The sequence below is a fragment of the Bacillus sp. DC4300-2b2 genome (assembly GCF_049895685.1).
GTDB classification, from domain to species: Bacteria; Bacillota; Bacilli; order Bacillales; family Bacillaceae; genus Bacillus; species Bacillus safensis.
The window spans coordinates 460,165-517,835 of record NZ_JAFCSW010000001.1 but is presented as its reverse complement, the minus strand read 5'-3'; the positions used below and the strand labels follow the sequence as shown (position 1 = coordinate 517,835).

The following is a 57,671-nucleotide window of genomic DNA, read 5'->3' as shown; positions in this document are numbered from 1 at the left end:
GGAGATAATTTGTTCTCAGTCGACGGAACCTATCAAGGCGCACTAACAGCACTAAATGGAGCAAACCGCCAAGCGATTCAGCTTCAGCAAGGTGCACTGGAAACGTCAAATGTGGACATGTCGAAAGAATTAACAGACCTCATGACCACACAGCGATCCTATCAGATGAATTCAAGAACAATCACGATGGGTGATCAAATGCTGGGATTAATTAATACAATTCGATAATCAACAGGCTGGTATCAGCCTCTCATGATAAAAAAGGCGGCTCGCTCAAAGTCGCCCTTTTTTTTATAAAAATCTGAGACATCAGCAAGCAGGTCCTCAAGATCAATCCAGGCTTCTTTTCGTTCAAGACATGTGACGAGCGTGGCGATCTGCTCATCTGCCTTTGGCGTTTGGCTGTAGAGAAGAGATAAAATTTGAAACTTCATTCTTAAAATATCAAACTGGGAAGCAACGGCTTCTTTCAGCCCTTTTTGAATATACTTCATCCCTTCATCGGTTAAATTTTCTTTAAAGCAGGAACGCACAGTTTCGTATAGGCACGATACATAGGAATGTGCTGACTTTCGGTATGCTGGAAGACGAAGCGCTTTTTTGAAGTATTCTAGCGCTTCCTTGTGACGGTTTTGTCTCGACTGAATAAAGCCAGCGTCATAATAAACGATACCGAGCAGCTCTTGATCATCAATCTTTTTCACGTAATCAATAATCTCAATGAAAATAGCTTCTGCTTCCTCATATTTTTTTTGGTCGCTATAGTTAAGAGCGAGTACAATTTTACACCGATAGATGCTGTGGATGTCTTCGTGCTTTGCAAAAATATCCATGGCTTTTTGAACATGACGAATCGATAACAACGAGTAACGGTTGTTATAATAAACACCGCTTGTACGGAAATGGAACTCTGCTTCCTCCAGCTCATCGTTAAGCAATGGCAGTCGTTCCTCTGCCTTTTCGAGATAATGAATCGCATCATTTTGATCACTTTTTAAAGATTCATATAATCCGAGAAAAAAGTAAAAATAATATTGCAGCTCTTCGTTCATTTCATCTTTGTGTGGCAGCAGTTCGTGTTTGAGTTTTTCTAAGTCCTCTGTTTGATTCATCCAGAGCTGATGACGAAAAAGCATCAGCTGATAATGGAAATAGAGCTCCTGTTTTTTTGATAATTTACGTTTATATTTTAGTAGTGTTTTTTTGATTTCTTCAGCCTTCGAAAAATGTCGATGCTTCAGCATTGTATACCAGGAATGGAGAAGTTTTTTTATGGATTTATCGCTCATAAAATTCATTTTTACCCTCTTATTCAATCAATGATGTAATATATATTACCATATTTGTGAAAAAACAATGAGTGTAGTGTGGATTATATTTGATGACAATTGGTAATAGTAGATTCCATTTTTTACTATATACGTAAGGTGAATATTGAAAAATGCCAGCATTCATAATATACTTCTATAGGAATCAAATGAAGATCAGCGATATAGAAAAGAAGGAGAGATCAAGATATGCTTGATGCTCAGCAAATTCAAGACATTATCCCACACCGTTATCCATTCTTATTGGTTGACCGTATTTTAGAGGTTGAGGGAGAAAAAAGAGCGGTTGGGATTAAAAATGTCACAGTAAATGAAGAATTTTTTAATGGCCATTTCCCAGGATACCCAGTCATGCCGGGGGTGCTTATTGTAGAAGCACTCGCACAGGTTTTTGGTGTGATTATGTTAGGCAAGGAAGAAAACAAAGGGAAAATCGGTTTGTTTGCAGGGATTGACGGCTGCCGCTTCAAAAGACAGGTCAAGCCTGGTGACCAGCTTCGTTTAGAGGTTGAAGTGACGCGCCTCCGCGGGCCGGTGGCAAAAGGAAAAGCAGTAGCGACAGTAGATGGCGAAGTTGCATGTGAAGCAGACTTGACATTTTCTATCGGTCCTAAAGTATCATGATTTTCCTGGCGGTTCATCAAGCATGAATCGCTTTTTTATTTAGCAACGTTCAGTTAGAACGGATAAGGACTTGCAATTTTGACAAAAAAACGTCATATTAGACAAAAAAAGATGAAGGTGATAAAGGATGCTGAAAGAATTTAGAGAGTTTGCCGTCAAGGGCAATGTCATTGACTTGGCTGTAGGTGTCATCATTGGGGGAGCATTTGGCAAAATTGTCACTTCTCTTGTGAATGATTTAATCATGCCGCTTGTCGGTATTATTATTGGAGGGCATGATTTTAGCGGTTTATCCATTAAAATCGGAGCTGCTCAAATTTTATATGGAAATTTTATTCAAACAGTGGTTGATTTCTTAATTATCTCGTTTTCCATTTTTATCTTTATTCGTTATTTGAATAAGTTAAAACGGAAAAAGGTCGAGGAAGAAGAGGTTGTGGAAACGCCGGATCAAACGGAAGTTCTGCTAACTGAAATTAGAGATCTATTGAAAAATCAAAGCCAGTCTAAAGATGTGCAATAGAAAAAGAGCGGCTGATCCCGCTCTCAGCGTGTAGACAAACCCTTGCATTCGGTGTCAGGTCTGCGCTCCGGTACTCACGAATGTTAAATTCGCTCCGTTCCAGTGCTCGCCCTTCCTAGACTTCAAAGGTTTTCAAACACGCTGAAAAGAAGACAAAGGGCTAAAATCAAGTTCATTTTAGCCCTTTGTCAACAATCTAAGAGCGGCTGATCCCGCTCTTTTTTATGTGTTTTGTTTAAAAGCATCCAGTAGTTTTTCTCCTGAAAGTCCCTCTTTGACGAGGTCTTTTAATACTTCTTCAGTTTCTGTTCTGTAACGATTTGTAATCATTTTACCATCGAGTAATACAGAAATGTTTTCTTCTAAGGCAACGATGTTTTTGACTTGGACAGATAGATGAACAGGGCGGTTGTTTTCTTTAGTGATCGTTACAAGAATCTTCACTTCTGTGTGCTGCTGAAAGAGTACCTCAAACACCTGTCTATGTTTCTTTGGAATGAGTGCCTCGATCATCCAGTGATTTTCACCGTCTTCTTTATTAATGATTAAACCGTCACGAAGGGGAATGCTGGACATTTTATCTTGCTGTGGATCAAGTTCAATTTTTAAATCAATCAGCCTAAAGGTTTTCATATTTATCACCTCACAAGCGTTCATTATTCGTAAGTATTATTATAGCATACAACATCTGTATAAATGAAACCGCTGCCTGCTTAGAACTAGCTGCACATGAGTGAAAGGAGATGTTTTATGGAGTCCTATCAATTGAGAAATATTCATATTGGCGAGGAGAAGGCAAAGAGTGATATACGTGTTTATTCGTGGGGAGACATTCTTTCATTTTGTGATGTCTATATGGAAGAAGGAGAGTCACTCACGTTTCAATATGTCACTGAGGATCAAATGGACTGCTTTGAGTTTCAGCTGTCGGTTCATGATGGACGGCTTTGTTTTTATTGGTTTGCGTGGGACGGATCTGATTATATTCACATGCCTTCTAGTAATTGGATTCATTCAGATATTTTTTATCAATTTATGAAAAATAAGTATTTCATCAAACAAAACAAGATGATGTTTTATACGCAAGCGGTAAAAAACAGAAATTAATGAGGATATAAAGAATTTGAAGGCCTATTTTGCTATTTTCATGTTTTGTCACATCATGCCTTTCTCCGTAGACTAGGGGTAGCTGAAAGGAAAGGAGGCAAGTCCCGAAATCAAAGGGTAACGTCTATCATCTGACAGCCCCCTCTAGCTAAAGCTGATAGATGCTGCCTTGTGCATATGAACACTGCGTAATAGAACCAATGCTTCTTTGTATAGGTCATGTGTCCCCTTGTGAATCCCCTTTGTGTGTATCCGGCCATATTGCGTGGCCGGATACCCTTTTATTCACTGTTTAACCGATCAGCTCTTGCAAATAGTGGATACTCATTACATAATGATGATGGATTTTGTTAACGGTATATCGGTTGAAAATAAAGACAAAAAGGAGAGAATGATGACAAACATTCAATTAATCGCAACGGATTTAGATGGCACTTTATTGAACAGTGAACACAAAGTGAGTCAGGAAAACGAGCAGGCATTAAAGGAAGCAGCTGCGAATGGAATTGAGGTTGTCGTTTCAACAGGAAGAGCGTATTTTGATGTGAGGTCTATTTTTGACCAGCTTGGTATGAATACATGGGTGATTAGTGCCAATGGAGCTGTGATTCATGATCCAACTGGACAAGTGTACCATTCAGCTGCTTTACAAGAAGAAAAGGCTAAACACATATTGTCATGGCTTGAAGAACGTGATTATTATTATGAAGTCTTTACAAACGAAGCCATTTTCACACCGAATCGCGGCAGAGAGCTTCTTGCGATTGAAATGGACCGTTTAAAAAGTGCAAATCCAGAAACGGATCAAAATGTCTTAAAGCAAGCGGCAGAAGTTCAATATAGCCAGTCTGGTTTTTCTTATATTGATACATATAAAGAATTGTTTCGTGAGGATCGAAAGCTTTCATTTTACAACATTTTAGGTTTTTCTTTCTTTCAGGACAGATTGAAAGCCGGATGGGATATGTTTGGTGATGATTTAGATTTAACATTGGTCAGTTCGGCTGATCATAACTTTGAAATTGGTTCAAAGCACGCGTCTAAAGGGCAGGCATTAACAAGGCTGGCAGAAAGACTAGGTATTCCTTTAAGTAGGGCAGCGGCTGTAGGAGACAGTTTAAATGATGAATCGATGCTTCGAGCTGCTGGTGTTGGGGTTGCGATGGGGAATGCGAGGCAGGATATAAAAGAAATCGCTGATCACGTCACGTTATCAAACGATGAACATGGTGTGGCGCATATGATCCGGCACCTTTTGAAATAGATGAATCAGATGTCGCGGTATAAATCACATAGGATGAAGCGCATTCTACAAAAGAGGAATTCAGAACCACTTCTATTTACACATGATGTGGAACATCATATAATTTAATTAAGAATATAACCCGCTTGTAAGGAAAATAAGGAGAGTAAACGAATGGCGCTGGAATCTTATAAGTCCGAAAATCTGCATTTAATCAAGGAAGCCTTGGACTATACTCAGGTTGGCCTGACGGTGACGGACCCGTCTTTACCTGATAATCCTTTAATATATGTGAACAAGGGCTTTTTAGATATGACAGGCTATCAAGAAACCGAAGTATTAGGGAGGAATTGTCGTTTCCTTCAGGGTGATGAAACTGAACAAATCGCTCTCAAACAAATTAGAACAGCCATTGAGAACAAAGAGGCTGTCACTGTTCAGCTGAAAAATTATAAAAAATCTGGACAAATGTTTTGGAACGAGTTAAGTGTCGCTCCTCTTTGGATTGACGAAAATGAAGGGAAACGTCTTTATTTCGTTGGTCTGCAAAAGGATGTCACGAAAGAGAAGGAACAGCAAGAGCTTCTTGAGCAATCAATTGATGAAGTGCTGAATATTTCTGTCCCAATCGTTCCGGTGAAAGATGGGATCTCTGTGTTACCGATCATTGGTACATTAACAGCACCAAGATTTGATAAGATCATTTCAACGGTTTCCACCTATATCTCTCAATCCAAGGATGATTATTTTATTGTCGATCTGTCCGGATTATTAGAAGTGGATTCATTTGTGGCTGATGCGATCTTTAAGCTGAACGATTTGATTTTAATGACGGGTACTGAACTCATTGTGACAGGAATTAAACCGAATCTTGCGATGAAAATGGGAGAAATGAGAGAGGACTTCCGTGAATTAAATACGTATATGAATGTGAAATCTGCATTGAAAAAACTGAACATTTAGCTTACGTTTATATGAAATAAAAAAGAGGACTTTTCATGAAACTTGAGAAAAGTCCTCTTTTTGCTGTAATTAAGATGATTGAGCGGCGGCACTTAAGGTAAACAAATCTTCGAGTTCATTTGTTGATAACTCTGTAATCCAGCTCTCACTTTGAATAATTTGATCATTTAATGTTTGTTTTGTTTCGAGCATTTGATCGATTTTTTCCTCGATTGTGCCCGTTGTGATCATCTTATGGACGTGAACAAATCGTTTTTGTCCAATCCGATAAGCTCGGTCTGTCGCTTGGTTTTCCACAGCAGGATTCCACCATCTATCGTAGTGAATGACATGGTTTGCGGCGGTTAGGTTGAGTCCTGTTCCTCCTGCCTTTAAAGAAAGAATTAAAATGTTGAATTCTTTCTTCTGGAAGCGGTCCACCATTTTGTCCCGCTCCTGTTTTGAGAGGCTGCCATTTAAAAATTGGACCGGTTCTCCAAACATCTTTTCTGCCAGCTGCTTGATCATGTTGCCCATTTCAATATACTGCGTAAAGATGAGGCAGCTTTCTCCTTGCTCATGTATCGCTTTTAACAGCTCTGCGAGTTTATCCATTTTTAACGAACGTTTCAGCAGTTTCACATCTGTTCCACTCTCTTTTAAATAGAGCGCAGGGTGATCACAAATCTGTTTGAGTCTGCCAAGCATACTTAAAATAATGGCTTTTCGCTGCATCCCTGTTAATGATGCCATATGTTCAAATGTATCCTTCACGAGCTGTTCATATAAAGACGCCTGCTCAGCGGATAGCGGAATGAATTCTTTTTCTTCGAGTTTCTCAGGCAGGTTCAGGGCGACTTCTTCATCTTGTTTTGTTCGTCTTAATAAAAATGGTTTGATCAGCTGCTGCAGCTGTTCAATTCTTTTTTCTTCACGGTCTTTTTCAATTGGAAGGACGAACTTTTTATGGAAGCCGGTCAGGCTGCCGAGATATCCTTTGTTGACGAAGTCGAATATGGACCAAAGTTCTGTCAAACGGTTTTCCATTGGTGTCCCGCTGAGGGCAATGTGATGCTGTCCTTTGAGCTGTCTAATCGCTCTCGATTGTTTTGTATGAGCGTTCTTGATGTTTTGGGCTTCGTCTAAGCAAATGGTATTCCACTTTGCTGCCGTTAATTCATCACGATCAGAATGTGAGAGTCCATAAGATGTCAGAACAATATCTGTGGACTCGTATGCTTTTGTGAAGTCCTCTCCCTGTGGACGTGCTGGGCCGTAATGCAGGGCAACCTTCAAATGTGGTGCGAATGTTTCGAGCTCTCGCTGCCAGTTTCCTAAAACAGAGGTCGGCGCAATGATGAGAGAGGGAGCGGCATTTTGCTCCTGCTCCTTCAAATACGTGAAATACGCGATCATTTGAATCGTTTTTCCAAGGCCCATATCATCTGCTAAACAAGCCCCAAATCCATGCGATCTTAAAAATAAAAGCCAGTTCACGCCATGCTGCTGATACGGACGCAGTGTGCCTTTAAAGGACTCACTCATTTCGTATGAAGGCAGCTCGTGCGTATCATTTAATTGGTGGACAAGCCCTCTTAATTGGGATGAAAGTTCAAATTGAATATGGGCAAATGCTGAACTGTCCAATAGCTCTGGAATCGATTCAGAGGAGGCTTCTTGATCTGCCAGTTCGCGTGACAAAATATCAGACATGTGAAGTCCTTCGTTTTCGGCACGCTCCATCCACTTTTTCATTTGCTGGATGAAGGTCGGATCTATTTTGATCCATTGTCCTCGAATATTGACAAGGCGTCGTTTGCTTTGGACAAGCTCGTTGAACTCATCTTCTGTCAGTTCAATGCCGTTTGTAGCAAAGCGCCAATTAAAATCCATTAATGCGTCCATTCCGACATGCGATTCGCCTCGCGGTGTAGAAGAGATCCTTGCTTTTAACATCATCGTACTGTCTTTAACAATTTGCCACCACGATGGGAGCAGAATCTCAATACCCATATTAACAAGGGTTTCACTCGCTTCAGATAGGAAGAGCCACGCCTCTTCTTCTGACATGAGTGTGGTGCCAGATGTGAAAGAAAGCCAAGGGACAATTTGACTGAATCGTTCCAGCTCTCTTGAAATTTTATCTTGATACGGATGCCAAGACCTTTTCAATGAACGGATGCCTTCAAAAAAGTGAAGGTCACTGTTTTTCTTATCTCGCAAAAACAATTCGATTTTCCAATCATCTCCGTCAAAATCCGGCTCATTTAAGCGCAAGCCGACAGTGAACGGCGTCTCATCATCTATCCAGCCAATCGTCTCCAAGAAATCCTGCTCATCTAGAAAATGTCCTTGGAAGGTTGAGAGCGCAGGCGATTGTGCGTTCATGTGTTCCCATTTGTGCTGCAAGGTATCATCATATTGAATGTAATCCTGTACAGCAAAGGAGAACCAATCAGCCGTATAGCCATCTAATAGGCCTTCTTTATCTTTAAACCGAAGCTCGCCTTTTGTCCACGCCTCATAATCGGGAACGAAATCTTCGTCCTCGATAAATTCGAAAATGGTGGAGGCTGTTTTCATCAGTGGCTCCGTTTCATCTGTTAAGGTCACATGACTAAACGTATTAAATGAATTTTTACCAAGCAATTCAACGGTCATCCAAGGGCTTAACAGGAAGGCAGGTGTACCAATAAAGCTGACATCTTCTAAGAATGTTCCGTAGAAAGAAGATTCGTGCCATTGGAAAAGCTGCCTCTTCATTTCATTAAGCGGAACAGGGTGTCCGTCCTCTGCTTGCGCTGAAATGGTGAAAGAGAAATCTTCTGTTTGTTCTGCATGAATGACAATTTGTTTATGGCGTGTCATCAATCAATTTTCCTTTCTTCATTTCCTCTTGGAACGCACGCAGCCGTTTTGTTGAATCTTGCAGCTGCTTTACATACCTTTCCCAAATCGCGTTTTTTTTCGTTTTATGATAAAGCGTGCGCAGTTTCTTCAGCATTTTCACAGACTCTCGATAAGCACTTCGATTCTTTTGATCGAGAAGCAGTGAGATTTCACGGTGGTACGATGGAATGAGGGCTTCTGGCTCCTCTTTTGCAATCTGTTTGATCAGATCCTTCTCCAGTTCACTAATGGTGAAACCAACAAGGCTGTGAATCTCAATCCATTCCGCATAACGCTGCTGTGTATACAATAGCTGACTGTATTCTGTAAACGCATAGGGCATACAGATTTGGAGATAGCGTTCATATAAATGATGATCCTTCGTCTGCTTAAAATATGCATCTAAATAAAAGAAGAAATCACTGACAGCCCCCCGCAGTTCTCTGTAGGAAAGGTCGAGCTGGCAATATTCCTCTAATATATAGGTGATTTCGTGATACCAGAGCTTGAGCCGCTTCCAGTCTTTTCGGTTTGTGAGATCCTTCAGCCAATTGAGCACATTTGGTAGCATATCCGCATTGAGCAGCTGTAATTGCTGAAAGAGGCTTTCATCTTCTTTCAGTAAATAGTCCATGTGCATCAGCCCGATGGTACGTTCAACCGTTTGTTCTTTTTTCTGGGCGTTCTTTAGTAATTCTGTTTCTTTTTTGACCCATTTCCCTCTATTTAATATGGTGCCCCAAATCTCCATAAAGACCGCTACTCGTTCATGCTGGAAAGGTCCATTGATTTGAAGAAGTGTGCGAACGGCAGTTGGTGTGTTTTCAAGAAACGGATCGAGGGAAAAGGAAAGGGCATATGTCTTCAAATGATCCACTGAATCGAAAATGGTGTTCATGAGCTGTTCTACATATGGATTCATGGAATAAAAGTCTTTTTCGGCATCAAGGCGGCCGAGGTCGACGAGTTCATGAAGCCTCAGCCATACATCGATCGACGTATGAATCGCATACAAGCTCTTGAATTCAGGTGAAGCAGGTGCGTGTTTTTTTAGAATCGATAAATAGCCATAATACAAATGCTGCGGTGTTTGCTGGTGCTTCGGTGTCCGTTTCAGCCAGAGGTTAAATTCCTCTTGGAAAAAAGTCAGCCAGCTTTGGAGCGATTGTTCGTCTGGGCGCTTCACTTGGAAGTGCTGGCGAATTAGTTCTTTGCTGCGCTGTAATTCATCCTTTTCTGACCAATTTTCTGTAAATCCGGTTACACTCTCTACTTGAGCGTATAGCGAAAAGAAGACAGCGAGAATGTGTTTACAAAGTCCATCTGCTGGACATGAGCAGCTGCTTCTCACAGGAAACAGCACATGAAGGTGGACTCTTGCTGCCACGACATCATGTACATAAGCTGACCATTCAGTATCAGACTCTTGCTTGAGCCGATATACGCTGTCCTGTCTATAAGTAATCAATGCTTTTTTGATGAGTTGTTTGTTTTCATCTGTTGCAGGAAGAAGTTCTTTGATCTGTTCGGCTGTTTGTTTGATTTCTTCTTCGTTGATGTTGTGCTGAAGCATTTGATCCGCTCCTAACCAAGTAAAAGATTCCAATTCTTTTATTATAGCTCAATGGGGATTTATAAAAAAGTTTTTCATGAAAATGGTCATAAATTTCAAAAGCTGTCGAATGATGTAATAGAGTATTGCATAAACCAACCTTACAGCATATAATAATGAAATTAGTGGAATCGAAAGGATACAGACATGGATAATAAGGGTTTAAATCAAGAAGAGTTTTTAAAGATTTTGATGTACGCTCATGATATTGGTGAAAATTCAAATGATGTCACAACAAAAGAAATGCTTGAAAATCTGATTGCTCATATTCGAAATGGTCTTGTTTCATAAAAGTGACCCCCTGCTAGTGATGGCGGGGGGTTTTTGTATGCTTTTAAGAATGGAATGAAAGCTCCCGGCATACGATGTCATTACAAGCATAAGGAGTATGGGGAGCTGATGGTGTCATGAATATTGCGATTGCAGGCTGTGGGTATGTGGGGCTTGTGACAGGTGTGTGTTTAGCGGAGGCAGGACATGATGTGGCGTGTATTGATATTGACCGCCGAAAGGTCATGCAGCTGAAACAGGGAACTCCCCCAATGTATGAGCCCGGGTTAAAAGAGCTATTGAAACGCAACCTTGAGCAGGGACGAATTCATTTTCACATAAATGGAGCGGAAGCCTACACGAAGGCAGATGTATTAATGATCGCGGTCGGCACCCCGCAGCAGGCAGATGGCCAAGCTGATTTACAGTTTGTGTTTCAGGCTGCCAAAGAGATGGGCTTAAAAGCAAAGTCAGGGGCAATTCTTGTGGTGAAAAGTACGGTGCCTGTCGGAACGGGGGATCAAATCGATCAGCTCATCCATCAAGAATTAGGACGGAAGGAGCCATTAGCTATTGCATCTAACCCAGAATTTTTACGGGAAGGCTCTGCCATTTCAGATACATTGAGGGCGGATCGGCTTGTGATTGGTGCTGAAACAAAAGCCGTATTAGATCAGCTGGAGGACATGTATGCTGACTTCCACCTTCCAATGGTCAAAACAGACCGTAAAAGTGCTGAAATGATCAAGTATGCATCAAATGCATTTCTGGCGACAAAAATCAGCTTTATGAATGAGATTGCCTCCATTTGTGAAAAAACAGGGGCTGATGTTGAATGGGTGGCGCAGGGAATGGGGCTTGATCAGCGGATCGGTTCTTCCTTTCTAAGAGCGGGCATTGGTTACGGAGGTTCTTGTTTTCCGAAGGATACAAATGCACTTGTCCAAATTGCAGGGCATGTGTCCCACGATTTTGAGCTGTTAAAGGCTGTCATCAAAGTAAATAATGAGCAAAGGATAGGTTTTATCCGAAATATTCAGGAGCGGCTGGGGGCAGCTCTTGAAGGGAAGCGAATTGCGCTTCTTGGTCTGTCCTTTAAACCGAATACAGACGATATGAGGGAGGCACCATCTATTCCGATCGCTCATGAGCTTCATGAATTAGGTGCGGAGCTTGTGGCGTATGATCCTGTTGCTGCTCGGCATGCAGCTCGTGAACTGCCGGATCAAGTCTTATTTGCTCAAACGATTGAGGAAGCGATCAAGGATGCCGATGCGGTCTGTCTATTAACAGAGTGGGCGGATATTCAGTCGTTTCCACTCGCGTCCTACAAAAAATGGATGAAGCAGCCGCTTATTTTCGATGGACGAAACTGTCATACACTTGAAGCGGCAGAAGAAGCAGGGGTCGAGTATCATTCGATTGGGCGCAGATCAGTTTCTCCAATTTATATGTAAAAGAAAACCGATAACAGTGAATGTTATCGGTCTTTATGAATGCGGCAGAATGAACCCACCATATAAGAAAGCAGCCACAATAAGAAAGGCAGGGTGCAGCTTGAATTTGGTCATCAAGAAAAAGGAGATCGTGGCAATGGCGAGAGATTGTGTCCAGCCGATGGCTTTCACTGCATCTCCGCCGATTTCCCATGTTAATAAAAGCATCATCATCGCAATGACAGGCTGTACGGATAAGGTCATGCCTTTTACGACGGGAGATTGGCGAAAACGGTCAATGAGCTTGAGCAATAAAATGAGTCCAGCAGCGGAAGGCAGAACAGTTGCAAGCAGTGCCACGATAAAACCTGGCCAGCCCATGACGTCATAGCCGACATATGCTGCAATCTTCGTAGCGATTGGCCCCGGCAGTGCATTGGCTAAAGCCAGCATATTAGAAAATCCTTCGTTCGTCATCCAATGAAAATGATTGACGATTTCTTCATAATTGAGCGGGATGGATGCAGGGCCTCCGCCATATCCTAATAGATTAGATAAAAAGAATGCCCAGAATAAAAAGAGAATCAGTATCATGAAGACACTCCTTTCTCTTTATTTGACCGATGCCAGCGATTTTTCAGCTTAAAATGAAAAGCGCCATAAAATAAAAAGATCATCACAATGATTCCTGGATGAATGGACAGCACTTGCAGCCCGACAAAGGCAAGAATGAATAGAGCGATCCCGAAGATCATGCCGAAGCCTTTCAGCGTTTTTTGTCCAAACTCATATGCCATGATGCCTAACAGAACGGCAATGACAGGGGTCACAGCACCAATCATATTTTGAATGATTTGTGAGGAGCTTAAGACGCTGACAAGTGTGACAAGGGCTACCATAGCGAGACATGTCGGTAAAATATGAGCAGCTGTTGCGACAATTGCGCCAGATACGCCCTTTAATCGATAGCCGAGGTATGCCGACATTTTGGTTGCAATCGGGCCTGGTAATGCATTGGCGATGGCGAGTGTTTCTCCGAATTCGTCATCGTTGATCCATTGATATTTCACCACCGCTTCATGGCGAATAAGCGGTATCACGGAAGGGCCTCCGCCAAAACCGAGAATCCCGGTTCGCACCATAGCGATAATGAGTTCGATATATGATTGCAAGTGGTTCAACTCCTGTCTACAATTTCATGCCCATGCGGCTTTTGTATCGTTTAATGAGCATTTGGCAGTCCACACTGACGACACCTTCTAGTGGGTATAGCTTTTTTGTCAGAAATGTCTCCATTTCCTGTTCATGTTGAAAAATGCCATGCATATGCAGCTTGCTTGGTCCTGTCATATGATAAAGACTTGTGACAGCTGTTTCCTTTTCAAGCTGAAGGGCAACCGCTTCTAAAAATTTCGGCTCTACCTCTACATTAAAGAAGACAGAGACATGAATGCCAACCTTCGCGGGGTTAATCACAGCGGTGAATCGTTCAATGACCCCTGCTTCAACGAGCTGCTGAATGCGGGCTTGTACGGCAACACGTGACAGACCGACCTGTTTGCCGAGATCTGTATAAGACATGCGCCCGTCCTCGTGTAATAGGGATAAAATTTGTTTATCTCTTTCGTCCAATGTTAAGTTCGGAATGCTATAGTCTTTTGACACCATATAACCACCTTTCTTCTGTTGATATTCTATCATATTTAATTACGTATAGAATGGTTGATTTCTCATTTAGTATCGAAACGAAAACGTTACGGGCGAAAAAACATCTTTATGCATAAAAAGACACCCCGAGCTCATCGGGGTGTCTTCATTTATTGATCCGGGCTGCTTTCTGCACTGGCAATTTGCTGTGCAAGGTCAGCTCGATCAATGTCAGCTTGGAAGAATTCCTGCGTATTCGGCAGGTGTAAATTCATATGACGTTTTTGAGAAATGCGAATGGTGACTTGATCAACGGTGTAATCAAATACGTGTCCCCCAACACTTCGATCTTCATCAATAAAATGAAGGTGATATCCACTTACCGCAATGCCGTGGGCGTACTGTGGTGTACGGAAGCCTGCGATCGTACCTTGAATATCCTCGAAGTCGAAAATAGGCTGAGACTTGACTGCTTCTACCATCGGAACGTAAGGTTTTTCCTGTTTTTCAACGGTACGTGTTTGAACCTTTTTGAAAGATCCATCAATGCGGACCGCATAAAAGATATTCTTACTTGGTAAAATGCGGTCGATTTCTTCTTCAAGTTCTTTGGACGTCATAGGTGCATCAATTCGATGAACGATATCTGTTTCAAAGAATGCTAGAGAGCAGAATGGTGAATAATCTTGATTGGTGACCGGTGTCGCTGTTCCATCCGAGCGCAGCCGGTAAAATGCGCCGTCAAAGCCGATCAGCTCTCCATCTAATTGATTGAATGTACCGATGCCAAAATCACCGTGTTCAGGAATATGCGCGAGGGAGAAATCTCCATCATATACGGCTTCCAGCAGGGAGGTCATTGTCGATACTTGATAAACCTCTTGCTGTTTGTCATGCTGTCTTGTGTCATTCTGTTGATTCATTGGGTGCATCATACCCATATCCGCTCACTCCTTTAATGTAATGTATCGAAGACTTATCTGACGTTCACTGTGTGTTTTTTGCGATAGACTTCTGGCCATTTTTGACTGGCGAGGTCAGGGTTATCTTGATAGTCAATCGGAATGTCAATGATCACGGGTCCTTCTATGTTTATACCCTTTTGAAGGACGGTTGAAAGCTCCTCAGGTGAGTTGACCCGTAATCCAGTCGCTCCAAAGCTTTCCGCATATTTCACTAAATCGATCTGCCCGAATTCAACGCAGGATGTACGGTCATATTTCATTTCCTGCTGGAACGCAACCATGTCATATGTGCTGTCGTTCCAAACAAGGTGAACGAGGTTTGTCTTTTTGCGGACAGCTGTTTCTAACTCCATTGCGGAGAAAAGAAAACCGCCATCACCCGAAACCGAAATAATCTTTTCATCTGGATTCAATATAGATGCCGCAATTGCCCATGGTAATGCGACGCCTAATGTTTGCATGCCGTTACTCACCAAGAATGAGTTCGGTTCATAGACGCGGAAGTGACGGGACATCCAAATCGCGTGAGATCCGATATCACATGTGACCTTTGTGTCTTCAGGAATCAGGCGTCTTAATGTATGAATGACATCCAGCGGGTGAGCTCGATGACTTTCTCTTTCTGGTGCCTTTTCAATGTCGCTTAATAGCTCCTGTAATTCAGTGACTAATTCTATGTTCTCTTTGCATAGAGAAAGAGGAACACTGTCATGCGCTAGATGTTTGACGGTTTCAGAAATATTGCCTACAAGTTCAAGCGCTGGCTCATAAAAATGGTCAATATCTGCCTGCATGTCATCAACATGGATGATCTGGCGCTGCTGCGGCTGAAGATTCCAATGCTTCGGATCATATTCGATTGGATCAAAGCCAATGGTCAAAAGGACATCTGCTTGTTCAATGAGAAGGTCACCCGGCTGATTACGGAATAAGCCGATTCTGCCTACATATTGAGACTCGAGCTCTCTTGAGAGAACGCCGGCTCCTTGGTACGTTTCAACAAATGGGATACCAAGTGTTTTTAATAATGCTCTTGTGGCATTTGCAGCAGCTGGACGACTGGCTTTCATTCCCACAATCGCAATAGGTAAGTGTGCATTTTGAATTTTGGCGATAGCCGAACTGATGAGAGCATCCGGTGCAGGACCTAATTCTGGAGAAGGGTGAGCAGACACTGCTGTTTGTGTGGTGTGTTCTGTCACGACATCTTGTGGAAAGCTGATAAATGCTGCTCCAGCCTGCCCTTTTTGTGCCGCGCGAAAAGCATTTGTTAATGCTTCTGGTATATTATGAACGTCTTGTACTTCAACGCTATATTTTGTGACTGGTTTGAATAATGCCGCATTGTCGAGTGATTGATGTGTTCGTTTCAAACGATCCGCACGAATGACGTTTCCAGCGATTGCGACAACAGGATCACCTTCTGTATTGGCTGTTAATAGACCTGTTGCTAAATTAGATGCACCAGGACCTGATGTGACGAGACAAACACCTGGTTTGCCAGTTAGTCGTCCGACAGCAGCTGCCATAAAGGCTGCATTTTGTTCATGTCTGCATAGGACAAGCTCTGGACCTCTGTCTTTTAATACATCAAATACAGCGTCAATTTTTGCACCTGGAATGGCAAAAACATGGGTCACACCTTGAGCAATCAGCGTATCAACAATCAACTCTGCTCCTCGTCTTGTTAGGGGTTGTGCTTGAGATTTCATTTACCCCGCACTCCTTTCGGCAAGTAAAATTTTTTATGAAAATATATTTTCATGATATGATTTACTATACATTTCATAAAATAAAATTTCCAATATATGTTTAACATAGTTTTGATATGTTTCACGAATAAGTGTGTGAGGAGTGAAAGGATGGAACTGAGACATTTGCAGTATTTTGTCACAGTAGCGGAGGAGCTGCATTTCGGCAGAGCAGCCGCCCGGTTGAATATGACACAGCCTCCACTTAGTCAGCAAATTAAGCAGTTTGAGGAAGAATTGGGTTTTCCTTTATTTCACCGGTCGAAACGGGTGGTGGAGCTAACAGCTGCTGGAAAGGTCTTTTTACATGAGATTCGGGGAGTGCTGCAGCAGCTTGATAAAGCGGTTGATCATGCCCGTCATACAGCAAGAGGAGAGCTGGGGAAAATCATCATAGGTTTTGTTGGAACTGCGACGTATGATATTCTGCCGCCCGTTGTTCGTGAATTCAGGGAGCTGTATCCCTCTGTCAGTATCGAGCTGCAGCAGCTTTCTGTTCCGCAGCAGCTAGAGGCACTATTAAATGGTGAGATTGATATCGGTTTTTTACATCCTACATCGCCGCATGAAGAACTAGTCAGTCGTTTAATGAAGCAAAGTGAATGTATTTTTGCGATTCCAAAAAATCATCGATTGGCTAATAAAGAGACGGTCACGATTGAAGATATCCGTCATGAACCGATTATCTCTTTATCACAGGAATCATGGCCATCCCTTTATCAGCACTTTGTTCTGCTATGTGAAAAGTACGGGTTTTCTCCAAATATTGTGCAGGAAGCGGCGGAATATCAAATGATTATTGGCCTTGTCACAGCAGGGATCGGTATTGCAGTGATTCCAAAATCAGCCCGGCGTTTATTTAATCTGGATGTTGTATATAGGGCGATTGAGGATGAACAGCTTCTGGCGGAATGGACGATTTCCTATAGACGGGAAAATCATAATCCTGCTTTATTTCATCTTGTCCACCATATTCTGCATCGCACCGAGCTGGAATAAGAGGTATAGGGAACGGGTTATGGTATGATGTCGTTACATTAAAAGGAGGCGTACTTGAATTGATTACATTGCAAATGGATCAGCTGTCACGAAAAGAGGCATATAAATTATTATCTGGTTCTATCGTTCCAAGACCGATAGCGTTTATTACAAGTCTATCTAAAGAAAATGTCGTCAATGCCGCACCATTTAGTTTCTTTAATGTCATCAGTGGACACCCGCCGCTCATTGCGGTTTCTATCGGACGACGTGAAGGTCAGATGAAAGATACTGCGCAGCATATCATCGACAGGGAAGAGTTTGTCGTTCATGTGAGTGACGAAGACATGATAGAAGATATTAATGAAACAGCTGCTACACTGCCGGTTGAAGAGAGTGAGCTGGAACGAACCGGTCTTCATCAAGTAGAGAGTCATGTCATTTCAGTGCCGGGGATCAAGGAAGCGCGCATTCGTTTTGAATGTCAGCTGGAAAAGCATCTCACCTTTCAAAGTGATGAAGGGGAGATCACGGTCGATCATATCATTGGCCGGGTTGTATGTGCACATTTAGATGAGGGTGTTTATGATCTAGAAAAAGGCTATGTTTCTACTAATGAACTGAAACCAGTCGCGCGACTAGCAGGTAATGATTATGCCCATTTAGGCACGTCATTTGTGCTGAAAAGACCACAGTAATAGAAAAACCCCCGAGTGATTCTCGGGGGTTCTGTTTATTTTTTCTGTTCTAGTTTCAGTGGAGCTGCGATGTTCTTTTGTACTTTTTTCCCTTTTAATACGTCGTTTGCAGCACCGACTGCCAGTTGACCGATTAGTTCTGGCTGCTGCGCAACCGTTGCAGAGAGTTTTCCTGCTTTGATTGAGCTGAGTGCATCTTCGTTCCCATCAAAGCCAACGACAAGAATGTCTTTTCCAGAGCTTTGAATTGCCTCTAGCGCGCCAAGTGCCATTTCATCATTGTGGGCAAAAACGGCTTTGATGTCTGGGTTTCCTTGAAGGAGGTTTTCCATGACATTCAGTCCTTTTGTCCGGTCGAAGTCAGCAGCTTGTTTCGCTGTCACTTTTAGGTCTTTATCTGCTATTTGATGGAATCCTTTTCCGCGCTCACGTGTAGCGGAAGCGCCTGGTACGCCTTCTAATTCAGCGACTTTTGCTCCTTTGCCGAGCTTGTCGATGATAAAGTTAGCTGCCATTTCGCCGCCTTTGACGTTATCTGAGGCGACAAGTGCTTCTACCTTTCCACTTTCGGCTGAGCGGTCTAATGTGATGACAGGTATATCAGAAGCGTTCGCTGATTCGACAGCGGTTGATATAGCAGATGAATCCGCTGGGTTGATGAGCAATGCGTCGACACCTTGCTGAATTAAATCTTCTACATCACTTGTTTGTTTAGCTGAATCATTTTGTGCATCTGCAATCACGACGTCAATGCCTAGCTTTTTCGCTTCTTTTGTCACACCGTTTTTCAAAGAAACGAAGAATGGGTTATTTAATGTCGAGATTGACAGCCCAATTTTGATGTCTTTTTTCTTGCCATCTTTTGATGACTTGGCCCACTCAGGTGGTTCAAGTGAGCAGGCAGAAAGCATGAACAATGAGAGAGTCAGGATGAGAATAAGATATTTTTTCATAGCAGCTGCCTCCTTAAGCAGATTTCTTTCTGTCTAGCAGGACTGCAATCAAGATGACAATCCCTTTCACAACAGATTGATAGAATGATGAAACACCAAGTAAGTTCATACCATTGTTCAGGACACCGATAATGAGTACCCCGATGAGTGTGCCGACAATTCGTCCTCTTCCGCCGGACAGGCTTGTCCCGCCAAGTACGACGGCAGCAATGGCGTCAAGCTCATAGGACGTACCAGCTGTTGGCTGTGCAGAATTCAGACGAGATGTTAAGATCGCACCTGCTAAGGCAGACATGAAGCCTGCTAATGAATAGATCATAATTTTCACGCGCGGTACTTTGATTCCTGAAATGAGCGCAGCTTTTTCATTCCCGCCGATCGCATATGTTCTTCTGCCGAAAGGCGTTTTATGAAGCAGTACCCAAAGTACGATAAAGGTGAGAAGCATCGTGATTGCTGGAACAGGAATACCTAAGAAATATCCTCTGCCAAATAATTGGAATGCATAGTTAGAGCCAAGCCCAGTAATCGGGTTTCCATCTGTATAAACGAGTGTCAAACCTCTGAAAATCGTCATCGTCGCAAGTGTTGCGATAAAAGGAGCCATTTTTCCTTTTGTGATTAAAAGACCGTTAATCATCCCAAGAACGGCACCGATGATACAGCCGACGATAATGGCTAAAATCGGGTCCATGCCAGAAACGATAAAGCCGGCAGTCAGGGCACTGGACAGTGCAAGAATGGCACCGACTGATAAATCAATACCTCCAGTTAAAATAACAAACGTCATTCCAAAGGCAATGAGGGCATTAATGGAGATTTGTCTCAGTAAGTTTAAGATGTTTAAAGGTTCTAAAAAGGCTGGGTTTAAAATAGAAACAATGGCGACAAGGATGATGAGTCCTAAGAATGGCCCAAGCTTTTGCATGATGTGATCAAATCGTCCATTTGAAGTAAGTGGTTTCATGTTACTTCCCTCCTGTAGCTAGTGTCATAATTCGTTCCTGCGTTGCTTCTGTTTTGTCTAATTCTCCGCTAATGGTTCCTTCATGAATGACGAGTACTCGATCGCTCATCCCGAGTATCTCTGGGAGTTCAGAGGAGACCATTAAAATGGCAACGCCTCGATCGGTCAGTTCATTCATTAACTGATAGATTTCTCGTTTCGCTCCGACGTCAACACCTCGTGTCGGTTCATCTAAAATCAAGACCTTTGGCTGTATGCCGATCCATTTGGCGATGACGACTTTTTGCTGATTTCCACCAGACAGGCTACGGGCAGAAATGTCAGAGGAAGCCGTTTTAATCGTCAGTCGTTTGATGAGCAGGTCGACAAAATCCTGTTCATTTTTCTTATCAATCAGTCCCTTTGGAGAGAAGCTTTTTAAGTTTGGCAGACCGATGTTTTCTCGGATGGATGCATCAAGCATGAGCCCTTCATCCTTGCGATCCTCTGTGATAAAGCCGATACCGAGCTTGACAGCATCACTTGGTTTTTTAATAACAGCCTTTTTTCCATGAACCCAGATTTCTCCTTGGTCAAGAGGGTCAAGGCCAAAGAGAGACCGCATCATTTCAGTCCGGCCAGCACCCATTAAGCCTGCAACACCGACGATTTCTCCAGCTTTAACTGAGAAACTGATATCTTGAAATTGTCCTTTTTTCGTTGCTTGTTTCACCTCAAGGACAATATCTCCTGTAGAAGGCGTACGCTCGGGATATCGATCTGTCAATTCACGGCCGACCATTTTTTTGACGACTTCATGGAAATTCGTTTCAGGTATGGCTTTCGTATCGACCGTTTTCCCATCACGCATGATCGTAATCCGGTCACAGATTGCGAAGATTTCCTCCATACGGTGAGAAATATAGACGATAGAAACGCCTTCTTTTTTGAGAGATTCAATGACCTGGAAGAGCTTTTCAATTTCACGTTCCGTTAGAGCTGCTGTCGGCTCATCCATGATGATGACTTTCGCATCTGTCATTAATGCTTTTGCAATCTCAATCATTTGTTTTTGTCCAACAGAACAGCTTCCTGCCTCTTGATCAAGCGAGAGATTCACAGACAACCGGTCCAGCTGCGTTTGGGCAAGGACCTTCATTTTCTTTGTGTCTAGCAGCCCAAGCTTCGTATAGATTTCTTTCCCGATGAATAGGTTCTCCAAGACGGTCATATCCGGCCATATGTTGAGCTCTTGATGAATGAAGGCGATGCCGTGCTGTTCCGCTTCTTTTGGATTTTTGAAAGCGGTTTCTTTTCCGTCGATTTGTATCGTTCCTTGATCTAAAGAATAAAGACCTGTGAGCAGGTTCATTAAAGTTGATTTTCCCGCACCATTTTCACCCATGAGTGCGTGGACTTCGCCTGTGACGAGGTCAAAGGAGACCCCGGAGAGAACGGTGTTTTTCCCAAAAGCCTTATGGATGTTATGCATCTCTATGTTCATATCTGGCTCCTCCTTTTAAAAGATGACACCGGCATGAAGAATGCAGTTTGCGTATGGGGTGGCTTCACCCGTTCGAATGACTGCTTTTGCCTGTTTGGTCATGTCTTTGAACGTCTCGTGGTCTACTTCATGTAATGGTTTTGAGAACGCTTTCTTAAGAAATAAATGATCTCGTTTATTGGCCTCTTTGATTTCACTAGCCACAGTCATGTTTTCAACAGCCATTTCCTGAAGAAGGAGGGAGGTGACCTCCTGAAAGGACGGTGTGCCGATCGATAATGCCAGGTCAATTTTGACTGGACCTTCTGGAATAGGGAGGCCGCAGTCTGCGATGACGATTGTATCTGTATGGCCAAGGTCAGCAAGCACCTTGGCGATATGGCTGTTTAGGATGCCGTTTTTTTTCATTTCTTTTTCTCCAATTCTTCTCTTGTTGGCATGCCGCCTTGTGCGCCAAACTTTGTGACAGACATTGATGCTGCAAGATTGGCAAAGGCAAGTGCGTCATAGAGGGATTTGCCTTCTGTTAGGGCGACAGCTAAGGCTCCGTTAAAGGTATCGCCAGCTCCTGTTGTATCGACTGCTTCGACAGGTACACCTGGAACTAACACTTCTTTTGAACCGTCAAAATATCGAACCCCATTTTTCCCTTCTGTGATCAGTAATTTGTTAGGGTATTGACGCAAGGCATCTTCGATTGGCAGATCATCAAACATAAGAATAGCTTCGTGTTCATTCGGTGTAATGTAAGCAGCCTGCTCTAAAACCTGCTTCGATACTTTGCGGGCTGGTGCAGGGTTTAAAATCACAGTTATTTCTTTTTCACTGCAAATGGCGCAGACTGATTCGACCGTTTCTTCAGGTATTTCCTGCTGGATAAGAACCATCCCGATATCATCAATTGTAGAAAGAGCATCAATTACATAGTCAGGAGTGACCTCATTATTTGCCCCTTTGACCACGACAATGCTGTTATCACCTTCTGCTAAAATGATATGAGCTGTGCCGCTCTCTATTTCGGTAACCGGTTTCATATATGAGGTACGGACACCTTGTGCTTGTAAATTGCTGAGAATATCCTGACCATAAGCATCATCACCAACTCGGCCGATCATATATACATCTGCACCGAGTCTGGCACTTGCGACTGCTTGATTGGCACCTTTTCCGCCTGGGACCGTTTTAAACGATTCGCCTAAAACCGTTTCACCGGCATTTGGCCGTTTATTTGATGTGACGACTAAATCCATTGAACAGCTTCCTACTACAACTATATGACTCATTGTGAATCCACCTTTCTTGTGGTCTCTCGTTCAATAAAAGAGACGGGCATTTGAATAACTGGCTGATCTATCGGTTGTTTCTGAATCGCTTTGATTAACAGCTGTGCCGCTTCTTTCCCCATCTCATAGGCGGGCTGCCTAATGGTCGATAAGGAAGGGAAAAGCAGCTCGCTTTGCGGAATATCATCAAATCCAATGATTTGAACGTCTCCTGGAATGGCTTTTCCGATACGAAGTGCTTCATGGATGACCGCTGTTGCGACGATGTCATTGCTGGCAATGATCCCATCTGTTTCAGGGTACAGCTGGAAGAGGGCTTTGGCACTTTTTTGGGCTTCTTGAAAGGAAAAGGAAGCATTAGACATCACATGAAAGTCGACGCCTGTATCCGTGAGAACATCGAGTGCGCCCTTGAATCGCTGCCGAGCTGTTTGCAGATGGGCAGGTCCTTTTAGCAGTGTGATCTGCCGGCTGCCGCGTCTGATTAATTCCATTGCGGCCATTTTGCCACCAGCTGCAGCATCTGCAAAAACAGAAGGTGCATGTGGAACGGTTCGATCTAAAAACACAACAGGTAGATCATCATCATTGTATATATCTGATTCAGGTTCATTTGTAACCGCGATGACACCGACCACTTGATTTTGTTTAAAGGTTTGTAAGTAGGCCATTTCCTTCTCTCGATCCTCATCACTGTTTCCGAATAATAACCGAAAACCGTGCTCATGAATTTCGTCCTCAACGCCTCTAGCCAGCTGAGGAAAGAAGGGGTTTGTGATATCAGGCAAGATTAAGCCGATTAAGCGTGATTCTCTTTTGAAAAGGGATCTAGCCACTTCATTGGGAAAGTAGTTCAACTCTTGCATTGCTTGTGTCACACGGGTTTTAGTATCTGAATGGACATATCCAGTATCATTGAGCACGCGTGAAACAGTGGCAACAGACACTTGTGCAGCTTTTGCAACATCTTTAATTGTAGCCAATGGAGAGCCTCCCTTCGTGAGTGTGTAACCGTTTACACACATAGATTATCACGAAAGCATCGAAATGACAATCTAAAAAAAATAAAAAAAGAAAAGAAAGAAGGCTTCTTTCTTTTCTTTAACTAATGATACCTGTTTGTGTAATATTCACTTTCACTTTTGGAATGATTTTTACCTTCGGATAATCGGTGACCCAGTTCATTTTCATATACTCATCATAGTGTCTTACTCGATATTTTCTGCCAAGACTGAGGACGTCAGAATTCGCCTCTTGCAGGGATGCAATGACTTTTTCGGCGTCTTTTGTCAATATAGCTGACAGTCTCTTATTTAACATTTCAATTTTCTTGTCTGTATCTAAATTGTCTTTCGGATATTCAAGAACAGAGGTGGTGAATTCAAACTCAAGAGAGAAGGTTACGTTTCGATGATCAGGATTGACGATTTTTATGTCTCTCTTTGAATCGGTTACTTGAATGGTGATGTAATTGTTCTCCTTTGATTTCATATCATTTCTTACTTTTTTAGTGAAGTTTGCATAATTGCCCATTTTCCCATCCATGATGGTGAGCAAGATGGCATCCTGAGCATATAGTTCACCTTTCTTTTTCTCATTATCAAATAAGGCAACCCCTCTCACACTCGTTAACTTTTTTGACTTATCGTAGTAGAGTAACGGCAGTGTGAAGTCTTCCCCGGTTTGCAGCATTTTGGACCTTACATTTTGAATGTTTTTAGGTGAAACTTGAGAGGAGTGTGATGCAGAAGTGATCAGGTTGTTTAAATAGTCGCTTACAATGAGTTTTTCTTTGAGCAGCTGATTGATCAATTCCACACAGCTTCCGCCTTGCACCACTGCCAAGTTTGCGAGCAAAGGGCTTTTCGGATCACGATAAAACATATCTAAGTAAGGAAGCAAACGGTTTTGGGCAAATTCATCACCGATCAGCATCACCCGCATTTTCGACATATCAATTTTTTGGTCTACACTCCGGCTAAAGTTACTTCTTGCTTTTCTTAAAGTAGGCGCTTCGGTTGTGAGAACAGTGGTTAAATAGCTGCCAGTATTCCCTTGCTGCATACTTTGAGACTGCTGCACCTTTCGATAGGTAATCGAATATTTCGCATTGTCATCCTCACCTTGATCAACGGCTGAAGTTAAAACAAGAGAGATGTCTTTTAATAGGTTTTGATCCCAGCAGCCAGGCATGAAAATGAGGGAAACACACATAAGCAGCATCAATGTGTACCTATGAAGCATGTGATTTCACCTTCTTTTTGCGGTGTTTGATCAAGATGATAACGGCCATCATGATCGGAAGTGTGTAAATAAATGAATATTGTGCAACGGTGGTAAAGTCATTAAAGCGCTGAATTCTAAAGTTATCGGTTGAAAGAAAACAGCTGACAGCATAAATCAAAATGGCAAAATAGTAGACATATTTTTTGTGATTTTTCTTCTTTAAAATACTGGATACGCCATTTGCACAAAAGTACAGATAATTACTTAGTGTGGCTAAAATGACAAAGACCCAGAAACTGAGAAAAATTAAATCTGTCCTCTCAATGACACCGAATGTAATGGTTTTTAATAGATACAAAACAGGATTCGGGATGAGATCAAGCTCAGCCGGGCTGAAAAACATAAAACAAATTAATGTAATAAATAGGTAGTAAAGCGTAGTACATATATTTGAAATGGTCATTACTTTATATCGTTCCTTAATGGTGCCCTTCATCAGTGGAGAGATGACCAGAATCATCTCAAAACCATTCATTGACAGCACCACGTCCTTCAACCCAAGCTGGAGTTGAGAAACTTCTGTTTGGAAAAAAGGCATGAGGTAATCAATATTGGTTCCTTTCAATGCATAGAACATCAATAGAGAGAGCATAAGCAAAAAGGGAGTTAAGATAAAGTTAAACCTGACAATGGCTGTAATTTGCTCCTTTGCGATATAGATAATACATATCATGAGTAATAGGTTAATGACCCAGTTCGGTGTAAGAGGGAGCACCCATATGCCAAGAATCCTTGTGAAGATAGAAAGCACAACGATACAAACCGAGGCAAAGTATACCATATAGAGCGTGACCAAGATGCGCCCAATCCATTTTCCAAAGACCTCAATCAACGCTTGGAAAAATGACGTCTCAGGATACTTGTAGATGATATAAAGAAAAATGGTATTGATGATCTGGATAAAAAAGCACGCTAAAATAATCGCCATCCAGCCATCGTGTCCTATGTCTTTCATGAGTAAATGGGGGAGCGCTAAAATACCAACACCAATTTGAGACTGGATGATAAAAAAGACAGCTTGAGGGGGAGATATTTTATTTTTCATTCTTCTTTTTCCACCCTCTCAGTTGTTCAATTTGTTTTTTCTTTTGCGGATTTAAATAAACAGGTCGATTTTTGTACATCCACATTGGGAGTCGAACCACAGTATCTTTTAAGTCCTGCCAGTTAAATGGAGTAACAGGTGATAAATATGGAACTCCTAGTGATTCTAAGCGGCATAAATTCATGAGAATAATGGCGAGCCCAAATGAAATGCCAATAAATCCAAACATCGATGCCATAAACATGAGCGGGAAACGAAGCATCCTGATGGTGGACGTCATTTCAAACGATGGAAGTACAAACGAAGCGACAGCTGTCACAGCAACTACAATCACTTGGACATTAGAAATAAGTCCTGCTTGTACAACCGCATCCCCAATGACCAAACCACCTACAATTCCAATGGTCTGCCCGATTGGTTTAGGCAGGCGCACCCCAGCTTCACGTATAAGTTCAATCGTGATCTCCATCAGCATAGCCTCTATCAATGGCGGAAAGGGAATGCCAATAATAGAGTTCTTCATCGTAATGGCTAGTTCATCTGGGACAACCTCATAATGAAAAGCAATAACAGCAATATAAAAAGATGGCAATATGACTGCGATGATACACGCAAGATAACGAAGAATACGAATAAATGAAGCAGGAATCCAGCGGCTGTTATAATCATCTGGTGACTGAAAGAAACTAAAGAACGTGATAGGCAGAATGATGGTCATTGGGCTGCCGTCCATGAGTACGACTATCCTTCCTTCAAGGATCGCAGATCTCACCTTGTCCGGACGTTCTGTATCAATCAGCTGTGGGAAAATAGAAAATGAATCTTCCTCAATTGCCTCAACGACCGAGCCGGGGCTTAGCAGTGTGTCTACTTTAATGGAAGAAATCCGTCTATTTACTTCATCTACAATTTTTTGATTAGCGATATCAGAAATATAAACAATTGCAAGCTTTGTTTCAGATTTTGTCCCGATCTTATGATATTGAATGGCGAGCTTTCGATCATTTAAATGGGAACGCAGTAAGTAGATATTGGTATCAATACTTTCTACAAACCCATCATGTGCCCCGGCGATAATACTTTCAGAAGAAGGCTCAGAAATAGAGCGCAGCGGCGGCTGTCCGACAGCAAATAACTTGATCTGCGAGGAATTTTCATCAAGAAAGGCAATACTTCCTGCAATAATACTGTCTGTGATCAGCGTCAAGTCGCCTGTTTCAAGTGTGCTAAGAGATTTTATATAATTCTGCTTTCCAGGAGAGCCTAACAAGTTGCCGATAATGAAATCATTTAGTTTTCCTTCATCTATTCTTGTTTTAATAAAGAAAAGGACAGATTTCGTTTCATTTACCATTAATTCTCGGTATTCAAAATCGCCACTTTGCTGAAATGTCTTTTTCAGGATACGAATTTTTTCCTCGAAGCTGCCTGATAAAAAATGCAGGCGTGTTTGCTCATTGGTGTTTGGCATCTTTAGCCTCCTCTCACAGATTTTTTAACCATAGTGTAAGCTGAGAAGCGAATTTTATTCGTCACCTTAGGGGAAAGCATGACATGAGCTGACAACTTTCAACTAAATTCATATTAAAAATGTTAAGAAATGATGAATCTTGATAAAAACAAATGAATAATGTTTCATTGTTTAGGTCATAAGGTGTGAATCTCGTAAAGAGAAGGTACACCGAAATGATCAATCTTTTACATCTTATCCCAATTTTTTGTGACCTAAAAATAAGCAGATGACTTGATTTTTTCAGAGGTGACCTTTGTCATAGGTCAACACACAGCAATCTGACCAATGAGAATGACTTTCTAACCTGTTCGTTCAAAAATATAAAACATTCCAAAACACGCACTATTCATTTAAAGCACTGATATGACTGATGTTATAGAGAAGATCGGGTTTTAAAACATTGATTCAAAATACATCTTAATAATTGTCGAAAAATTTAGGGAGAAAAGGACAAAAGATTTTCGGATCATTGATGTTAACGCTTTCTCTTGAATTCAGCAGAAATTCAGAATGATTTTTGTCCGCCTTTTGGCCTTTTCATTTAAAGGATGGGTAGGCAAAAAAGCCTTTTGATTAGAGGAATTTGGCATACAAGGAAGTGAAAGATTATGTTACATAATACCGATTGTGATTTTATGCTGAACAGATATACTGTTGATTGAATTTACATATCACACTCATAAAAAAAGGAGATGTAGATAGCGATGTGGTTAATCGTTATAGCCTGTGTCATCATGTTAGGGATTGGCTTTATTGAAAAGAAGCGTCATCAGAAAAATATCGATGCCCTGCCGGTGCGCGTCAATATTAATGGTATTCGCGGAAAGTCTACCGTTACAAGATTGACAACCGGTATCTTAATGGAGGCAGGTTATAAAACTGTCGGTAAAACAACGGGAACGGATGCAAGAATGATTTATTGGGATACGCCAGATGAGAAACCGATTAAAAGGAAACCGCAAGGACCGAATATCGGAGAGCAGAAGGAAGTTATGAGAGAAACAGTTGAAAGAGGAGCAAATGCCATCGTCAGTGAATGTATGGCGGTAAATCCAGATTACCAAATTATCTTTCAGGAAGAGCTGCTTCAAGCAAACATTGGCGTGATCGTAAACGTTCTTGAAGATCATATGGACGTCATGGGGCCGACACTTGATGAAATAGCAGAAGCCTTTACAGCGACAATTCCTTACAATGGACACTTGGTTATTACGGATAGTGAATATACGGATTTCTTTAAAGAGATTGCGCAAAAACGCAACACAGAAGTCATTGTTGCAGATAATTCCAAGATTTCCGATGAGTTTTTGCGGAAATTTGAGTACATGGTTTTCCCAGATAATGCTTCACTGGCACTTGGTGTTGCCCAAGCATTAGGGATTGATGAAGATACGGCATTCAGAGGAATGTTAAATGCGCCGCCTGATCCAGGAGCGATGAGAATTCTTCCATTAATGGACGCGAAAACACCTGGACACTTTGTAAATGGATTTGCGGCAAATGACGCAGCATCTACATTGAATATTTGGAAGCGTGTGAAAGAAATTGGATATCCAACAGATGAACCGATTATTATCATGAACTGCCGTGCGGATCGTGTAGATAGAACGATCCAGTTTGCGGAGGATGTACTTCCTTATATTGAAGCAAGTGATCTTGTCTTAATTGGTGAAACAACAGATCCGATTGTGAAGGCATATGAGGAAGGGAAAATTCCGGCTGACCACTTACACAACCTTGAATATCAATCTACAGAAGAAATTATGAACATGCTTGAGAAAAAGCTTCATAATCGAGTGGTTTATGGAGTCGGCAATATCCATGGTGCCGCTGAACCGTTAATCGAAAAAATTCAAGAATACAAAATTAAGCAGCTTGTCAGCTAGGAGGAAATATAGAAAATGTTCGGATCAGATCTTTATATCTCGTTAATTTTAGGTGTTCTACTTAGTTTAATCTTTGCAGAAAAAACAGGAATCGTACCAGCTGGACTCGTTGTCCCGGGTTATCTGGCGCTCGTATTTAACCAGCCAGTCTTCATTTTAGTCGTCTTATCTGTCAGCTTGCTTACGTATGTGATCGTTCGTTTTGGCTTATCAAAATTTATGATTTTATACGGACGCAGAAAATTTGCTGCGATGCTGATTACAGGGATTGCCTTAAAACTGATATTTGATTTCTTCTATCCAGTGGTCCCATTTGAAATAGCAGAATTCCGCGGAATTGGAATCATCGTCCCTGGATTGATTGCGAATACAATTCAAAAGCAAGGTCTTACGATTACCCTTGGAAGCACGTTACTTCTAAGTGGTGCAACATTTGCCATCATGTATGTTTACTATCTATTTTAAGATAAGGTGTGTCCAATGATGAATAAAAAATTGAGCTTTCAGGAAAAGCTGCTGAAAATCACAAAGAATCAAAAGAAAAAGACGAATAAACACGTACTAATTGCTTTACCGATCGTTATTGCTTGTACATTTCTATTTACGTTTATCGGGAAAGCACAAGTGCCAACTGTACAAAAGAATCCAGAAAACATCCTGACCGCTTCGTTCGTCGGTGACATTATGTTTGGAAGAAACGTAGAGAAAGTAACAGACCGCTATGGAAAACAGCATCTCTTTCGCTATGCGAAGCCATATTTTGATGTGTCAGATTATGTGACAGGCAACTTTGAGCATCCAGTCGCATCAGATAAAGAACAGGCAGCCCAAAAGAATATTCATTTAAAAACAGATGAAAATTCTGTCCAAGCGTTGAAGGATTTAAGTTTCTCAGTGTTAAACTTTGCGAATAACCATGCGGCAGACTATGGTGAAAAAGGGCTGAACAACACGATCAATGCCTTTGAACAAGCTGGCATGGATTATACAGGTGCAGGTCGTAATCTCCAAGATGCGAAGCAGAACATTTCGTACAAAGAAGTAAATGGTGTCAAAATTGCTACACTTGGTTTTACAGATGTGTATGGGAAAGATTTCAAAGCAACGAATCGCCAGGCGGGTATTCTGCCAGCCGATCCATCTATCTTTATTCCGATGATTTCGCAGGCTGCTGAAAAGGCAGATATCGTCGTTGTTCATGCTCACTGGGGACAGGAGTACAACAATGAAGTAAACGACAGACAAAGAGAATTGGCAAGAGCGATGTCTAAGGCCGGAGCCGATATCATTATCGGTGCTCACCCGCACGTCCTTGAACCAATGGAAGTTTATAATGGAACGGCGATTTTCTATAGCCTAGGCAACTTTATCTTTGACCAAGGCTGGTCAAGAACACGTGATTCTGCACTTGTTCAGTATCATCTGAATGAAGATGGAAAAGCGACATTTGAAGTTGTCCCAATGTACATTAAAGAAGCAACACCTGCCCCAGTAAAAGCAGGATCTCTTGAATCAAAAGCCATTATCCGTATGCTGACCAATGGAACGAATGCGGATTGGAAAGAAAAAGACGGACACATTTTCTTTGAAGTAGATCACGCTGATAAAGTTAAAAACTTAAAAGAAAACGGAGGGAAAGAGAAGAAATGAAATTCCTAAAAGCAATTTGGCCGTTTGTTGCGTTAATTTTAGTCTTTGTCTTTATGTCTGCTTTTAAATTTAGTGACAGTCTGACAGATCACGAGAAACAAAAGATTTCTGTTGAAATGCAGAAAATTGAACAGCAAAAGCAGTCAAAAGCGGAAGCAGGTAAATAACCTAAATAGGATAAAGGGCACGCACATCGCGTGCTCTTTTTTTGTCGAAAAAGGGTGTAAAATGAAAGGTGTCATGCCGAAACTATAGAAGATAGGAGGGAAAGGATCATGAAATGGAAAGGAATGCTGATTGGAGGTTGTGCACTCGTAGGGCTGATGTTCATGTCCCAATCAGCAGTATCTGCTCAAACACCATCTCTTTTGGAACAAGCGGAAAAGCTGATTGGAACACCTTATCATAAAGGAGGAACCGATCCTAAAACGGGCTTTGATGCATCTGGTTTTATTCAATATGTGTACAAGACATCCGAAACATTTGATTTGCCACGGAAGGTAATTGACCAATATCAGATTGGAAAAAAGGTATCATGGGATAAAGCGCAGCCAGGTGATCTTGTGTTTTTCCGAAGTCTTGAAGAAACGAAGGATATCCCAACACATGTGGCGTTGTACGCTGGGAACGATCAGGTCATCCACATCACGCTTAGTCAAGGTGTGGTGAAAACGGATGTCAGCAAAAGTAAATATTGGACAGACCGGCTTTATACGGTCAAACGCCTGCCCGGCACACAAGAAATTTCTGATGACCCTCTTGTGAAAGATGCGATGACCTATTTAGGAATTCCTTATGTATTTGGAGGAGCAGATCCAAAGACTGGATTTGATTGCTCAGGTTTTTTACAGTATTTATTTGAAAAATCACTTGGAATTTATTTACCTCGAAGTGCTGAACAGCAGTGGAGCGTTGGAGAAAAAGTGGCATTAGACAATATTCGCCCTGGGGATTTTGTCTTTTTTAGCAACACATATAAGCCAGGAATTTCTCATGTAGGTATGTATATTGGAGGCGACCGCTTTATTCATGCGAGCCGTTCTGAAAGTGTGACAATTTCTTATTTGTCTGAATCGTATTGGCGTGAAAAATGGACAGGTGCGAAACGATTAACAGATCAGGAGCTTTCGAAAGAGGACCCTATCGTATCAAAAGCCGCTACGTATATTGGCGAAGTTCCTTATGTCAAAGGCGGTACGAACCCAAAGCAAGGATTTGATACAGCAGGGTTCACACAGTACGTGTATCAAGAAGTGCTTGGCATTGAGTTGCCCCGCTATGCATCAGGTCAAGTCAAAGCAGGTACGCCTGTGAAACGTTCTGAGCTTCAGCCGGGAGATCTTGTCTTCTTCAGCGGGACATCTTTGATGCCAGCAATTTATGCAGGATCAAATCAAGTCATTCATGTGACTGTCTCAAACGGTGTTGTCTTAACCAATATGAAAACAAGTACGTACTGGAAGGACAAATATGAAACGGCTGTTAGGATCAAAAAATAAAGAAAAAGCCCGATCAATACTTGTATCGGACTTCTGGACTTCTCTCTAGGCGCTGATCAGACAAGCGTCTTTTTTTCATGGAATTGATTTTGTAAAAGAAGATCAATAAAATAAGCGACACCATCTTCATGATTCCCTTTTGTGATGTAAGTGCTCTTTTCTTTAATGACATCAACCGCATTCCCCATTGCAATGCGGTGGCCTGATTCTTCAAACATAGAAAGGTCGTTTGGGCTGTCACCAATTGCATAAATATGTGAGCGGTCTACACCATAATGGGCTGCGAGCTTTTTCAGGGCATGTCCTTTTCCAGACTCTTTTGGCAGCACCTCAATAATATGTTTTCCAGACGAGGTCAATGAAAGCTCGGGCATGTCTGCCAAAAGATTTCGTGCTTCGGTCAGTTTGTTCATATCAAACGAGAAGCAGAGTAATTTATAGGTCGGCTCATTCGACTCAAAAATCTGACGGATATCATCCACTGGTTTGATGCCAAATTGTTTAAATTGCGTCATGGCTCCCTCCCATAGATCAGCGAGATCCTCATTTGGGTTTGCGCTTTCGATCAGATCAAATTCTGCTTTCAGCTTCTCTTTTCCATCGTAAGGGGAGAGGAGAGCATCGTCCGTATAGACTTCAAAGTAAATGTTTCGTTCCACTAATGCCTTAGCAGCCCGTTTGCCCGCTTCTTGGTCCAATGTGATTCGGCTGAAGAGCTCGTATCCTTCTGTATGGACAGTCCCGCCGTTTGCCGCAATAATGGGGAGGTCCAAATCGCCAAGCAGCTCCTTTACATCAAAAGTTGCCCGCCCTGTACAGATGGTCACAATATATCCAGCTTCCCTCGCACGAATCAATGCCTCTCGGTTTTGAGCGGATATTTCACTTTTTGTATTTAAAAGTGTACCGTCTAGATCAATCGCAATCATTTTTTTCATCGCTGTCAAATCCTCCTTCATTCATGCAATAGCCTCTTCAAAGTATGTACGATTTCCTTCATTCTCATAAAAAAAGGATGGTTGATTCCTCACTATCAAGGCTAAACAAAAATGAGCGAATGATCAAGGAAATAAGAAAAAGCGCCCCTTAGGGACGCTTCCAGCGTGTAGACAAACCCTCGCATTCGGTGTCAGGTCTGCGCTCCGGTACTCACGAATCTCAAATTCGCTCTGTTCCGGTGCTCGCCCTTCCTAGGGCTGAAAAGGTTTTCTATCACGCTGAAAAGAAGACAAAGGGGCTAAAATAAACATCATTTTATCCCTTTGTCAATAATCTAAAAGCGCCCCAAAGGGACGCTTCTATTTATGATAATTCAAGCTGCTTTTTCAATTCAGTCTTCACTTCGTTCAGTTGGTTTTGATCCAATTGGTAATAATAGACCCCGTTTGGCTGGTAATCAGATCCTTTAAGCTGAATGGTATCCACTGATTTTAATGAAGTCAGAAGTGGGAAAAGACCGACTAACTCCTTCATAGAAAGGGTCGTTGACACATTATCACCGAGTGTATCAATGATATTGTCGTATGACGGAATAGATGTTAATGATTTTGATTTATCAAAAATGGCTTTTAATACTTCCATTTGACGCTGTCCACGCATTAAGTCACTATCTGCTTTTCTTGTTCTCACATATGCGAGCGCTTGATCACCATCTAGTGTATGAGTTCCCGTTTGAAGCACAACCTTGCCTTTTGTATCTTTTTTAATCTGTTTCACAAGGTAATCATCCTTGATGTTAATAGACACACCGTTTAATTCATTGACGATTTCTTTAAATGCTACAAAATTACTTTGGATGACAAAATCGACCGGAATATCTAGTAAATCTTCAACTGTACTTACTGTTAAATCTGCACCGCCAAATGCGTGTGCGTGAGTAATTTTATCAAAACCGTGGCCAGGAATATTAACGTATGAGTCCCTAGGAATGCTTAATAATTTAACGGTTTTATTTGTGCGGTTAATGGTTGCCAACACCATTGCATCGCTTCGTGCTTGTTTCACTGTTTCGCCCGGTCTGCTGTCAATTCCAAGCAGCAAGACAGAAAAGCTGTCTTTTCCTGGATCGAATGCTTCAATCCGTTTCACAGATTGTGCGCCGCGATCAAGAGATACTTGAGCCTTTTTAGCAGCATTTGTTATTTTATAGTAGGCATAGCCTGTGACTGAAGCAGTTGTTAGTAAAAGAATACTAATTATAAAAAGTGTGACTTTCACCCATGGTTTTAAACGCTTTTTCCCTTTGCGTTTACTTCGTGATTGATCCATATATTTTAAACCCTCGCTATGATTTTATAGTAAATATGTCCTTCTTTATGTTTACAAACTAAAACAAATATACCTTAAAACGGGATATAGTGCGACATTTTTTTCACTAACGCTTAATTGACGTTTGCTTCACGTAAAAAGTTTCAAAGATATACAAATGAAATATATTTGTCATAAAACATCGAAATGTTTGAAATGACAGGAAGTGAGGAAAATGACTTTTCATAGAGTACAGAGACAAAAGTGGGGTTATAAACATGAAAAATCGGAATGGATGGCTTTATTTCTTCGGCGCCCTTGGCGGTGCTTTATATGGCTATGATACAGGTGTCATCTCTGGCGCCATCTTATTTATGAAAGAGGATTTAGGTTTAAACGCATTTACAGAGGGGCTTGTCGTCAGTTCGATTTTAATCGGGGCTATGCTGGGTTCCTCTCTTTCTGGAAAGCTAACAGACCAATTTGGTCGGAAAAAAGCTATCATCGCCGCAGCTATTTTGTTTATTATCGGTGGATTTGGTACAGCTCTTGCCCCGAATACGGAAGTGATGGTCTTATTCCGAATTGTACTAGGGCTTGCTGTCGGGTGCTCGACAACGATTGTTCCATTATATTTATCTGAACTTGCGCCAAAGGAATCACGAGGGGCACTGTCCTCTTTAAATCAGCTCATGATCACATTTGGTATTCTTCTTGCCTATATTGTGAACTACGCTTTAGCGGATGCAGAGGCATGGCGTTTGATGCTTGGAATTGCGGTTGTTCCTTCTGTTCTTTTATTGTGTGGGATTTTGTTTATGCCGGAAAGTCCCCGCTGGCTGTTTGTCCACGGACAGGCTGACCGTGCGAAGGAGGTACTATCTAAACTCAGAAAAAGTAAGCAAGAAGTGGAAGAAGAAATTTCAGATATTCAAAAGGCGGAAAGTGAAGAAAAAGGCGGTTTTAAGGAATTATTTGAGCCTTGGGTACGCCCAGCATTGATTGCCGGTGTGGGCCTTGCCTTTCTGCAGCAGTTTATCGGTACAAATACGATCATTTACTATGCACCAAAAACATTCACAAGTGTTGGCTTTGGGAATTCTGCGGCGATTTTAGGAACTGTCGGAATTGGTGCAGTGAATGTCATTATGACGTTTGTCGCCATCAAAATCATTGACCGTGTAGGACGTAAAGCGCTGCTCCTATTCGGGAATGCAGGAATGGTCCTTAGTTTAATTGTCCTGTCAGTGGTCAACAGATTTTTCGAAGGGTCAACAGCTGCAGGATGGACAACCGTTATTTGTTTAGGTCTCTTTATCGTCATCTTTGCTGTCAGCTGGGGTCCAGTCGTTTGGGTGATGCTCCCAGAGCTGTTCCCCGTACATGTCCGAGGAATCGGTACGGGTGTCTCGACCTTCCTCCTTCATACAGGAAATTTAATCATCTCGCTTACATTCCCAGCTTTATTAAGCGCAATTGGTATCAGTAATCTCTTCCTCATCTATGCGGTCATCGGCGTAGGCGCCTTCTTATTTGTGAGATACTTGGTGACCGAAACGAAGGGGAAAAGTCTTGAAGAAATTGAAGGAGATTTAAAAAAGAGAAATCGTGTCGTCGCAAGTGACGAAGGGAAAACGGTGTGAACAATGGCCAGCTGCTGCGTGCAGCTGGTTTTTCTATGTTAAACAAACGTTTAATCAAGAAAGGACATTCCCACATCTTCTGAACGTGCTGCCTATCACATACATATGGAACAGGAGGGCGAAAGGTGGAAATGAGATGAAAGGGAAAACAAGCATTGTTATGCTGACATACAACGAACTGCACTTAACGAAAACATGTATTGACAGCATTAAAAAGCATACGAGCAGTGACCAATATGAACTCATCATCGTCGATAATGCGTCAACTGACGGCACGAAGGAATATGTAAGAGAGCTGGAAGATGTGATTTTCATTGATAATGAAGAGAATCAAGGTTTTGCAAAAGGATGTAATCAAGGGGCAAAAAAAGCTTCAGGAGATAGCATTCTCTTTTTAAATAATGATACGATCGTGACGGAAAATTGGCTTTCTCCATTAAAAGAGGCGTTATTCGCATCAGAACAGATTGGGATGGTGGGGCCAGTCTCCAATTATGTGAGCGGCCCTCAGATGGTCCAGCCATCATATACAGATGTGAAGGAGCTCCCAGCCTTTGCTAAGGAGTATACGTCTAAGAGAAAAGGGCAGAGAACTTATGTGCACCGGCTTGTGGGGTTTTGCTTGCTCGTGAAAAGAAAGATGATCGAGGATGTGGGGTTATTTGATGAGCGGTTCGTATATGGATCATTTGAGGATGACGATTTATGCTTACGTTCATTACTGAAAGGGTATCAGCTGCAAATTGTGCATGATTCCTTTGTGCATCATCATGGTCATGCTACCTTCAATGCCAATCAAGAAACGAACATCTCTACACTGTTTACTGAGAACAGACTTCGATTTTTAGATAAGTGGGGCATAGATCTAAATTTGATCACCCCTCATCCTTATTTTGCGGAATTACTCCCTGAGGACGCTACACACGTGCTGGATGTTGGGTGCGGCGCAGGAGCCACAGGGCTTGAACTAATGAATCGGCAGTCTGTTGACATGTACGGGGTAGAGGCCGATCCATTAAAAGCAGCAATCGCAAAGGCATATTACGAAGAAGTCATCGAGGCAAAAGCGGATGAGTACCCATGGTTAGAGAAAGAGGCCTTTTTTGATGCCATCATTTTTTCTGATGTTTTAGAGCATGTGTCAGATCCTTGGAACATCATTGAACAAGCGCACGCATCTTTAAAACTGGGCGGCGTGATCATTTGCTGCCTGCCAAACATGATGCATGCGGAGGTGCTTCTCCCGTTAATGACAGGGGATTTTACGTATCAAGATGTAGGGATTTTAGACCGAACCCATCTGAGGTTCTTCACACCAAACACGATGCGTGCGCTTTTCCCAAACCATTTGTTTGAACGGGTGATCGAGCAGCGCATCAATGTTCAGATTGATCAGAACGTCCAATTGTTTTTTGACGAGGTGGCGAGAGTAGGAGCGTCACTTGGCTTTCAAACAAAAGCGTTGTCTGATCAAGTGACCCTATATCAGCTTTTAATTGTCGTGCGTAAAAAAGGCGGCTCCCCTTCGAGATAACCGCCTTTTGCATTACCATTTGAAGCTTTTTGTTGCGCCTTCTGCCCCAAAGTTTAAAATGCTGACTTTGACATCATATTCGATATCCGCTTCTTGAAAGAGCGTATCCCATTCGTTTCGATGCTTTTCCCAATAGTCAGGGTATTTAATACGAAACTGCCGGCTTAAAAATATGGGATCAACGCCCACCTCTTTTTGCACATGATGGACTGCTTTTTGAATTCGCTGTTTGATTTTATTCGCAAAAAGAAGCTCATATCTTTTGATGTACTGCTCATCGTATGAATTTTCTGCAGGGTACTGATCCTCTGAGAGCTTTCCTTGGGTGTTGACATTAATTTTAAAGGAAATATGTCCATCCTTCAGATAGGGTTCAATCTTGGTTTTTGATTTCTTAATTTCATACGTGATCGGAAAGTCTTTGTAGGTGGCAGGTACAACGCCGCCTGAAATTCGGTCCATCACCCAATTTAAAGATTGGACATCCTTCGCAGGGATGAAGCCGATCAGCTTTCGTGTTTTTCCATCAATGATTCCTGCTCCATCATAAATCAGTTCACCGTCTATCGCATCTACACTTTGGACAAGGAAGCTAGCACCCATCTGGAAGTAATCAGATGCCCGGCCAATACGGGTTGGCAGCAAAATCTTTCCGTTAAAGCTTCGGTTTTTGGATGTTTCAAAGATATGTTCAACCGGAACCTTTTGCTGTGATTTCAATTTTTGGTTGATCACTTTTGACGCATCATCTCGTGACACGAGAAGGTAGCTGCTTCGCCGAACCTCATCATCTCGTATAAAGTGGTTGAGCGTTCCTTGAATATCGTGATGCTCTGCCTGATTTTTGCCGAACAAGAAAATTTTTAGATGATCACTATAGATCGGCGGGTCCTTTAAGGCGACATTACTGACAGCCTCCAGCACATTTTTCCCTTTTGAGACGACATTCACATGGCCAGGAGAATCAGCCTCTTGTGTCCCACCCATCTTCGGAACCAGGTTTTGGTAGGTGAGCTTGACTCCTTGCTCCTCTTCCTCGTCAATGCCAACGCCGCGTACAAATGATAATTTTTCAATATCCTTTAAATCCCAGCACCCTGCTGATAGAAGGAAAAGACAGCAGGACAAAAAAAATAACAACAAACGCCTTCTTCTCATGCAGAACGACCTCCCCATTTTTTACGTATCATCAACAGAACAGCTGTAATAAAAGGAATGGCTAAAACCGCGAACAATGAGTAGCCGAGTAAAGTAGAGTAGTAAAAGACTTCATTGATATTTTTCGGAAAAAGGGAGAGTGCAGAGGTAATTAAAAACAGCAGCCATAGCAGTCTCGTAATACTGGTTGTCTTAAAGACCGTGTGACAGCCTTTAATCGCAAATTGGAAAAAGCCAAGCATACAAATGAACTGCTGGCAAGTCCAGATCGTCAGTAAAAAAATATCAAATCGTTCAATGAAGACCCCTTCAAGTTCTAGTGCTTGAATGAGTGAGACAGTGGGCCAGGTGAGGGATTTCGTTTCTCCAACGGTCATGGAACCAATCACAATAAAGAGCGTGAGAGAGTAGATAAGTGAGGTAATTCCGACCCCGATCGCAGCGGCCCATTTCGCCTTCGACCATTTGTCTTTATAAATGAGTGGTACAACAAACAAAATGACCTCAAAGCCTGTAAATTGAATAAATGTTTGAGAGAACAAATTACTGAAATCTTTAAACCCGTGCGCCATCACCGGGCGTAAGTAATCAAAATCGAATATTTTCAAACTAAACAGCATAAGCCCAATATAAATGATCATCGTCATCGGATATATGTATGTCACCATTTTCACTATAGGAAAGATACCACTTTTCAAAGGATAGATCGCCACAAGAAGAAAAATCATCACAATCACTGCCATGGGAGTCGATTGCAACAGGAAAAACTGAACAACCTCCCCGAGAACACGCGCTTCAAAGCCGACAATGCCTAGTAAATAGGCAATCAGCATTAAATTAAAGAACGTGCCAAAGATTGCACCGGCTCCTTTAGTATTTGACTCAAAAATGGTGTCCGGTGCATTCTTTTCAGCAATCCATCCTAACAAAAAAGCAACGAAAGCAAAGATGGCTCCCTGTATTAATACAATGATCCAGCCATCAGGATACCCTGAATTGGCAGAACTGCGTGGAATGGTTAAAATTCCAGCGCCTATCATTGTAGAGCTGCACAGAATGGTGACTTGTAACAATGATAGCTTCTCAGCTCTGTACATCGTTTAATCTCCTTGTCTTTTGAGATTTTTTATTTTTGCCGTTTTCGGTCTCGATTTAAATAGCCCAATTGGCAAACGTACGTACGTATCCTTTAAATCTGAAAACGGTGAAGACAAAACAGGTGTGAAATAGTCAAAACCAAAGGTCTTTAATTGCATCAGGTGACAAAGAACAAATAAATAACACATGATTAAGCCATATAAACCAAACATCGCTGAACTGAAAATGGCCATAAACCGCAAGATGCGTAGCGGGAAACTAAAGTCATAGGACGGGGCAGTGAAATCAGCCAAGGCGGTCAGCGACACGATAATCACCATTAACGCGCTGACGATATTAGCTTGGACAGCCGCCTGACCAATAATCACGCCGCCAATGAGTCCAATTGTTTGTCCAATAGCCCTAGGAAGACGAAGACCAGCTTCCCGCAGCAGCTCTATCGTAAATGACATGAGAATGGCTTCGACAACAGGAGGGAACGGAACATTTTGCCGACTGCCTGCGATGGTGATTGCCATCCGTGTTGGTAATAAGCCGGGGTGATAAGAGACAAGAGCGATGTAGAGCCCTGGTAAAAAAATCGTTAACAGTACGGCAAAATAACGTAGCAGGCGTAATAGAGTTGCACTTGTCCATCTTTGGTAATAATCCTCCGGTGATTGCATCAAGGCTGTAAGTGTCATAGGCATGATGAGGGCAAAAGGTGTGCCGTCGAGCAAAATGGAGACTTTGCCTTCAAGCACGGATGCGATCACCCTGTCAGGACGTTCTGTATTTTGAATCTGCGGAAAAATGGAGATATGGCTATCCTCAATCAGCTGTTCAATATAGCCGGTTTCAGGGATGTCATCCATTTTGATTTCGGTCATGCGTGATAGAACATCTTCTACTAATTTGGGATCAACAATATCACGAACGTACACAAGGGCAGCAGACTTTTTATTGCGAGTACCTACATTTACCTTTTGAATGACAAGGTTAGGGTCGTTTGCCCGCTCACGGATTAAAGCCGTGTTTTTTTCAAGATTTTCAATAAAACCGATCCGCGGCCCTCTTACAAGGACTTCCGATTGCGGCTCTTCTACTTCTCTAAATTGAAAAAGGTTCGTTTGGAGCGCAAGTGCTTGAGCCGCTCCATCTACAAATAAAATAGCCCTGCCGCTATATAATTGCTCGATGGCAAGGTTCATATCCTCCAGCACATCATTTTGGATGCCAAAGAACGTTTTAGACAGGGCCGGAAGCGTACTAGAATCAACCTCGTTGATATCCAATTCCTTTTGCATGGGTGAAATGATTTGCTTGGAAAGCATCTCAAATTCTGTGAGTCCTTCAACGTACATGAGACATGCAGAGATAGCAGAAGGGCCAAATGAAAATGAGTGGAACACGATATCATCACTTTTCCCGGCAAAGCTTTTGACACGCTTGATGACGGACGCTATATCTTGTTCAATACGACTTTTCATAATACCTCACCCCTCATGTCATGTTTTTTTATAGAGTGACTCGGAAGGAGGAGAATTATGCAAATAGAAAAAAAGAGAATCCCTCAAAATAGGAATTCTCTCGCCTGTTTATCTCGCAAGCCAGCCGCCATCAACAGCTAAAATATGACCGTTCATATAATCAGAGGCTGGTGAGCTAAGGAAAACAGCAGCGCCGGCTAGATCCTCAGGCTTACCCCAGCGCCCGGCGGGGATCCGTTTGAGGATCTCTTCATTTCGATTTTCATCGTCTCGAATGGCTTGCGTGTTATTGGTCGCGATGTAACCAGGAGCGATCGCATTCACCTGAATATGCTGATTCGCCCATTCGTTTGCAAAAGCTTTCGTCAGCCCCGCGACAGCATGCTTACTCGCTGTATAAGCAGGGACAAAGACGCCGCCTTGAAACGATAGAAGGGAGGCGATATTGACGATTTTCCCTTGCCCATTTTTCAGCATCTGCTGTCCAACCCTTTGAGTGAGGAAAAAGAGACTATTGATATTCACATCCATGACCGTATGCCAATCTTCCTCTGAATAATGAGCGACCTGCTCTCTTTTAATGGTTCCAGCATTATTGATTAAAATATCGATCGTATGCTTTTTTAACATGGCATCGACAGCCTGCTTTGCCGTTTGAGGATCGGAAAAGTCAACCTGAACCGCATGAAACGAGCGGCCTGCCTGTTCGACAAGCGCTTTCGTTTCCTCAAGCGGTGTGTGATGGTATGTGCCGATGATATCTGCGCCTGACCGGGCAAGCGCCACAGCAATGCCCTGCCCAATGCCGGTTCCTGGACCTGTCACAAGGGCTGTTTTGCCTTCAAGAGAAAAGAGGGACGCTACATAGGATGCTGTTGTCATCACATTACCTCAGCTGGTCCATTGGGACAAAGTCCATATCTTTGAACGTATAGTTCTCGCCCGCCATCGCCCAAATAAATGAATAATTCGCTGTACCCGAGCCTGAATGAATGGACCAGGCAGGAGAAATGACCGCTTCCTCATTTGCGACAACGAGATGTCTTGTTTCAGATGGCTCTCCCATAAAATGAAAGACACGAGCATCTTCTTCGATATCAAGATATAAGTACACTTCCATACGCCGATCATGAATATGAGCGGGCATCGTATTCCACGTGTTATTGGTTTCCAGCTGAGTGATTCCCATCATGAGCTGACAGCTTTGGATGCCGTTTGCGTGGATGACTTGATACAGGTTTCGTACGTTTGAAGCAGACGCTTCTCCTAAGTGATTCGGTGTTAATTCAGCGATGGCTGCTTTTTGTGTAGGGTACGCTTGATGAGCCGTGGCTGATACAAGATAGAACTTGGCCTCTTCGCCTGATGAACTAGCAAACTGTACATCTTCGTGTCCAAGCCCAATATATAAGAAATCTTTGTGCTCCAGTACAAAGGCTTCACCATCGACAGTGACCGTTCCTTGACCGCCGACATTTACAATGCCGATCTCTCGTCTTTCAAGGAAATATTCCGTACGTAAAAAGTCTCCGGCATCTAATTTGAGCGGCTCTGCTGCCGGCTTGACTCCGCCAATCACCACGCGATCCTCATGCGAATAGTAGAGCTTTAATTCACCGCTGACGAATAGTGTAGGAATATGAAAATGACGACGAAGTTCCTCTGTTGTAAAACGTTTGACCTGCTCAGGGTGTACAGCATAACGATTTTCCATTTGAAATAAGCCTCCCTTTCCATTTGAAACAAAGTATGGGTATTTTATTTGGTATCGGTTTCAAGGAAAATTTTAGAGGAAAAGGAGAGTGCCGTCAACCGTTATTTCGAAATCGCTTTCTTTTTGTTTATTTAGAAGATTTTTTCCATCTTCAAGCAAAAAAATCTTCTGGAATTCAAGAAATTATGATATGCTCTTTTTAAGTTATTTGAAATCGGTTTCGAAACAAATGAGAAGACATTGATTGTGGGAGTTTTTTGAATGAAAGAGAAAAAGCAAACGAAAGTGACCATCAACGAAGTGGCCGCTTATGCAGGTGTTTCAAAATCAACTGTATCCAGATATATCAATGGCAGAACAAATGAAATTTCTACTGAAAAGGTCAAAAAAATTAAAAAAGCCATTGAGGAACTGCATTATCGTCCGAGTCAGCTTGCCCAAGGTTTGAAAGTAAGAAAAAGCAAGGTCATTGGGTTTATTGTAGCCGACATTACGAATCCATTCTCTGTAGCGACACTTCGCGGTGTCGAAGAAATTTGTGATGAATATGGATACAGCATCATGGTGTGCAACACAGATAACCGTCCAGAAAAAGAACGAGAAATGCTCCTCAAGTTGAATGCGCATTATATTGAAGGGCTCATCATCAATGCGACAGGCCATAACAATGACATTCTGCAGGATTTTAAGAAAAACGGTGTACCGATTGTCCTTGTTGACCGGAAGTTACCTGAACTAAAAGTCGACACAGTGACAACGAATAACCGTGATATCACGATCCGGTTGCTTCAACAAATGTATGAGAAAGGCTATGAGCACATCGCTTTCTTTACTGAGCCGGTCGATGGGATCAGTCCTCGTGAAGAACGAAAAGAAGCATATGAGCAGACAGCTATGAGTAAACATAAGAAGCCGCTCACTGCAGAAATTGATTTGAAGCAAAAGGAACAATTGCGAGAAGAGCTTGTCCGTTTTGTACAATCAAACCAACAGAAAAAAGCGATTTTAGCAGCCAATGGATTACTTATGCTGAAGCTGATCAGTGAGCTTGTAGAACTCGGATTAAAGATTCCAGAAGATATAGGCATCGCAGGATTTGATGATACAGAATGGTATAAGCTGATTGGGCCTGGAATCACAACGGTTGCCCAGCCATCTCATGAAATGGGGAAAGCCGCAATGCAAAAAATCAAGACTAGGCTTGAAGGGGATGAAAGTGCGCCCCAAACCATTCAGCTTGATGGAGAAATCATCGTAAGAAAATCTTTATAAACGACAGACAGAGAAGAGTATACATACGTGCATGCTCTCTCTTTTTCAACTAATTTGAAACCGATACCAAGAGAGGGGAGAAATGAGTGAAAGCATTGGATGCGGTCACATTTGGGGAATCAATGGCGATGTTTTACGCAAAAGAAGCCGGAGAGCTTCATCAAGTGCATACATTTCAAAAGGCGCTTGCTGGTGCCGAAAGTAACGTGGCAGTGGGTTTGGCGAGGCTAGGTTTTGATGTGGGATGGATGAGCAAAGTCGGAGCAGATTCACTTGGCACATTTATTTTAGAAGAGCTTCAAAAAGAAGGGGTCGATACAAGTGCAGTGATCCGTTCAAATGATGGGGCTCAAACAGGGATTTTACTTAAATCAAAAGTGATGGATGGAGACCCTGACGTCACGTATTATCGTAAAGGCTCTGCTGCGAGCACAATGAGTCCAAGCGACTTTCCCGCCAGCTATTTCAAACAGGCAGGACACCTCCATATGACAGGTATTCCGCCTGCATTATCCAGTGAAATGAGAGCGTTTTCTTTTTGTGCTCTTCAAGAAATGAAAGCAGCGGGCAAAACCATTTCATTTGATCCAAATCTTCGACTTCAGCTATGGGAAGAAGAGGAAGATATGATTCAGACGGTGAATCATATCGCTTCGCAAGTGGATTGGCTTTTTCCAGGGCTTGCAGAAGGACAAAGACTCACGGATTGTCACGAGCCAGAAGAGATTGCAGATGTTTATTTGCAAAAAGGCGTCAAGCTAGTGGTCATTAAGCTAGGGGCAGAAGGTGCCTTTTATAAAAGTGCAGCCGGACAAGGAGTTGTGAATGGATTTTATGTGCAGGATGTCGTAGATACAGTCGGAGCTGGTGATGGATTTGCAGTGGGGGTTATCAGCGGCTTGCTTGACGGCTTATCAGATGAAAAATCCGTGACAAGAGGCAATGCGGTTGGGGCACTTGCAGTGATGTCTCCTGGCGATAAGGATGGACTGCCTACCCGAGAGGAGCTTCAAGCTTTTATGAAAGAAGCCAAGCGATATCAAAGGCGGGATTACATGAAAGGGGATGAGAGATATGGGAAAGTCAGCAAGTTTGAACGTTAAAAAGCAGCTCGCGTCTTGTAAATTGATCGCAGTGGTGAGAGCGGGTAGTGAAACAGAAGGCATTGAAATGATTGAGCGTTTAAAGAAAAAAGGGGTCCGTGCCATTGAAGTGACGTATACCACGCCAAATGCTGAACGCATTATCGCATCCTTTCAACAGGAGCAAGACCTCGTTGTAGGAGCGGGAACGATTACGACACTGGAGCAGGCACAATCAGCTGTTGAGGCAGGCTCACAGTTTATCGTCAGTCCAGGATATCTTCCTATGATTGGAGAACATCTCTCATTTTACGACACACTCTATGTACCAGGGGTTCTCACCCCGAGTGAAATCATGCAGGCGAAAGCAAATGGCTACGGCTTGCTCAAGCTTTTCCCAAGCGGCTCCTTCGGTTTATCCTATATGAAAAACCTGCAAGGTCCATTTCCAGAGATTGAATTTATTCCTACGGGCGGCATTCATCCAGCTGATGTTCCGAAGTGGCTTCAAGCAGGCGCGGTGGCTGTCGGTGTCGGAAGTCAGCTTGAAAACAGTACAGCAGAGGAATTACAAGCCGTTCTTTCCTCATAAATACTTGTAAAACGAACAAACAATTGGCTCATAGATGCCAGTTGTTTGTTCGTTTATCTGACATAACAGCAGATAACCATTCAACTCTTCACGTACAATAATCTGGAAGGAGTGATGGAAATGTATATTCTACAAGATGAACTTACGGATGGACGAATTGATCAGCTGATTACTGCACATCTAGAAGAAATGAAGAAGCATTCGCCGCCAGAAAGCATTCATGCCCTTCCATTAACTGATTTAAAAAAGCAGGATGTCACCGTGTGGAGTGTGCGAGATGGAGAGGAGCTTCTTGGCTGCGGAGCGTTAAAGGAGCTGTCAAGTGAACATGGGGAAATCAAATCGATGAGAACCGCAGCCCTCCATATGCGAAAAGGTGTAGCGAGGTATATGCTGAATCATCTTCTCCAAGAGGCAAAACGGCGTGGCTATTCACGAGTCAGCTTAGAGACAGGGGCAATGGCTTTCTTTGAACCAGCAAGAAAATTATATGAGAGCGCTGGATTTCAGTATTGTCCGCCTTTTGATACATATCAAGAAGATCCAAACAGTTTATTTATGACAAAGGAATTATAGAGGTCGAGAGAGTATGCTTATAAGCAGCTCTTTTTTTTATGCGGAAATAGTGAAAAGGAGGAGGATAAGGTGAAATTATCTAAGTGGATCGGAATAGGCGCATTTCTCACATTTTGTGTGGTCTCTGTCATCTTTTTAACGTTATTAGGTCAAGATTTACTTAAAGTTGAAAGCGCTTCCGATAAAGAGGCGCCAACGTATCAATATCATTTTGTTCTTGTACCGGAGGAACTTGATAACGAATATTGGCAGCTTGTACAAAAGGGAGCTGCTGATGCGGCAGACGTTCATCACGTGTATCTAGAATATTTAGGCCCAAAGCAAGCGGATGTAGACGATCATCTGAAAACCATTGATATGGCGATCGCTGGGCATGTTGATGGCATTATGACGCAGGGACTTGATGCGAAAAAATACAAACCGCTTTTTCAGAAGGCGAGGGAAAAAGGAATTGATGTCGTCACCGTCGATACAGATGCAGAAGGGAGCAAGCGTCAAGTGTATGTAGGAACGGACAATTACTATTCAGGCTTTATCGCAGGGCAAGCACTCATAGCAGATACGAAAGGTGAACAGTATGTAGGAATTGTCACAGGCAGGCTGGATGCCATTCATCAAAAGCTGCGCGTCAAGGGCTTTCGAGATGCCGTCTCTGCTGAAAAACGCATTCATATTGCTGGAATAGAAGAATCAGCCATTACGAAGTCAGGGGCCTCAGGTGCAGCTTATAAACTATTAAACGATCATGCGAAGCTCACCGCATTTTATGGCACAAGTGCATTAGATGGTGCAGGCATCATTCAAGCAATCGCACAGTACCAATCATCCACTGATTTTTATGTGCTTGCATTTGACACATTGCCTGATACGATTCAGGCGCTTGATGATGGAACGATTGATGCCGTGGTCGTGCAGCATCCTTATGAAATGGGCTATCAAGCGGTTGAATCGCTTGTTCGTTTGCAAAAAGGTGAAAAAGAAGAACCTCTTCAGTACACGGGAACGAGTGTGATCCGGCGCGGGGATCTGCCCCTTCAGCAAACAGACAGAAAGCAGGGGATGCAGCCATGAGAAAGATTCGAAGTAAGCTGTTATTGGCATTTTTAACCCTTGTGCTTCTTGGCAACGTAGCTGCTTTTTTTGTCTACTGGAGCAGTTCAAAAATCACATCAGAATATAGCAGGAGCTTCCGTTCTTTTCTGCTGCTCAATGATATATCGACAGAAGCGAAAACGATGTATGAAAAAGTCAATGCCTATGCCATTGAAAAGGATCGGAAGTTTGCCAAAGAATACATTACGTCAAAACAGAAAATGAAATCCTACGATCAAGCGCTGCGAAAGGATGCCGGGCTTCATGCTGCGATTCCTTCTATTGAAAAATATCAATATATGATATGGACGCTCATCAATGAAAGTGATGCAACCATGACACATGTAAAAGAAGGGAAAATCGAAGAATATGCTGCAAGTGTGAAGGAAGTGAGAACCGTCTCCTCCTATATACAAGAGCAGACGATGACCCTGCTTGATGATGAATTATCTGAATATCAAGTACTCTATCAATCTCTTCAAAAAAGACATCAAACCTATGCGCTCTTTACCTTGTGTCTGTTTACGTTATCAATCGGGGTCGCATTATTGATGGCTTATATGATTGCTGGCGGGATATCAAGACCCATCGTTCATCTGTCCCGAAGCGTAAAAGAAGTATCAGAAGGAAATTTTGATGGATCGAATTTGCATGTCACCTCAAAGGATGAAATTTCTGTTTTAAATGAAGCCTTTCAGCGAATGCGGCAAGAGATGAAAATGATGATTGAAGAGATCAAACAAAAGGCAGCATTGGATCAAAAAATCAAAGACATGAAGCTAAAAACGCTGCAAAACCAAATGAACCCCCATTTTTTATTTAACACATTAAACATCGTTTCGCGGATGGCTTACTTAGAATCAGCGGAAGCGACATCGAGGTTGATTCAATCTGTTTCCACGCTGATGCGGTATTCGCTGTCTGCTCTGAGTACATCCGTTACATTGGAACAAGAAGTGAAAGTGGTGAAAGAGTATTTTCATATACAAGAAACGAGGTTTGCCGATCGTATTACATGCAAAACGTCCATTGATGAATCATGTTTATCTGTACATATCCCAAGTCTCACCTTACAGCCGCTTGTCGAAAATGCCTTCATTCATGGCGTCGAACCAAAGGAGGAAGAGGGACTTGTCGAGCTCTCAATCTATCAAGAAGGCGGCTATGTGATGATTCGGATTCGGGACAATGGGATGGGCATCAATGAATTGGAGAAAAGAAGATTGCTGTCAGAAAAAGAAGAGGAAGATCCGAACATACTGAGTAAAGGCCACTCGACAGGAATTGGTCTTCGAAATGTGATGTCAAGACTGCGTTTGTTTTACGGGGTACAGGATGCCCTTCAAATTGATTCAAAGCCAAACGAAGGCACCACCATACAATTGGCTATTCCGATGAAGGAGGGATCGGCATGCTGAACGTGCTGATTGTTGATGATGAAAAATTAGAACGACTAGCGATGCGGAAATTCTTAACCGAATGGTTTCCAGAGTGTCATATAGCAGGAGAAGCGGAAAATGGAAAGAAGGCGGTTGAATTCGTGCGATCTGAGCCCATTCATCTTGTGCTCATGGATATCCAGATGCCTGGCATGGATGGACTGACGGCGATCAAACAGATCAAAGCAAGCAGTCCTCATACAAAATTCGTTATGCTGACAGCCTACGATACATTCGATTACGCCAAGCAAGCGATGCAGGAAGGGGTGAAACAATACCTGGTCAAACCAGCTGACAAAGACGAAACTATCGCAGCCATTCGATTTGTAGCAGCAGAAATAAAGCTGGAGGCGTCTCAGAGGCAGGCGGCAGCGGCCGATCAGCAGTCAAAGTGGCTTGAAGCCCATATCATGAACGGCCAATCCTATACCTCCATGGAGTTTCAACAACTATTTTCCGAATATGAAGCAGGTCTTATCATCGCGGTGCAGCGGACGGGCGGGGATCAGCTGTTGAACGATTTACTGAAATCTGCACAATTTCATACGGTGCCGATTCAGATGGGGGGTGAACTGTTTACATGCTTCATTTATAGTCAGCAAGGACCAGGTCAGCTTAAGGCAGAGTTGCTGCAAGCCATTCGAGCTGCCATGACAAACGGTCAGCCTTCACCTGTCGTTGGCATAGGGCACCCAGTCTCAAACCCGCTTCATCTTCAGAAAAGTGCAGCAGAGGCGAAGCTTTCCTATTATCAGCGAAAAAAGAGTGGTGGCGTTGTTCGTTATGGCTTTTACCAAACAGACATAAAGCCCGATCCATTGATTCATCTGCCGGAGCTTGCAGACAGCATGATGCAGGCGCTCGAGGAAGGGAGAAGAGAGGATGCGCTGGCTTTATTTGATGCCTTTCAATTAGAGGGGGCGACGATTTCACAAGTAAAGGAACTGCTGATTCTCTTCAAATCACGTCTCCGTACAGATCTATCGATATTGACAATCAGCACCGCAGCTGAATGCCGTCAGTGCTGTGAACACCTATTTGACGTGTATGAAGCGAGAACCCAGACCATCAATGACATTGAGCGGGCAAAACGTTACATCAAAACGCATTATTGTGAACAGATCACACTTGAGCAAACAGCCGCTTATGTTGATTTAAGTCCAACCTATTTCACAAAACGATTTAAAGACGAGACGGGTCTGACATTTAAAGAGTATGTGACAACCTGCCGACTGGATAAAATCAAAAAGCTCCTCAAAGACAGCTCGCTTAGCTTAAAAGAAATTACCTATCAGGCAGGATATACAGATCCTAATTACGTCAGCCGTGTGTTTAAGAAGATGGTCGGCTGTTCACCGAAGGAATATCGAAAACAGGCCGTAAAAAAATGAAGAATTTCATAAAAAAGTGAAGAAGTTTGCCTGAAAAAAAGCAAGGATCTGCCATTATACTTATTTTGATAACGCTTACAAAATAGGGATGGGGGATCAATAATGAAGGTCAAATTAGGCTTTACACTGCTGGCACTCTGTATGCTTATCGTCACTGCTTGCAGTTCATCGACGAACTCAGAGGCAAAAAAAGAAGGCGGAACGGAAAAGCTCGAAATTTTCTCTTGGTGGACAGGAGCGGGTGAGGAAGACGGGCTGAAGGCACTCATCCAATTGTTTGAAGAGAAGAATAAAGACATTCCAATTGAAAATGCAGCCGTCGCAGGTGGTGCTGGTACGAATGCAAAGGCTGTTCTGACTAGCCGTATGCAGGGGAATGATCCGCCTGCTACGTTTCAAGTGCATGGCGGGGCGGAGCTGAATGAGAGCTGGGTCGCGGCAGGCAAAATGGAGCCGCTGAATGATTTATATGAAAAAGAAGGCTGGAAAGACAAATTTCCAAAATCACTGATTGATCTTGTCAGCAAAGATGGAAAAATCTATTCCGTGCCAGTGAACATTCACAGGGGCAATGTGCTTTGGTATAACAAAAAGGTATTTGATGATGCAGGCTTAGAGCCGCCAACAACATTTGATGAATTTTTCAAAACAGCAGATGCATTAAAGAAAAAAGGGATCACACCACTTGCACTTGGAGATAAGGAGCCTTGGGCAGCGACTCATTTGTTTGAAAGTGTGTTGCTGGGTGTATTAGGGGCAGATGGTTATCAAAAACTTTGGGATGGCGACATGAAAATGGATGACCCGAAAGTGAAGGAAGCGGCAGACATCTTTGGACGGATGCTCGAATACGTCAATGATGATCACAGCTCACGTAACTGGCAGGATGCCTCACAGCTCGTGGCAAAAGGGGAAGCAGCAATGAATGTCATGGGTGACTGGGCGAAGGGGTACTTTGTGAATGATCTTGATTTGAAGGTGAATCAAGACTTTGGATTCACGGCGACTCCTGGAACGGAAGGAAGCTTTATGGTGATCACCGATACATTCGGACTGCCAAAGGGTGTGAAACAGCCAGAAAACGTGAAGAAATTCTTATCTGTTTTAGGATCTGTGGAAGGACAGGATGCATTTAATCCGCTAAAAGGATCGATTCCAGCACGTGTGGATGCAGACGTATCAAAATATGATGAATACGGAAAATCGGCGATGAAGGCATTTAAAGAGTCAAAGCTGGCGCCGTCTCTTGCTCATGGCTCAGCTGCTGAAGAAGGGTTTGTGACAAAAGCGAATCAAGCCGTCAATATCTTCGTGACACAAAAAGACAGCAGCCAGTTTGTTTCATCTTTAAAAGATGCAATGAAATAAAGACGAAAGAGGCGGCGGCTAGGCACCGCCTCTTTTTTAAAAGGAGTGTAGCTTCATGCGCATGGACACATCGCCGATGACAAAAACATCTATGCCCAAGGTCAAACGTATGCGGAAAAAATGGAATGGAGACCAGCTGCTGGCGCTGCTCTTTTTAGCCCCTTCAGCGATTTTATTATTCATCTTTGTTTACGGCTTTATTGGCTGGACAGGATATGTGTCATTATCAAACTGGACCACGCTTGTTCCTGATTTCTCATTCGCAGGTCTTCGCAATTATGCCATGCTGTTTCAAGATTTCCGCTTTCAGTCAGATCTTCGAAACACGGTCTTTTTTACTCTATTTTTTATTGGGGCTGTCATTGTCTCTGGTCTTGCACTTGCAATTTTACTAGATCAGAAGATCAAGGGGGAATCTCTTTTTCGGAATTTATTCTTCTTTCCGATGGCCCTTTCCTTTGTTGTCACAGGGGTTGTTTGGCAATGGATTTTAAACCCGTCAACAGGGGTGAATTTATTTTTGAAAACGCTCGGTATCCAGCCTAAATGGTACACGGATACGAATATTTTAGCCGGATTTGTTTGGGGAAAAATTGAGTTTGGTGTACCTGCGGCCATGATTGCCGTCGTGATTGCAGCTGTTTGGCAAATGACAGGCTTCTCTCTGGCGATGTATTTGGCGGGTCTCCGAGGAATTCCAGAGGAAGTAAGAGAGGCTGCTAGAATGGATGGTGCAACGGAGTGGCAGATTTACTGGAAAATCATTTTTCCTCTTTTAAAACCGATTACTGCAAGTGTTGTCATCATCATGGCTCATATTTCATTAAAGATTTTCGATTTGATTTACTCGATGACAGGACCGGGTGCGAACTTTGTCACGGATGTCCCGGGCGTGTATATGTTTGAAATGACCTTTAGAGGAAACCATTATGCAGGCGGTGCCGCCATTGCGATTGTCATGCTGATCTCTGTTGCGGTCTTTATTGTGCCATACCTCCTGTCGAGCCGGAAGGGGGCTTCATCATGACAGCCAGACAGTTTGTCCGTCCAGTTCTTTATGCTTTATTGATTTTGTGCAGTCTATTTTTTTTGATGCCAGTTTATGTCATGCTCGTCACTAGCTTGAAGCCATTAGGTGAAGTCACCCTTGAGCGAATGTGGTCGCTGCCATCTACCATCGATTTTTCAAGCTATCAAATCGCGTTTGAAAAGCTGGCACCCAATTTAATGAATTCTCTTTATCTAGTCATTCCTGCTACTTTATTGTCAGCTGTATTAGGTGCAATGAATGGCTATGTCCTATCAAAATGGCGTTTCAAAGGATCAGAAGTCGTCTTTACGCTGATGCTGTTTGGGATGTTTATTCCATATCAAAGTATTCTAATTCCACTTATTCAATTTTTGCGTGAAGTCGGATTGTATAATTCAATTCCAGGGCTTGTGCTTGTCCATGTCGTGTACGGACTTCCGATCACAACACTCATGTTCCGAAATTTCTATGTGAGCATCCCAGATGAAATGATTGAATCGGCGAAAATGGATGGCGCAGGTTTTATCGGGATTTTCAGACATATGATTCTTCCGCTTTCGATCACAGGATTTGTTGTGGTCGCCATTTGGCAGTTCACAAATGTGTGGAATGAATTCTTATTTGCAGTCACGATGACCACTGCGGAGCATCAGCCGGTGATGGTTGCCTTGCAAAATCTATCAGGCAGTCAAATTGTGCAATGGAACGTCCAAATGGCAGGAGCGATATTGGCTGCGCTGCCGACACTACTCGTCTATATTCTTCTTGGAAAATACTTTGTCAAAGGGCTTCTTGCAGGCTCTGTCAAAGGGTAAAACAATTTTTGTGTTATCGTTTTCATTCGGTGTACTGAAAGGATTGACTTCTCTTTAGATAGCGTCATAATAAAAGTTGAGACTTACTAGTTTTCATCAAGCTAGGCAAGGATTATCAAAGGGTAGCAAAGGGAGGAGTCATCCTGAATGAAGCAGTCACCAATTTTTTTACTGCCTGAATTGAAGGAGAGAATATGGGGAGGTACAGCCTTAAGGGATCAATTTGGCTATGATATTCCTTCTGATCAAACGGGAGAATGCTGGGCAATTTCTGCTCATCCAAACGGACCAAGTGTCGTGCAAGACGGTCCATATAAAGGGAAAACGCTGATCGAACTTTGGGACAATCATAGAGAATTGTTCGGGGGGATAGAAGGCGATCGCTTCCCGCTTTTAACCAAAATTTTAGATGCAAACCAAGACTTGTCCGTACAAGTTCATCCAGATGATGATTATGCGGAAAGACATGAAAATGGCGAGCTTGGAAAAACAGAGTGCTGGTATATCATTGACTGCAAAGAAGGAGCGGAAATGATCTATGGGCACAATGCAAGAACAAGAACTGAGCTTGTCACCATGATGAATAGCGGAGATTGGGAAGGTCTTTTGCGGCGGGTGAAGATTAAGCCTGGTGATTTTTATTATGTGCCAAGCGGTACCATTCATGCGCTTTGCGAAGGAACACTTGTCCTTGAAACGCAGCAAAGCTCAGATACAACCTATCGCGTATATGATTATGAACGAAAAGACCAGGATGGCAACGAACGTGAACTTCATTTTGCGCAAGCCATTGATGTCACAACGGTTCCTCATGTAGACGGTTATGCAGATGAATCAGTTGAAACACGCCAGGGAGTTACCATACGTACATTTGTCGAAGCAGAATATTTCTCTGTGTATAAATGGGAAATTGATCAAAAAGTAGAGCTTGCGCAGGATTATCCGTTTTTGCTATGCAGTGTGATTAAAGGAGAAGGGTCTTTAGAGCATGACGGAAACACATATCCACTGCCAAAGGGCGCTCATTTTATTCTGCCGGCTGAAACAGGAAGCTTCTCAATTGAAGGATCTTGTGAACTGATTGTGTCGCATATATAAGGCAAAGAGGACTTCGAGGGGGTCCTCTATTTTTCTATTGCATAAATGACTTGAAAGAGTACTTGTTTTTGTCGATAAAGAGATTAGTAGACTATTATGCAAAGTTAAGAGAGGGACAGGGAACGTGAAAAAAACCATCAAGATTATGTTACTCGCAGCTGCCTTTGGTATGACATTACACACGGGTAAAGAAGCACAAGCAGCCTCCTATGTCGACCAATCCATTTATACGATGAACACCACAAAGGTATTTACAACAGAAGCAGAAGTGAAAAAAGCAGTGGAAACACTGAAGAAGGACAAAAAGTGGACAGCCACTTACCAAACCTCAGGAAATACGTCGAGCTATCAGCTCACTGCCTCAGGATATGAGTCACAAGCAGCAGCGAGTGCAAGTGCAGCTGCATTAAAAAAAGAGGTGGGCATGAGCGGTACGGTGTCTCCAGTAGGTGACCGCCTTCCTTTACAAAAGATCGTATCTGACCCAGTCAATGATGAAAGTCAGGCGAAAAAGCTCTCACTTGAGCTAACAAAAACATCTGGGCTCAATAGCTCCTATGAAGTCATCAATCAAAGCAGACCTTCCTATCAGGTCATATCAGGAACCATTGATTCTGAAACGAAAGTGAAAAATATTCAAACCGAGTTACAAAAGCAGGCAGGCGTCACCAGTACATACCAAACAGAAAACAAAGCTGGCACTGTATATCAGCTGATTTCAAGCGGTATTGTTGGACAAAGTAAGGCAAATACCATTCTGCAAGGTTTTCAAAAGGCATCCGGTTTAAAACCAGTGCTTCAAACGGTGACAGCGGGTAAGCCGTATTACATCGTCACATCGGCTGCACAAGCGAGCCAGTCGAAGGCACAGACACTCCTTACTCAGCTGCAAAAAGAAGCAAAGATCAGCGGGAAGATTCAAAAGACAGGAGCCTTAAAAAATGTCTACAGCTTGGAATCAGGCTATTTCAAAGACAACAAACAAGCAGCTTCAGCTGCGGCTCAAATTAAGAAGCAAGCCGGTGCTGCAGGTACTGTGCAGCGAGTGGGAAAAACAAAAAATTATATCGTAAAGCTCAATCAATTGAACGATACAGCTTACGCAAAAACGATAGCTTTTTTCAAGAAAAAGAAATGGCGCTACACGTCCAAAAAGATTTCTTCTACACAGCTATATCAAGTAGTGACGGGGAACCTTTTAGGAGATGATCAAGCGAAAAAAGCAGCAGCTTTCTTCCAAAAGAAAAAAGTATCTGCGACAACGAAAAAAACAGGCAAGGTATCAGACAGCACATATCGACTCGTCGTCAATCAAGCAGTAGACCAAGCGAAAGTGAATAAAGGTGCCGCATACTTAAAAACGCAGAAGGTGACAAGCAGCATCAAGACAAGTAAGGGACAGGCTGTCAGCAAAACATATAGTCTTAAGACAACACCTGTATATGAACAAACTAAAGTGAAGCAGGCTCAAGAGATCATCAAGAAAAATGGCATTGCCAGCAGTACAAAAACGCTGACAGAAGCGGTCAAGCAATACCGTATCACGACAGAGCCGACAGTGAATCAGACAAAACTGAATCAAGCACTCAGCTATTTGACGAAACAAAAAATGAAGGCTGCTGCACAAAAAACAGGCGCAGTCGATTATGCTCAATATCAGATCAAAACAGGTGCCATCTCAACAGCGGCACTGCGTGACCAAGGCATGGCATTTTTCAAAAAACGGAATGAAACCGCTGCGTATACAACAACAACGAAACCAACTTACAAAATCAACATTACGCAGCAATTTACAGGATTACCAACTGTAAATGCAGCCATTGCATTTGTGAAAAGCCAATATGGCTGGACAGCCACAGCCGTAAAAATTAAAAATGGCCCAATGGTCATGCAAACGAATTATAACCTCACTGTCAATGAGATGGTAAACAAACAAATGAAGGTGTCACCACAGACAGATGGTGCGGCCTATGTTTATGCAGCATATGTAGACCAAGCAACATCGACAGTGAATACGGATGGCTTAAATGTCCGTTCTACACCTGATTCGAGCTCTGCAAGCAACATTGTGGCACAGCTGAATAAAGGAGCAAAAGTGAAACAGCTTGGAAAAGAAGGAAACTGGATCAGGATCAACCTCGGCTGGAGAAATGCAAGTGCAGCAGAGGTGCAAAAATATGTAGATCCAGCCAATATTGCAGAAGGTACGCAATCTTATTTTCAATTTCTGAAACTCTCTGAAGCTGCGAATCTCAATCCGGCAGAGGTTAATACAAAGATTTTAGCAGGCAAAGGGATTCTTGCGGGTAAAGGACAAGCCTTTATTACAGCAGCAAAAACGTATCATATCAACGAAATTTATCTTATTTCTCATGCGTTGCTTGAAACGGGTAACGGAAGTTCCATTTTAGCGAATGGTACAATGTTTAATGGAAAGAAAGTATATAACATGTATGGCATTGGCGCATATGACAG

At 42.6% G+C, this 57,671-nt stretch carries 54 protein-coding genes (2 of these 54 only partly in view); 29 read left to right on the top strand and 25 right to left on the bottom strand.

Annotated features, from left to right (window positions below; genetic code table 11):
* A protein-coding gene (locus ACP69X_RS02660; RefSeq protein WP_269102694.1) for a flagellar hook-basal body protein crosses the window boundary here: on the top strand, positions 1-228 show its 3' portion. The gene continues 591 nt to the left of window position 1, outside the view; 228 of the gene's 819 nt are visible here — the last part of the coding sequence; its start codon lies off the left edge, out of view; the stop codon is at positions 226-228.
* A 14-nt stretch (positions 229-242) separates the two neighbouring features.
* Here the strand turns inward: ACP69X_RS02660 and ACP69X_RS02655 are convergent, their stop codons facing one another.
* A complete protein-coding gene (locus tag ACP69X_RS02655; RefSeq protein ID WP_305960510.1) occupies positions 243-1,298 on the bottom strand; it encodes a tetratricopeptide repeat protein in 1,056 nt (351 codons plus the stop codon).
* A 219-nt stretch (positions 1,299-1,517) separates the two neighbouring features.
* Between ACP69X_RS02655 and fabZ the strand changes: the two genes are divergently transcribed.
* Together fabZ and mscL are read left to right on the top strand one after the other, a co-directional pair.
* Positions 1,518-1,952 carry a 3-hydroxyacyl-ACP dehydratase FabZ gene (fabZ, locus tag ACP69X_RS02650; RefSeq protein WP_041087902.1) on the top strand — a complete coding sequence of 145 codons (435 nt, stop codon included), beginning with the start codon at positions 1,518-1,520 and terminating at the stop codon, positions 1,950-1,952.
* Between the two features lie 127 nt (positions 1,953-2,079).
* The gene (gene mscL, locus ACP69X_RS02645) at positions 2,080-2,475 is read left to right on the top strand and encodes a large conductance mechanosensitive channel protein MscL (protein ID WP_024423693.1); all 396 of its coding nucleotides are present in this window, start codon (positions 2,080-2,082) and stop codon (positions 2,473-2,475) included.
* Positions 2,476-2,697: 222 nt separating this feature from the next.
* On the opposite strand, the gene ACP69X_RS02640 is transcribed toward mscL, so the two are convergent.
* Positions 2,698-3,108 (bottom strand): YwpF-like family protein, encoded by a 411-nt coding sequence (locus tag ACP69X_RS02640; RefSeq protein WP_024423692.1) that lies wholly within the window; start codon positions 3,106-3,108, stop codon positions 2,698-2,700.
* 117 nt (positions 3,109-3,225) lie between these two features.
* Between ACP69X_RS02640 and ACP69X_RS02635 the strand changes: the two genes are divergently transcribed.
* The 3 genes from ACP69X_RS02635 (at position 3,226) to ACP69X_RS02625 (ending at position 5,788) form a co-directional block, all read left to right on the top strand.
* Complete coding sequence (locus ACP69X_RS02635) at positions 3,226-3,582, top strand: hypothetical protein (protein WP_041087904.1); 357 nt, start codon at positions 3,226-3,228, stop codon at positions 3,580-3,582.
* A gap of 403 nt (positions 3,583-3,985) precedes the next feature.
* Positions 3,986-4,846 carry a Cof-type HAD-IIB family hydrolase gene (locus ACP69X_RS02630; RefSeq protein WP_235354827.1) on the top strand — a complete coding sequence of 287 codons (861 nt, stop codon included), beginning with the start codon at positions 3,986-3,988 and terminating at the stop codon, positions 4,844-4,846.
* Positions 4,847-4,999: 153 nt separating this feature from the next.
* A complete protein-coding gene (locus ACP69X_RS02625) occupies positions 5,000-5,788 on the top strand; it encodes a PAS domain-containing protein (RefSeq protein ID WP_041087908.1) in 789 nt (262 codons plus the stop codon).
* Between the two features lie 69 nt (positions 5,789-5,857).
* Here ACP69X_RS02625 and ACP69X_RS02620 read toward each other — a convergent pair whose 3' ends face one another.
* The gene (locus ACP69X_RS02620) at positions 5,858-8,635 is read right to left on the bottom strand and encodes a DEAD/DEAH box helicase (protein ID WP_041087910.1); all 2,778 of its coding nucleotides are present in this window, start codon (positions 8,633-8,635) and stop codon (positions 5,858-5,860) included.
* Positions 8,622-10,229 carry an SWIM zinc finger family protein gene (locus ACP69X_RS02615; protein ID WP_073978886.1) on the bottom strand — a complete coding sequence of 536 codons (1,608 nt, stop codon included), beginning with the start codon at positions 10,227-10,229 and terminating at the stop codon, positions 8,622-8,624. Before ACP69X_RS02615 ends, ACP69X_RS02620 begins: the two co-directional genes overlap by 14 nt.
* 186 nt (positions 10,230-10,415) lie before the next feature.
* Here ACP69X_RS02615 and ACP69X_RS02610 point away from each other — a divergent pair, with 186 nt between their 5' ends.
* Entirely contained in the window at positions 10,416-10,559 is a 144-nt protein-coding gene (locus ACP69X_RS02610) for a hypothetical protein (RefSeq protein WP_003214884.1), read from the top strand.
* A gap of 116 nt (positions 10,560-10,675) precedes the next feature.
* Positions 10,676-11,995, top strand: coding sequence for a UDP-glucose dehydrogenase family protein (locus ACP69X_RS02605; protein ID WP_426052395.1), 1,320 nt, complete (start codon positions 10,676-10,678; stop codon positions 11,993-11,995).
* A 33-nt stretch (positions 11,996-12,028) separates the two neighbouring features.
* Here the strand turns inward: ACP69X_RS02605 and ACP69X_RS02600 are convergent, their stop codons facing one another.
* From ACP69X_RS02600 to alsS, 5 genes are all read right to left on the bottom strand, one after another.
* The gene (locus ACP69X_RS02600) at positions 12,029-12,568 is read right to left on the bottom strand and encodes a chromate transporter (protein ID WP_370333235.1); all 540 of its coding nucleotides are present in this window, start codon (positions 12,566-12,568) and stop codon (positions 12,029-12,031) included.
* Positions 12,565-13,146, bottom strand: coding sequence for a chromate transporter (locus ACP69X_RS02595; protein ID WP_041087916.1), 582 nt, complete (start codon positions 13,144-13,146; stop codon positions 12,565-12,567). Before ACP69X_RS02595 ends, ACP69X_RS02600 begins: the two co-directional genes overlap by 4 nt.
* 16 nt (positions 13,147-13,162) lie before the next feature.
* Positions 13,163-13,639: an Lrp/AsnC family transcriptional regulator gene (locus ACP69X_RS02590; RefSeq protein WP_024423684.1), complete on the bottom strand. Its 477-nt coding sequence runs from the start codon at positions 13,637-13,639 to the stop codon at positions 13,163-13,165.
* 152 nt (positions 13,640-13,791) lie between these two features.
* Positions 13,792-14,562 (bottom strand): acetolactate decarboxylase, encoded by a 771-nt coding sequence (gene budA / locus ACP69X_RS02585; RefSeq protein WP_024423683.1) that lies wholly within the window; start codon positions 14,560-14,562, stop codon positions 13,792-13,794.
* Positions 14,563-14,597: 35 nt separating this feature from the next.
* Positions 14,598-16,298 (bottom strand): acetolactate synthase AlsS, encoded by a 1,701-nt coding sequence (alsS, locus tag ACP69X_RS02580; RefSeq protein ID WP_041087918.1) that lies wholly within the window; start codon positions 16,296-16,298, stop codon positions 14,598-14,600.
* Between the two features lie 150 nt (positions 16,299-16,448).
* Here alsS and alsR point away from each other — a divergent pair, with 150 nt between their 5' ends.
* Entirely contained in the window at positions 16,449-17,336 is an 888-nt protein-coding gene (alsR, locus tag ACP69X_RS02575) for an acetoin biosynthesis transcriptional regulator AlsR (RefSeq protein ID WP_073978888.1), read from the top strand.
* Between the two features lie 59 nt (positions 17,337-17,395).
* Positions 17,396-18,013 (top strand): flavin reductase family protein, encoded by a 618-nt coding sequence (locus ACP69X_RS02570; protein WP_041087922.1) that lies wholly within the window; start codon positions 17,396-17,398, stop codon positions 18,011-18,013.
* A 35-nt stretch (positions 18,014-18,048) separates the two neighbouring features.
* Here the strand turns inward: ACP69X_RS02570 and rbsB are convergent, their stop codons facing one another.
* From rbsB to ACP69X_RS02525, 9 genes are all read right to left on the bottom strand, one after another.
* On the bottom strand, positions 18,049-18,966 hold the full coding sequence (gene rbsB, locus ACP69X_RS02565; RefSeq protein WP_041087924.1) for a ribose ABC transporter substrate-binding protein RbsB: 918 nt from the start codon (positions 18,964-18,966) through the stop codon (positions 18,049-18,051).
* A 13-nt stretch (positions 18,967-18,979) separates the two neighbouring features.
* A complete protein-coding gene (gene rbsC / locus ACP69X_RS02560) occupies positions 18,980-19,933 on the bottom strand; it encodes a ribose ABC transporter permease RbsC (RefSeq protein WP_024423678.1) in 954 nt (317 codons plus the stop codon).
* A gap of 1 nt (position 19,934) precedes the next feature.
* Positions 19,935-21,416, bottom strand: a complete 1,482-nt coding sequence (locus ACP69X_RS02555; protein WP_073978889.1) for a sugar ABC transporter ATP-binding protein — start codon at positions 21,414-21,416, stop codon at positions 19,935-19,937.
* Between the two features lie 15 nt (positions 21,417-21,431).
* The gene (gene rbsD, locus ACP69X_RS02550) at positions 21,432-21,824 is read right to left on the bottom strand and encodes a D-ribose pyranase (RefSeq protein WP_064497940.1); all 393 of its coding nucleotides are present in this window, start codon (positions 21,822-21,824) and stop codon (positions 21,432-21,434) included.
* A complete protein-coding gene (rbsK, locus tag ACP69X_RS02545; protein WP_041087928.1) occupies positions 21,821-22,699 on the bottom strand; it encodes a ribokinase in 879 nt (292 codons plus the stop codon). The genes rbsD and rbsK overlap by 4 nt, the downstream gene beginning before the upstream one ends.
* A complete protein-coding gene (locus tag ACP69X_RS02540; RefSeq protein ID WP_426052394.1) occupies positions 22,696-23,682 on the bottom strand; it encodes a LacI family DNA-binding transcriptional regulator in 987 nt (328 codons plus the stop codon). Before ACP69X_RS02540 ends, rbsK begins: the two co-directional genes overlap by 4 nt.
* Before the next feature lie 118 nt (positions 23,683-23,800).
* The gene (locus ACP69X_RS02535) at positions 23,801-24,943 is read right to left on the bottom strand and encodes a Ger(x)C family spore germination protein (protein WP_305960506.1); all 1,143 of its coding nucleotides are present in this window, start codon (positions 24,941-24,943) and stop codon (positions 23,801-23,803) included.
* Positions 24,933-26,030, bottom strand: coding sequence for a GerAB/ArcD/ProY family transporter (locus ACP69X_RS02530; protein WP_305960505.1), 1,098 nt, complete (start codon positions 26,028-26,030; stop codon positions 24,933-24,935). Before ACP69X_RS02530 ends, ACP69X_RS02535 begins: the two co-directional genes overlap by 11 nt.
* Positions 26,020-27,501, bottom strand: a complete 1,482-nt coding sequence (locus ACP69X_RS02525) for a spore germination protein (protein WP_411242547.1) — start codon at positions 27,499-27,501, stop codon at positions 26,020-26,022. The genes ACP69X_RS02530 and ACP69X_RS02525 overlap by 11 nt, the downstream gene beginning before the upstream one ends.
* Before the next feature lie 746 nt (positions 27,502-28,247).
* Here ACP69X_RS02525 and pgsB point away from each other — a divergent pair.
* The 5 genes from pgsB (at position 28,248) to ACP69X_RS02500 (ending at position 32,578) form a co-directional block, all read left to right on the top strand.
* Positions 28,248-29,429 (top strand): poly-gamma-glutamate synthase PgsB, encoded by a 1,182-nt coding sequence (gene pgsB, locus ACP69X_RS02520; protein ID WP_041087937.1) that lies wholly within the window; start codon positions 28,248-28,250, stop codon positions 29,427-29,429.
* Between the two features lie 15 nt (positions 29,430-29,444).
* A complete protein-coding gene (pgsC, locus tag ACP69X_RS02515) occupies positions 29,445-29,894 on the top strand; it encodes a poly-gamma-glutamate biosynthesis protein PgsC (protein WP_007497520.1) in 450 nt (149 codons plus the stop codon).
* Between the two features lie 18 nt (positions 29,895-29,912).
* Entirely contained in the window at positions 29,913-31,079 is a 1,167-nt protein-coding gene (locus tag ACP69X_RS02510) for a CapA family protein (protein WP_041087939.1), read from the top strand.
* A complete protein-coding gene (locus tag ACP69X_RS02505; protein ID WP_175297112.1) occupies positions 31,076-31,246 on the top strand; it encodes a hypothetical protein in 171 nt (56 codons plus the stop codon). The genes ACP69X_RS02510 and ACP69X_RS02505 overlap by 4 nt, the downstream gene beginning before the upstream one ends.
* Positions 31,247-31,354: 108 nt before the next feature.
* Positions 31,355-32,578, top strand: a complete 1,224-nt coding sequence (locus ACP69X_RS02500) for a C40 family peptidase (RefSeq protein ID WP_426052393.1) — start codon at positions 31,355-31,357, stop codon at positions 32,576-32,578.
* Between the two features lie 56 nt (positions 32,579-32,634).
* Here ACP69X_RS02500 and ACP69X_RS02495 read toward each other — a convergent pair whose 3' ends face one another.
* Together ACP69X_RS02495 and ACP69X_RS02490 are read right to left on the bottom strand one after the other, a co-directional pair.
* Positions 32,635-33,516, bottom strand: coding sequence for a Cof-type HAD-IIB family hydrolase (locus tag ACP69X_RS02495; protein WP_175297113.1), 882 nt, complete (start codon positions 33,514-33,516; stop codon positions 32,635-32,637).
* A gap of 364 nt (positions 33,517-33,880) precedes the next feature.
* Positions 33,881-34,846, bottom strand: a complete 966-nt coding sequence (locus tag ACP69X_RS02490; RefSeq protein WP_041087945.1) for an LCP family protein — start codon at positions 34,844-34,846, stop codon at positions 33,881-33,883.
* A 257-nt stretch (positions 34,847-35,103) separates the two neighbouring features.
* On the opposite strand from ACP69X_RS02490, the gene ACP69X_RS02485 reads away from it, so the two are divergent.
* Together ACP69X_RS02485 and ACP69X_RS02480 are read left to right on the top strand one after the other, a co-directional pair.
* Complete coding sequence (locus ACP69X_RS02485) at positions 35,104-36,468, top strand: sugar porter family MFS transporter (RefSeq protein ID WP_041087948.1); 1,365 nt, start codon at positions 35,104-35,106, stop codon at positions 36,466-36,468.
* A 136-nt stretch (positions 36,469-36,604) separates the two neighbouring features.
* Positions 36,605-38,002, top strand: coding sequence for a glycosyltransferase (locus ACP69X_RS02480; protein ID WP_426052392.1), 1,398 nt, complete (start codon positions 36,605-36,607; stop codon positions 38,000-38,002).
* A gap of 12 nt (positions 38,003-38,014) precedes the next feature.
* Here the strand turns inward: ACP69X_RS02480 and ACP69X_RS02475 are convergent, their stop codons facing one another.
* The 5 genes from ACP69X_RS02475 to kduI all read right to left on the bottom strand — a co-directional run bounded on the left by ACP69X_RS02475 (position 38,015) and on the right by kduI (position 43,441).
* On the bottom strand, positions 38,015-39,160 hold the full coding sequence (locus tag ACP69X_RS02475) for a Ger(x)C family spore germination protein (RefSeq protein ID WP_426052391.1): 1,146 nt from the start codon (positions 39,158-39,160) through the stop codon (positions 38,015-38,017).
* Positions 39,157-40,257: a GerAB/ArcD/ProY family transporter gene (locus ACP69X_RS02470; protein ID WP_106072051.1), complete on the bottom strand. Its 1,101-nt coding sequence runs from the start codon at positions 40,255-40,257 to the stop codon at positions 39,157-39,159. Before ACP69X_RS02470 ends, ACP69X_RS02475 begins: the two co-directional genes overlap by 4 nt.
* Positions 40,258-40,260: 3 nt before the next feature.
* On the bottom strand, positions 40,261-41,727 hold the full coding sequence (locus ACP69X_RS02465; RefSeq protein WP_060597434.1) for a spore germination protein: 1,467 nt from the start codon (positions 41,725-41,727) through the stop codon (positions 40,261-40,263).
* A gap of 108 nt (positions 41,728-41,835) precedes the next feature.
* Positions 41,836-42,609: a 2-dehydro-3-deoxy-D-gluconate 5-dehydrogenase KduD gene (kduD, locus tag ACP69X_RS02460; protein ID WP_420086791.1), complete on the bottom strand. Its 774-nt coding sequence runs from the start codon at positions 42,607-42,609 to the stop codon at positions 41,836-41,838.
* Positions 42,610-42,613: 4 nt separating this feature from the next.
* Complete coding sequence (kduI, locus tag ACP69X_RS02455) at positions 42,614-43,441, bottom strand: 5-dehydro-4-deoxy-D-glucuronate isomerase (protein WP_106030584.1); 828 nt, start codon at positions 43,439-43,441, stop codon at positions 42,614-42,616.
* Positions 43,442-43,702: 261 nt separating this feature from the next.
* On the opposite strand from kduI, the gene ACP69X_RS02450 reads away from it, so the two are divergent.
* The 12 genes from ACP69X_RS02450 to ACP69X_RS02395 all read left to right on the top strand — a co-directional run.
* Positions 43,703-44,713, top strand: coding sequence for a LacI family DNA-binding transcriptional regulator (locus ACP69X_RS02450; RefSeq protein ID WP_426052390.1), 1,011 nt, complete (start codon positions 43,703-43,705; stop codon positions 44,711-44,713).
* An 86-nt stretch (positions 44,714-44,799) separates the two neighbouring features.
* On the top strand, positions 44,800-45,816 hold the full coding sequence (locus tag ACP69X_RS02445; protein ID WP_426052389.1) for a sugar kinase: 1,017 nt from the start codon (positions 44,800-44,802) through the stop codon (positions 45,814-45,816).
* Complete coding sequence (locus ACP69X_RS02440; protein WP_073978898.1) at positions 45,788-46,387, top strand: bifunctional 4-hydroxy-2-oxoglutarate aldolase/2-dehydro-3-deoxy-phosphogluconate aldolase; 600 nt, start codon at positions 45,788-45,790, stop codon at positions 46,385-46,387. The genes ACP69X_RS02445 and ACP69X_RS02440 overlap by 29 nt, the downstream gene beginning before the upstream one ends.
* A 120-nt stretch (positions 46,388-46,507) precedes the next feature.
* Positions 46,508-46,963 (top strand): GNAT family N-acetyltransferase, encoded by a 456-nt coding sequence (locus ACP69X_RS02435; protein ID WP_041087967.1) that lies wholly within the window; start codon positions 46,508-46,510, stop codon positions 46,961-46,963.
* A 69-nt stretch (positions 46,964-47,032) separates the two neighbouring features.
* Entirely contained in the window at positions 47,033-48,034 is a 1,002-nt protein-coding gene (locus ACP69X_RS02430) for a sugar-binding protein (RefSeq protein WP_041087969.1), read from the top strand.
* Positions 48,031-49,473 (top strand): histidine kinase, encoded by a 1,443-nt coding sequence (locus ACP69X_RS02425; protein WP_426052388.1) that lies wholly within the window; start codon positions 48,031-48,033, stop codon positions 49,471-49,473. Before ACP69X_RS02430 ends, ACP69X_RS02425 begins: the two co-directional genes overlap by 4 nt.
* Positions 49,467-50,885: a response regulator gene (locus tag ACP69X_RS02420; protein ID WP_073978901.1), complete on the top strand. Its 1,419-nt coding sequence runs from the start codon at positions 49,467-49,469 to the stop codon at positions 50,883-50,885. Before ACP69X_RS02425 ends, ACP69X_RS02420 begins: the two co-directional genes overlap by 7 nt.
* 102 nt (positions 50,886-50,987) lie before the next feature.
* Positions 50,988-52,253, top strand: a complete 1,266-nt coding sequence (locus tag ACP69X_RS02415) for an ABC transporter substrate-binding protein (protein ID WP_073978902.1) — start codon at positions 50,988-50,990, stop codon at positions 52,251-52,253.
* Positions 52,254-52,308: 55 nt separating this feature from the next.
* Entirely contained in the window at positions 52,309-53,280 is a 972-nt protein-coding gene (locus ACP69X_RS02410) for a carbohydrate ABC transporter permease (RefSeq protein ID WP_175297114.1), read from the top strand.
* Entirely contained in the window at positions 53,277-54,098 is an 822-nt protein-coding gene (locus ACP69X_RS02405) for a carbohydrate ABC transporter permease (RefSeq protein WP_041087976.1), read from the top strand. The genes ACP69X_RS02410 and ACP69X_RS02405 overlap by 4 nt, the downstream gene beginning before the upstream one ends.
* 147 nt (positions 54,099-54,245) lie before the next feature.
* A complete protein-coding gene (gene manA, locus ACP69X_RS02400) occupies positions 54,246-55,196 on the top strand; it encodes a mannose-6-phosphate isomerase, class I (RefSeq protein WP_041087977.1) in 951 nt (316 codons plus the stop codon).
* A gap of 124 nt (positions 55,197-55,320) precedes the next feature.
* On the top strand, positions 55,321-57,671 hold the 5' portion of the coding sequence (locus tag ACP69X_RS02395; RefSeq protein WP_426052387.1) for an N-acetylglucosaminidase. 280 nt of this gene lie beyond the right edge of the window; the window shows 2,351 of its 2,631 coding nt (coding positions 1-2,351); it begins with the start codon at positions 55,321-55,323; its stop codon lies beyond the right edge, outside the window.

Excerpts from the sequence above, each read along its gene's own strand:
- ACP69X_RS02655 (WP_305960510.1), bottom strand. The coding sequence starts at position 1,298 with ATGAATTTTATGAGCGATAAATCCATAAAAAAACTTCTCCATTCCTGG.
- fabZ (WP_041087902.1), top strand. The coding sequence starts at position 1,518 with ATGCTTGATGCTCAGCAAATTCAAGACATTATCCCACACCGTTATCCA.
- mscL (WP_024423693.1), top strand. The coding sequence starts at position 2,080 with ATGCTGAAAGAATTTAGAGAGTTTGCCGTCAAGGGCAATGTCATTGAC.
- ACP69X_RS02640 (WP_024423692.1), bottom strand. The coding sequence starts at position 3,108 with ATGAAAACCTTTAGGCTGATTGATTTAAAAATTGAACTTGATCCACAG.
- ACP69X_RS02635 (WP_041087904.1), top strand. The coding sequence starts at position 3,226 with ATGGAGTCCTATCAATTGAGAAATATTCATATTGGCGAGGAGAAGGCA.
- ACP69X_RS02625 (WP_041087908.1), top strand. The coding sequence starts at position 5,000 with ATGGCGCTGGAATCTTATAAGTCCGAAAATCTGCATTTAATCAAGGAA.
- ACP69X_RS02620 (WP_041087910.1), bottom strand. The coding sequence starts at position 8,635 with ATGACACGCCATAAACAAATTGTCATTCATGCAGAACAAACAGAAGAT.
- ACP69X_RS02615 (WP_073978886.1), bottom strand. The coding sequence starts at position 10,229 with ATGCTTCAGCACAACATCAACGAAGAAGAAATCAAACAAACAGCCGAA.
- ACP69X_RS02610 (WP_003214884.1), top strand. The coding sequence starts at position 10,416 with ATGGATAATAAGGGTTTAAATCAAGAAGAGTTTTTAAAGATTTTGATG.
- ACP69X_RS02605 (WP_426052395.1), top strand. The coding sequence starts at position 10,676 with ATGAATATTGCGATTGCAGGCTGTGGGTATGTGGGGCTTGTGACAGGT.
- ACP69X_RS02600 (WP_370333235.1), bottom strand. The coding sequence starts at position 12,568 with ATGATACTGATTCTCTTTTTATTCTGGGCATTCTTTTTATCTAATCTA.
- budA (WP_024423683.1), bottom strand. The coding sequence starts at position 14,562 with ATGGGTATGATGCACCCAATGAATCAACAGAATGACACAAGACAGCAT.
- alsS (WP_041087918.1), bottom strand. The coding sequence starts at position 16,298 with ATGAAATCTCAAGCACAACCCCTAACAAGACGAGGAGCAGAGTTGATT.
- alsR (WP_073978888.1), top strand. The coding sequence starts at position 16,449 with ATGGAACTGAGACATTTGCAGTATTTTGTCACAGTAGCGGAGGAGCTG.
- rbsB (WP_041087924.1), bottom strand. The coding sequence starts at position 18,966 with ATGAAAAAATATCTTATTCTCATCCTGACTCTCTCATTGTTCATGCTT.
- rbsC (WP_024423678.1), bottom strand. The coding sequence starts at position 19,933 with ATGAAACCACTTACTTCAAATGGACGATTTGATCACATCATGCAAAAG.
- ACP69X_RS02555 (WP_073978889.1), bottom strand. The coding sequence starts at position 21,416 with ATGAACATAGAGATGCATAACATCCATAAGGCTTTTGGGAAAAACACC.
- rbsD (WP_064497940.1), bottom strand. The coding sequence starts at position 21,824 with ATGAAAAAAAACGGCATCCTAAACAGCCATATCGCCAAGGTGCTTGCT.
- rbsK (WP_041087928.1), bottom strand. The coding sequence starts at position 22,699 with ATGAGTCATATAGTTGTAGTAGGAAGCTGTTCAATGGATTTAGTCGTC.
- ACP69X_RS02535 (WP_305960506.1), bottom strand. The coding sequence starts at position 24,943 with ATGCTTCATAGGTACACATTGATGCTGCTTATGTGTGTTTCCCTCATT.
- ACP69X_RS02530 (WP_305960505.1), bottom strand. The coding sequence starts at position 26,030 with ATGAAAAATAAAATATCTCCCCCTCAAGCTGTCTTTTTTATCATCCAG.
- ACP69X_RS02525 (WP_411242547.1), bottom strand. The coding sequence starts at position 27,501 with ATGCCAAACACCAATGAGCAAACACGCCTGCATTTTTTATCAGGCAGC.
- pgsB (WP_041087937.1), top strand. The coding sequence starts at position 28,248 with ATGTGGTTAATCGTTATAGCCTGTGTCATCATGTTAGGGATTGGCTTT.
- pgsC (WP_007497520.1), top strand. The coding sequence starts at position 29,445 with ATGTTCGGATCAGATCTTTATATCTCGTTAATTTTAGGTGTTCTACTT.
- ACP69X_RS02510 (WP_041087939.1), top strand. The coding sequence starts at position 29,913 with ATGAATAAAAAATTGAGCTTTCAGGAAAAGCTGCTGAAAATCACAAAG.
- ACP69X_RS02505 (WP_175297112.1), top strand. The coding sequence starts at position 31,076 with ATGAAATTCCTAAAAGCAATTTGGCCGTTTGTTGCGTTAATTTTAGTC.
- ACP69X_RS02500 (WP_426052393.1), top strand. The coding sequence starts at position 31,355 with ATGAAATGGAAAGGAATGCTGATTGGAGGTTGTGCACTCGTAGGGCTG.
- ACP69X_RS02495 (WP_175297113.1), bottom strand. The coding sequence starts at position 33,516 with ATGAAAAAAATGATTGCGATTGATCTAGACGGTACACTTTTAAATACA.
- ACP69X_RS02490 (WP_041087945.1), bottom strand. The coding sequence starts at position 34,846 with ATGGATCAATCACGAAGTAAACGCAAAGGGAAAAAGCGTTTAAAACCA.
- ACP69X_RS02485 (WP_041087948.1), top strand. The coding sequence starts at position 35,104 with ATGAAAAATCGGAATGGATGGCTTTATTTCTTCGGCGCCCTTGGCGGT.
- ACP69X_RS02480 (WP_426052392.1), top strand. The coding sequence starts at position 36,605 with ATGAAAGGGAAAACAAGCATTGTTATGCTGACATACAACGAACTGCAC.
- ACP69X_RS02475 (WP_426052391.1), bottom strand. The coding sequence starts at position 39,160 with ATGAGAAGAAGGCGTTTGTTGTTATTTTTTTTGTCCTGCTGTCTTTTC.
- ACP69X_RS02470 (WP_106072051.1), bottom strand. The coding sequence starts at position 40,257 with ATGTACAGAGCTGAGAAGCTATCATTGTTACAAGTCACCATTCTGTGC.
- ACP69X_RS02465 (WP_060597434.1), bottom strand. The coding sequence starts at position 41,727 with ATGAAAAGTCGTATTGAACAAGATATAGCGTCCGTCATCAAGCGTGTC.
- kduD (WP_420086791.1), bottom strand. The coding sequence starts at position 42,609 with ATGACAACAGCATCCTATGTAGCGTCCCTCTTTTCTCTTGAAGGCAAA.
- kduI (WP_106030584.1), bottom strand. The coding sequence starts at position 43,441 with ATGGAAAATCGTTATGCTGTACACCCTGAGCAGGTCAAACGTTTTACA.
- ACP69X_RS02450 (WP_426052390.1), top strand. The coding sequence starts at position 43,703 with ATGAAAGAGAAAAAGCAAACGAAAGTGACCATCAACGAAGTGGCCGCT.
- ACP69X_RS02440 (WP_073978898.1), top strand. The coding sequence starts at position 45,788 with ATGGGAAAGTCAGCAAGTTTGAACGTTAAAAAGCAGCTCGCGTCTTGT.
- ACP69X_RS02435 (WP_041087967.1), top strand. The coding sequence starts at position 46,508 with ATGTATATTCTACAAGATGAACTTACGGATGGACGAATTGATCAGCTG.
- ACP69X_RS02425 (WP_426052388.1), top strand. The coding sequence starts at position 48,031 with ATGAGAAAGATTCGAAGTAAGCTGTTATTGGCATTTTTAACCCTTGTG.
- ACP69X_RS02420 (WP_073978901.1), top strand. The coding sequence starts at position 49,467 with ATGCTGAACGTGCTGATTGTTGATGATGAAAAATTAGAACGACTAGCG.
- ACP69X_RS02415 (WP_073978902.1), top strand. The coding sequence starts at position 50,988 with ATGAAGGTCAAATTAGGCTTTACACTGCTGGCACTCTGTATGCTTATC.
- ACP69X_RS02410 (WP_175297114.1), top strand. The coding sequence starts at position 52,309 with ATGCGCATGGACACATCGCCGATGACAAAAACATCTATGCCCAAGGTC.
- ACP69X_RS02405 (WP_041087976.1), top strand. The coding sequence starts at position 53,277 with ATGACAGCCAGACAGTTTGTCCGTCCAGTTCTTTATGCTTTATTGATT.
- manA (WP_041087977.1), top strand. The coding sequence starts at position 54,246 with ATGAAGCAGTCACCAATTTTTTTACTGCCTGAATTGAAGGAGAGAATA.